Source organism: Ideonella alba (genome assembly GCF_018069875.1).
Classification (GTDB): Bacteria; Pseudomonadota; Gammaproteobacteria; order Burkholderiales; family Burkholderiaceae_C; genus Ideonella; species Ideonella alba.
The window spans coordinates 219,299-275,957 of record NZ_JAGQDF010000004.1 but is presented as its reverse complement, the minus strand read 5'-3'; the positions used below and the strand labels follow the sequence as shown (position 1 = coordinate 275,957).

General features: G+C 72.1%; 51 protein-coding genes and 1 pseudogene (2 of these 52 cut by a window edge). 26 read left to right on the top strand and 26 right to left on the bottom strand.

Translation table 11 applies throughout. The features are described from left to right. The 9 genes in view from KAK07_RS08720 to puhE are tightly spaced (at most 32 nt apart) and all read left to right on the top strand, a layout consistent with a single transcriptional unit that may run on beyond the window. Positions 1-515, top strand: partial view of a magnesium chelatase subunit H gene (locus KAK07_RS08720; RefSeq protein WP_210860261.1) — the 3' end only. 3,337 nt of this gene lie to the left of the window's left edge; only the last 515 of its 3,852 coding nucleotides appear in the window; its start codon lies off the left edge, out of view; it ends in the stop codon at positions 513-515. Further along, positions 512-1,432 (top strand): ferredoxin:protochlorophyllide reductase (ATP-dependent) iron-sulfur ATP-binding protein, encoded by a 921-nt coding sequence (gene bchL, locus KAK07_RS08715; protein ID WP_210852972.1) that lies wholly within the window; start codon positions 512-514, stop codon positions 1,430-1,432. The genes KAK07_RS08720 and bchL overlap by 4 nt, the downstream gene beginning before the upstream one ends. A gap of 5 nt (positions 1,433-1,437) precedes the next feature. Next, complete coding sequence (gene bchM / locus KAK07_RS08710; RefSeq protein ID WP_247664290.1) at positions 1,438-2,169, top strand: magnesium protoporphyrin IX methyltransferase; 732 nt, start codon at positions 1,438-1,440, stop codon at positions 2,167-2,169. Next, positions 2,166-3,608 (top strand): BCD family MFS transporter, encoded by a 1,443-nt coding sequence (locus KAK07_RS08705; RefSeq protein ID WP_210860258.1) that lies wholly within the window; start codon positions 2,166-2,168, stop codon positions 3,606-3,608. The genes bchM and KAK07_RS08705 overlap by 4 nt, the downstream gene beginning before the upstream one ends. A gap of 22 nt (positions 3,609-3,630) precedes the next feature. Beyond that, positions 3,631-4,407, top strand: coding sequence for a photosynthetic reaction center subunit H (gene puhA, locus KAK07_RS08700; RefSeq protein WP_210852969.1), 777 nt, complete (start codon positions 3,631-3,633; stop codon positions 4,405-4,407). After that, positions 4,404-5,078: a photosynthetic complex putative assembly protein PuhB gene (gene puhB, locus KAK07_RS25600; protein ID WP_210860250.1), complete on the top strand. Its 675-nt coding sequence runs from the start codon at positions 4,404-4,406 to the stop codon at positions 5,076-5,078. The genes puhA and puhB overlap by 4 nt, the downstream gene beginning before the upstream one ends. Positions 5,079-5,085: 7 nt before the next feature. Next, positions 5,086-5,589, top strand: coding sequence for a photosynthetic complex assembly protein PuhC (gene puhC / locus KAK07_RS08690; RefSeq protein ID WP_210852965.1), 504 nt, complete (start codon positions 5,086-5,088; stop codon positions 5,587-5,589). Between the two features lie 32 nt (positions 5,590-5,621). After that, a complete protein-coding gene (acsF, locus tag KAK07_RS08685; RefSeq protein WP_210852963.1) occupies positions 5,622-6,698 on the top strand; it encodes a magnesium-protoporphyrin IX monomethyl ester (oxidative) cyclase in 1,077 nt (358 codons plus the stop codon). A 15-nt stretch (positions 6,699-6,713) separates the two neighbouring features. Further along, the gene (gene puhE, locus KAK07_RS08680) at positions 6,714-7,508 is read left to right on the top strand and encodes a putative photosynthetic complex assembly protein PuhE (protein ID WP_210852962.1); all 795 of its coding nucleotides are present in this window, start codon (positions 6,714-6,716) and stop codon (positions 7,506-7,508) included. A gap of 15 nt (positions 7,509-7,523) precedes the next feature. Here puhE and KAK07_RS08675 read toward each other — a convergent pair whose 3' ends face one another. Genes KAK07_RS08675 through KAK07_RS08645 form a run of 7 tightly spaced genes read right to left on the bottom strand, consistent with a single transcriptional unit; the run spans position 7,524 to position 16,085 of the window. After that, positions 7,524-9,701 (bottom strand): glycoside hydrolase family 3 N-terminal domain-containing protein, encoded by a 2,178-nt coding sequence (locus tag KAK07_RS08675; RefSeq protein WP_210860248.1) that lies wholly within the window; start codon positions 9,699-9,701, stop codon positions 7,524-7,526. An 11-nt stretch (positions 9,702-9,712) separates the two neighbouring features. Next, complete coding sequence (locus KAK07_RS08670) at positions 9,713-10,789, bottom strand: ABC transporter ATP-binding protein (RefSeq protein WP_210860246.1); 1,077 nt, start codon at positions 10,787-10,789, stop codon at positions 9,713-9,715. Between the two features lie 10 nt (positions 10,790-10,799). Next, the gene (locus KAK07_RS08665) at positions 10,800-11,672 is read right to left on the bottom strand and encodes a glycoside hydrolase family 16 protein (RefSeq protein ID WP_210860245.1); all 873 of its coding nucleotides are present in this window, start codon (positions 11,670-11,672) and stop codon (positions 10,800-10,802) included. 33 nt (positions 11,673-11,705) lie between these two features. Next, entirely contained in the window at positions 11,706-13,058 is a 1,353-nt protein-coding gene (locus tag KAK07_RS08660) for a GH1 family beta-glucosidase (RefSeq protein ID WP_210860244.1), read from the bottom strand. Next, the gene (locus tag KAK07_RS08655; protein WP_210860243.1) at positions 13,058-13,894 is read right to left on the bottom strand and encodes a carbohydrate ABC transporter permease; all 837 of its coding nucleotides are present in this window, start codon (positions 13,892-13,894) and stop codon (positions 13,058-13,060) included. Before KAK07_RS08655 ends, KAK07_RS08660 begins: the two co-directional genes overlap by 1 nt. Next, positions 13,891-14,787 carry a carbohydrate ABC transporter permease gene (locus KAK07_RS08650; RefSeq protein WP_210852950.1) on the bottom strand — a complete coding sequence of 299 codons (897 nt, stop codon included), beginning with the start codon at positions 14,785-14,787 and terminating at the stop codon, positions 13,891-13,893. The genes KAK07_RS08655 and KAK07_RS08650 overlap by 4 nt, the downstream gene beginning before the upstream one ends. A gap of 2 nt (positions 14,788-14,789) precedes the next feature. Next, a complete protein-coding gene (locus KAK07_RS08645) occupies positions 14,790-16,085 on the bottom strand; it encodes an extracellular solute-binding protein (protein ID WP_210860242.1) in 1,296 nt (431 codons plus the stop codon). Between the two features lie 176 nt (positions 16,086-16,261). Here KAK07_RS08645 and KAK07_RS08640 point away from each other — a divergent pair, with 176 nt between their 5' ends. The 8 genes from KAK07_RS08640 to bchJ all read left to right on the top strand — a co-directional run bounded on the left by KAK07_RS08640 (position 16,262) and on the right by bchJ (position 27,850). Next, positions 16,262-17,308 (top strand): LacI family DNA-binding transcriptional regulator, encoded by a 1,047-nt coding sequence (locus KAK07_RS08640; RefSeq protein ID WP_210860241.1) that lies wholly within the window; start codon positions 16,262-16,264, stop codon positions 17,306-17,308. A gap of 192 nt (positions 17,309-17,500) precedes the next feature. Then, a complete protein-coding gene (locus tag KAK07_RS08635; RefSeq protein WP_210860239.1) occupies positions 17,501-20,461 on the top strand; it encodes a TonB-dependent receptor in 2,961 nt (986 codons plus the stop codon). A 177-nt stretch (positions 20,462-20,638) separates the two neighbouring features. After that, positions 20,639-22,174, top strand: a complete 1,536-nt coding sequence (locus KAK07_RS08630; RefSeq protein ID WP_210860237.1) for a tryptophan halogenase family protein — start codon at positions 20,639-20,641, stop codon at positions 22,172-22,174. Then, complete coding sequence (locus tag KAK07_RS08625) at positions 22,171-22,890, top strand: SapC family protein (RefSeq protein ID WP_210860235.1); 720 nt, start codon at positions 22,171-22,173, stop codon at positions 22,888-22,890. Before KAK07_RS08630 ends, KAK07_RS08625 begins: the two co-directional genes overlap by 4 nt. 6 nt (positions 22,891-22,896) lie before the next feature. Next, positions 22,897-23,904 carry a cupin-like domain-containing protein gene (locus KAK07_RS08620; RefSeq protein ID WP_210860233.1) on the top strand — a complete coding sequence of 336 codons (1,008 nt, stop codon included), beginning with the start codon at positions 22,897-22,899 and terminating at the stop codon, positions 23,902-23,904. Further along, positions 23,901-25,430 (top strand): tryptophan halogenase family protein, encoded by a 1,530-nt coding sequence (locus KAK07_RS08615; RefSeq protein ID WP_210860231.1) that lies wholly within the window; start codon positions 23,901-23,903, stop codon positions 25,428-25,430. The genes KAK07_RS08620 and KAK07_RS08615 overlap by 4 nt, the downstream gene beginning before the upstream one ends. Before the next feature lie 192 nt (positions 25,431-25,622). Continuing rightward, the gene (gene bchE / locus KAK07_RS08610) at positions 25,623-27,257 is read left to right on the top strand and encodes a magnesium-protoporphyrin IX monomethyl ester anaerobic oxidative cyclase (protein WP_210860229.1); all 1,635 of its coding nucleotides are present in this window, start codon (positions 25,623-25,625) and stop codon (positions 27,255-27,257) included. Next, positions 27,254-27,850: a bacteriochlorophyll 4-vinyl reductase gene (gene bchJ, locus KAK07_RS25195; RefSeq protein ID WP_310740712.1), complete on the top strand. Its 597-nt coding sequence runs from the start codon at positions 27,254-27,256 to the stop codon at positions 27,848-27,850. Before bchE ends, bchJ begins: the two co-directional genes overlap by 4 nt. A gap of 83 nt (positions 27,851-27,933) precedes the next feature. Here the strand turns inward: bchJ and ispH are convergent. The 13 genes and pseudogenes from ispH to KAK07_RS08545 form a co-directional block, all read right to left on the bottom strand. Beyond that, a pseudogene (gene ispH, locus KAK07_RS08605) lies at positions 27,934-28,851 on the bottom strand (4-hydroxy-3-methylbut-2-enyl diphosphate reductase); the annotation flags it as partial. A 33-nt stretch (positions 28,852-28,884) separates the two neighbouring features. Then, positions 28,885-29,961, bottom strand: a complete 1,077-nt coding sequence (pufC, locus tag KAK07_RS08600; RefSeq protein ID WP_210860227.1) for a photosynthetic reaction center cytochrome PufC — start codon at positions 29,959-29,961, stop codon at positions 28,885-28,887. A gap of 68 nt (positions 29,962-30,029) precedes the next feature. Further along, positions 30,030-30,992: a photosynthetic reaction center subunit M gene (gene pufM, locus KAK07_RS08595; protein WP_210852932.1), complete on the bottom strand. Its 963-nt coding sequence runs from the start codon at positions 30,990-30,992 to the stop codon at positions 30,030-30,032. 41 nt (positions 30,993-31,033) lie between these two features. After that, entirely contained in the window at positions 31,034-31,858 is an 825-nt protein-coding gene (pufL, locus tag KAK07_RS08590; RefSeq protein WP_210852930.1) for a photosynthetic reaction center subunit L, read from the bottom strand. Between the two features lie 173 nt (positions 31,859-32,031). Next, positions 32,032-32,214, bottom strand: coding sequence for a light-harvesting antenna LH1, alpha subunit (gene pufA / locus KAK07_RS08585; protein ID WP_210803183.1), 183 nt, complete (start codon positions 32,212-32,214; stop codon positions 32,032-32,034). A 15-nt stretch (positions 32,215-32,229) separates the two neighbouring features. Continuing rightward, a complete protein-coding gene (locus KAK07_RS08580) occupies positions 32,230-32,451 on the bottom strand; it encodes a hypothetical protein (RefSeq protein ID WP_210852928.1) in 222 nt (73 codons plus the stop codon). Positions 32,452-32,487: 36 nt separating this feature from the next. Then, the gene (gene pufB / locus KAK07_RS08575; protein ID WP_210803181.1) at positions 32,488-32,637 is read right to left on the bottom strand and encodes a light-harvesting antenna LH1, beta subunit; all 150 of its coding nucleotides are present in this window, start codon (positions 32,635-32,637) and stop codon (positions 32,488-32,490) included. A gap of 117 nt (positions 32,638-32,754) precedes the next feature. Beyond that, entirely contained in the window at positions 32,755-34,233 is a 1,479-nt protein-coding gene (gene bchZ / locus KAK07_RS08570; protein ID WP_210852926.1) for a chlorophyllide a reductase subunit Z, read from the bottom strand. 3 nt (positions 34,234-34,236) lie between these two features. Then, positions 34,237-35,763, bottom strand: a complete 1,527-nt coding sequence (gene bchY, locus KAK07_RS08565; RefSeq protein ID WP_210860225.1) for a chlorophyllide a reductase subunit Y — start codon at positions 35,761-35,763, stop codon at positions 34,237-34,239. A 7-nt stretch (positions 35,764-35,770) separates the two neighbouring features. After that, a complete protein-coding gene (locus KAK07_RS08560; RefSeq protein WP_210860223.1) occupies positions 35,771-36,778 on the bottom strand; it encodes a chlorophyllide a reductase iron protein subunit X in 1,008 nt (335 codons plus the stop codon). After that, positions 36,775-37,719: a chlorophyll synthesis pathway protein BchC gene (bchC, locus tag KAK07_RS08555; RefSeq protein ID WP_247664289.1), complete on the bottom strand. Its 945-nt coding sequence runs from the start codon at positions 37,717-37,719 to the stop codon at positions 36,775-36,777. The genes KAK07_RS08560 and bchC overlap by 4 nt, the downstream gene beginning before the upstream one ends. Positions 37,720-37,808: 89 nt before the next feature. Then, entirely contained in the window at positions 37,809-38,978 is a 1,170-nt protein-coding gene (locus KAK07_RS08550) for a methyltransferase (RefSeq protein WP_210860220.1), read from the bottom strand. A 7-nt stretch (positions 38,979-38,985) separates the two neighbouring features. Then, entirely contained in the window at positions 38,986-39,867 is an 882-nt protein-coding gene (locus KAK07_RS08545) for a polyprenyl synthetase family protein (RefSeq protein WP_210852917.1), read from the bottom strand. Between the two features lie 151 nt (positions 39,868-40,018). On the opposite strand from KAK07_RS08545, the gene crtD reads away from it, so the two are divergent. Further along, positions 40,019-41,584: a 1-hydroxycarotenoid 3,4-desaturase CrtD gene (crtD, locus tag KAK07_RS08540; RefSeq protein WP_210852916.1), complete on the top strand. Its 1,566-nt coding sequence runs from the start codon at positions 40,019-40,021 to the stop codon at positions 41,582-41,584. A 23-nt stretch (positions 41,585-41,607) separates the two neighbouring features. Further along, the gene (locus KAK07_RS08535) at positions 41,608-42,450 is read left to right on the top strand and encodes a carotenoid 1,2-hydratase family protein (RefSeq protein WP_210852909.1); all 843 of its coding nucleotides are present in this window, start codon (positions 41,608-41,610) and stop codon (positions 42,448-42,450) included. Here KAK07_RS08535 and KAK07_RS08530 read toward each other — a convergent pair. From KAK07_RS08530 to KAK07_RS08520, 3 genes are read right to left on the bottom strand one after another with little or no spacing between them, the layout of a single operon-like run. Next, positions 42,386-42,571, bottom strand: coding sequence for a hypothetical protein (locus KAK07_RS08530; protein ID WP_210852907.1), 186 nt, complete (start codon positions 42,569-42,571; stop codon positions 42,386-42,388). The two genes, KAK07_RS08535 and KAK07_RS08530, sit on opposite strands and share 65 nt — an antisense overlap. A gap of 16 nt (positions 42,572-42,587) precedes the next feature. Next, a complete protein-coding gene (locus KAK07_RS08525) occupies positions 42,588-43,676 on the bottom strand; it encodes a phytoene/squalene synthase family protein (RefSeq protein WP_210852905.1) in 1,089 nt (362 codons plus the stop codon). Next, entirely contained in the window at positions 43,657-45,171 is a 1,515-nt protein-coding gene (locus tag KAK07_RS08520; protein WP_210852903.1) for a phytoene desaturase, read from the bottom strand. Before KAK07_RS08520 ends, KAK07_RS08525 begins: the two co-directional genes overlap by 20 nt. A 261-nt stretch (positions 45,172-45,432) precedes the next feature. Between KAK07_RS08520 and ppsR the strand changes: the two genes are divergently transcribed. Then, complete coding sequence (gene ppsR / locus KAK07_RS25715; RefSeq protein WP_210852901.1) at positions 45,433-46,899, top strand: transcriptional regulator PpsR; 1,467 nt, start codon at positions 45,433-45,435, stop codon at positions 46,897-46,899. A 16-nt stretch (positions 46,900-46,915) separates the two neighbouring features. After that, positions 46,916-49,147: a GAF domain-containing protein gene (locus tag KAK07_RS08510; RefSeq protein ID WP_210860218.1), complete on the top strand. Its 2,232-nt coding sequence runs from the start codon at positions 46,916-46,918 to the stop codon at positions 49,145-49,147. Positions 49,148-49,164: 17 nt separating this feature from the next. Here the strand turns inward: KAK07_RS08510 and KAK07_RS08505 are convergent, their stop codons facing one another. Next, complete coding sequence (locus KAK07_RS08505) at positions 49,165-49,815, bottom strand: biliverdin-producing heme oxygenase (RefSeq protein WP_210860204.1); 651 nt, start codon at positions 49,813-49,815, stop codon at positions 49,165-49,167. Positions 49,816-49,877: 62 nt separating this feature from the next. On the opposite strand from KAK07_RS08505, the gene bchO reads away from it, so the two are divergent. Next, positions 49,878-50,711: an alpha/beta fold hydrolase BchO gene (gene bchO, locus KAK07_RS08500; protein ID WP_210860203.1), complete on the top strand. Its 834-nt coding sequence runs from the start codon at positions 49,878-49,880 to the stop codon at positions 50,709-50,711. On the opposite strand, the gene KAK07_RS08495 is transcribed toward bchO, so the two are convergent. Next, positions 50,687-52,453: a magnesium chelatase subunit D gene (locus KAK07_RS08495; protein WP_210860202.1), complete on the bottom strand. Its 1,767-nt coding sequence runs from the start codon at positions 52,451-52,453 to the stop codon at positions 50,687-50,689. The two genes, bchO and KAK07_RS08495, sit on opposite strands and share 25 nt — an antisense overlap. Beyond that, positions 52,450-53,478 (bottom strand): magnesium chelatase ATPase subunit I, encoded by a 1,029-nt coding sequence (bchI, locus tag KAK07_RS08490; RefSeq protein WP_210860201.1) that lies wholly within the window; start codon positions 53,476-53,478, stop codon positions 52,450-52,452. The genes KAK07_RS08495 and bchI overlap by 4 nt, the downstream gene beginning before the upstream one ends. Positions 53,479-53,812: 334 nt before the next feature. On the opposite strand from bchI, the gene KAK07_RS08485 reads away from it, so the two are divergent. The 4 genes in view from KAK07_RS08485 to trpC are tightly spaced (at most 18 nt apart) and all read left to right on the top strand, a layout consistent with a single transcriptional unit that may run on beyond the window. Continuing rightward, positions 53,813-54,400 carry an aminodeoxychorismate/anthranilate synthase component II gene (locus tag KAK07_RS08485; RefSeq protein WP_210801712.1) on the top strand — a complete coding sequence of 196 codons (588 nt, stop codon included), beginning with the start codon at positions 53,813-53,815 and terminating at the stop codon, positions 54,398-54,400. Continuing rightward, the gene (gene ltaE, locus KAK07_RS08480) at positions 54,397-55,473 is read left to right on the top strand and encodes a low-specificity L-threonine aldolase (protein ID WP_210860199.1); all 1,077 of its coding nucleotides are present in this window, start codon (positions 54,397-54,399) and stop codon (positions 55,471-55,473) included. The genes KAK07_RS08485 and ltaE overlap by 4 nt, the downstream gene beginning before the upstream one ends. An 18-nt stretch (positions 55,474-55,491) precedes the next feature. Continuing rightward, positions 55,492-56,523, top strand: coding sequence for an anthranilate phosphoribosyltransferase (gene trpD / locus KAK07_RS08475; RefSeq protein ID WP_210860197.1), 1,032 nt, complete (start codon positions 55,492-55,494; stop codon positions 56,521-56,523). A 12-nt stretch (positions 56,524-56,535) separates the two neighbouring features. Continuing rightward, positions 56,536-56,659 carry the start of an indole-3-glycerol phosphate synthase TrpC gene (trpC, locus tag KAK07_RS08470; RefSeq protein ID WP_210860195.1) on the top strand. Its footprint extends 665 nt past the window's final position, so only the first 124 of its 789 coding nucleotides appear in the window; it begins with the start codon at positions 56,536-56,538; its stop codon lies beyond the right edge, outside the window.

The following is a 56,659-nucleotide window of genomic DNA, read 5'->3' as shown; positions in this document are numbered from 1 at the left end:
TCGACACCCTGGGCGGCATCAGCCGCGCCGTGGCGCGCGCCAAGCGCGAGGCCGGCCGCGCCGAGCCGGGCGACGCCACCGCGCCGGTCTACATCGGCGACGCCACGCGCGGCGAGGGCACGGTGCGCACCCTCAACGAGCAGGTGATGCTGGAGACCCGCACCCGCATGCTCAACCCCAAGTGGTACGAGGGCCTGCTGGCCCACGGCTACGAGGGCGTGCGCCAGATCGAGACCGCGATCACCAACACCATGGGCTGGTCGGCCACCACCGGCCAGGTCGCGCCCTGGGTCTACCAGCAGCTCACGCGCACCTTCATGCTCGACGAGGCCATGCGCGACCGCCTGGCCACCCTCAATCCCCACGCGTCGGCCAAGGTGGCCCAGCGTCTGCTGGAGGCGCACACGCGCCGCTACTGGACGCCCGACGCGGACATGCTGGCGGCGCTGCAGCGCGCCGGCGAAGAGCTGGAAGACCGGCTCGAAGGCATCTTCCCTGAAAGGGCCGCCGCATGAACGATATCTCCGTGCCCGTCCACCTGCTGCGCCGGGCCTCCGGCCGCGATGGCGAGGGCAGCGTGCAGGTCCACATGGACCCGCTGGCCGACCCCTCGCTGCAGATCGGCACCGCCAAGGTGTTTGCCGTCTATGGCAAGGGCGGCATCGGCAAGAGCACCACCAGCTCCAACCTCAGCGTGGCCTTCAGCAAGCTGGGCAAGCGGGTGCTGCAGATCGGCTGCGACCCCAAGCACGACTCCACCTTCACGCTGACCAAGAAGCTGATGCCCACCGTCATCGACGCACTGGAATCGGTGAACTTCCACGCCGAGGAACTGCGCACCGAGGACTTCGTCTGGCAGGGCTACAACGGCGTGATGTGCGTCGAGGCCGGCGGACCGCCGGCCGGCACCGGCTGCGGCGGCTACGTGGTGGGCCAGACCGTCAAGCTGCTCAAGGAGCACCACCTGCTCGACGACACCGACGTGGTGATCTTCGATGTGCTGGGCGACGTGGTCTGCGGCGGCTTCGCCGCGCCGCTGCAGCACGCCGACCGCGCGGTGATCGTCACCGCCAACGACTTCGACTCGATCTTCGCGATGAACCGCATCGTGCAGGCAATCGGCGCCAAGGCCAAGAACTACAAGGTGCGCCTGGGCGGCGTGGTGGCCAACCGCTCCAACGCCACCGACCAGATCGACCGCTTCAACGCCCAGGCCGGGCTGAAGACGCTGGCCTGCTTCCCCGACCTGGATGCGATCCGCCGCAGCCGCCTGAAGAAGGCCACGCTGTTCGAGATGGAGGACAGCCCCGAGGTGCGCGCGGTGCAGGACGAGTACCTGAAGCTCGCCGCCCGCCTGTTCGCCGGCGGCGAGCCCTTCCAGGCGGTGCCGCTGAAGGACCGCGACCTGTTCGACCTGCTGGGCTACGACTGAACGCCATGGACATGCCCACCCGATTCCCCGTGGCCGAGCGGCCAGCGGCCTACGCCCACCGGCGCGGCCAGATCGAGACCTACTTCGACCGCACCGCGGTGCAGGCCTGGGCGCGGCTCACGTCGGACGCCCCCGTGGGCCGCATCCGCGCCACGGTGCGCGCCGGCCGCGGCCGCATGCGCAGCCAACTGCTCGACTGGCTGCCGGCCGACCTGCGTGGCCAGCGCCTGCTGGACGCTGGCTGCGGCACCGGTGCGCTGGCCGTGGAGGCCGCGCGCCGCGGCGCCGAGGTGGTGGCGATCGATCTGTCACCCACGCTGATGGCGCTGGCGCAGGAGCGCCTGCCGGCCGACCTGGGCGCAGGCCGCATCACCTTCCTGGCCGGCGACATGCTGGACCCGGCGCTGGGCCACTTCGACCACGTGGTGGCGATGGACTCGCTGATCCACTACGAGACCGTCGACGCGGTGCAGGCGCTGGCCGCGCTGGCCGAGCGCACGCGCGCCTCGATGCTGTTCACCTTTGCGCCGCGCACGCCCGCGCTGGCGGCGATGCATGCGGTGGGCCGCTTCTTCCCGCGCAGCGACCGCGCGCCGGCCATCGTGCCGGTGGCCGAGCACGACCTGCACCAGCGCCTGCAGCAGCGCCTGGGTGGTCAGGGCTGGGCCTGCGCCGGCACCGAGCGCGTGGCCTCGGGCTTCTACACCTCGCAGGCCATGGCCTGGAGGCGCGGATGAACGGCCGCGCGCAGCAGAAGGTCCTGGCGCTGTGGCGCCAGGTCGGGCTGCGCTTCCTGCCTTTTGCCGACGCCGCCACGCCCGAGCTGCCGCTGGGGCGCCTGCTGCGCCTGTCGCTGTTCCAGGTCTCGGTGGGCCTGGCGCTGGCGCTGCTCAACGGCACGCTCAACCGGGTGATGATCGTCGAGCTGGCGGTGCCGGCCTGGCTGGTCTCGCTGATGGTGGCGCTGCCCATCGTCTTCGCGCCGGTGCGGGCGCTGATCGGCCACCGCAGCGACCACCATGCGTCGGCGCTGGGCTGGCGCCGCGTGCCCTACATCTGGTTCGGCTCGCTGCTGCAGTTCGGCGGCCTGTCGATCATGCCCTTCGCCCTGCTCGTGCTCACCGGTGAAGGCACCGGCCCGGCCTGGGTGGGCCAGCTGGGCGCGGCGCTGGCCTTCCTGCTGGTGGGCGCCGGCCTGCACACCACGCAGACCGCCGGCCTGGCGCTGGCCACCGACTTGGCCGCGCCGGCGCAGCGCCCGCGCGTGGTGGCGCTGCTGTATGTGTCGCTGATGCTGGGCATCCTGGGCAGCGGCGTGGCGCTGGGCCTGCTGCTGCAGGACTTCAGCCCGCTGCGCCTGGTGCAGGTGGTGCAGGGCGCGGCGCTGCTGACGATGCTGCTCAACGGCGTGGCGCTGTGGAAGCAGGAGGCCCGCCAGCCGCGCCGCATCGCGGCCGAGCGGCCCGAGTTCCGCCGCGCCTGGTCCGCCTTCGCCGGCCGCGCGCCGGTGCGCCGCCTGCTGTGGGCAGTGGGCCTGGGCACCGCGGCCTTCAGCATGCAGGACATCCTGCTCGAACCCTATGGCGGCCAGGTGCTGCACCTGCCGGTGGCGCGCACCTCGCTGCTGAGCGCGCTCACCGCGGCCGGCGCGCTGGTGGCTTTTGCGCTGGCCGCGCGCGCGCTGCAGCAGGGCCGCGACGCGGTGCGCCTGGCGGCTGGCGGCGCGCTGGTCGGTGTCTGGGCCTTTGCCGCGGTGGTGTTTGCCGAGCCGCTGTCCTCGGTCGCACTGTTCGCCGCCGGCGCCGGCCTGATCGGCCTGGGCGGCGGCCTGTTCAGCGTGGCCATGCTCAGCGCGGTCATGGCGCTCGACGAATCGGGTGACGGCGCGGTGCCGCACGGCCTGGCGCTGGGCGCCTGGGGCGCGGTGCAGGCCACCGCCGCGGGCCTGGCCATTGCGCTGGGCGGCGCGGTGCGGGATGCGGTCTCGGCCCTGGCCGTGACCGGCTGGCTGGGGCCGGCGCTGAGCAGCCCCGGCGTTGGATTCAGCGTGGTCTATCACCTCGAGATCGCGCTGCTGTTCGCCACCCTGGTGGCATTGGGACCGCTGGTGCGACGCCCGCGGCCCGGTTCCGGGGCACCGGTGGGCCGTTTCGGCCTGGCCGAGTTCCCCGGCTGACGATCACTGAAGGAGCAAGCCCATGTCTCATCTTGGCGCCATCACCCACAACATCGACATTGCCCAGGTCGTGCTGTACATGTTCTGGATCTTCTTTGCCGGGTTGATCTACTACCTCCACCGCGAGAACAAGCGCGAGGGCTACCCGCTGGAGTCCGACGGCCGCGGCGGCCGCGTGGTCATCCAGGGCTTCCCGGCGGTGCCGGCGCCCAAGACCTTCCTGCTGCGCGACGGCAGCACCCGCCAGGCGCCCGGTGCGAACTCGGCCCCGGAACCGCTGGTCGGTGGCGAGGCCACCTCGCGCGTGCCCGGCTCGCCGATCGTGCCCATCGGTGACCCGATGCGCGCAGGAGTCGGCCCCGGCGCCTTCGCCGCCGGCCGCCCCGACACGCCCGACCTGACCTGGGACGACCGCGGCCCGCGCCTGCAGCCGCTGCGCGTGGCCGCTGGCTTCGACATCGCCCACGGCGACCCCGACCCGCGCGGCATGCCGGTGCTGGGCGCTGACGGTGCCCAGGGCGGCACCGTGGTGGACGCCTGGGTCGACCGCAGCGAGGTGCTGCTGCGCTACCTGGAAGTGGAAGTGGCCGGTGGCCGCCGCGTGCTGCTGCCGATGACGCTGGCCAAGGTGGGCGAGCGCTCGGTCAAGGTGCAGTCGATCCTGGGCCACCAGTTCGTGGGCGTGCCCGGCACCAGGCTGCCTGACCAGGTCACGCTGCTCGAGGAAGAGCGCATCGGTGCCTACTACGGCGCCGGCACGCTGTACGCCGAGCCCTCGCGCCAGGAGCCGCTGCTGTGAACCCCGGCCGCGCCCGCGAGCACCACAGCGAGCCGCAGCCCGGTCTGCCCGAGCGGCTGCCGGCGGGCGAGCGCCTGCTGTGGCAAGGCGCGCCGGACGCCCGTGTGCTGGCCCGGCGCGGCTTTCACCTGGGCGGCTTCGCGCTGTACTTCGCGGCGCTGCTGGCCTGGCGGACCTGGAACCTGGTGTCCGACGGCGCCGGTGCACCGGCCCTGCTGGTGGGCACCGCGCCGCTGCTGGGCCTGGCCGTGCTGGCGCTGGGCTTCATCGCCGTGCTGGCCTGGCTGGTCGAGCGCACCACGCTCTACACGCTGACCGACCGCCGCCTGGTGCTGCGCATCGGCATCGTGCTGACGGTGAGCTTCAACCTGCCGCTCACACGCATCGAGGCTGCCGAGCTGCGCCGCCACCCCGATGGCAGCGGCGATCTGTCGCTGCGCCTGCTGGGCGATGACCGCATCGGCGTGATGCACCTGTGGCCGCACTGCCGCCCCTGGCGCTTCGCCCGCGCCGAGCCGATGCTGCGTGCGCTGCCCGACGTCGACCGCGTCGCCGCGCTGCTGGGCACCGCCCTGAGTGCGTCCCTGCAACCCGATCAGCGCGCCACCAGCGCCGCGCCGACCACCACCGAGCCCGCGGCCCTGCCTGGCCACCTGCCGCACGCCGCCTGAGACCGCCATGCACAGCGCCGCCCCACCCCTTGAGCACGACGACCATGTCGAGGTCCCCCGCGGCGCGCTGCGCGCCATCGCCGCCCTGATCCTGGCCACGCTGCTGGCCGTGGCCTGGGTGCAGCTCAGCGGCGGTGCGCCGTCCAGCGCCAGCACCGCACCGGTGGTGGTCGAGCGCTGGCTGCAGTTCAGCGACCTGCCGGACGGCCGCATCGAGGTGCGCGAGGACGGTCACCCGCTGGCCACGCTGTCGGCCGGCGCCCACGGCTTCCTGCGTGGCGCGCTGCGTGCGCTGGCGCGCGAGCGCCGCGTGGCCGGCCTGGCGGCGCAGGTGCCCCTGGCGGCCAGCACGCCGACCCCCGCCTTCCGCCTGCGCGCCCATGCCGACGGCCGCCTCAGCCTGGACGACCCGGCCACCGGCGTGCGCATCGACCTGGAATCCTTCGGCCCGACCAACACCGCCGACTTCGCTCAGCTGCTGCACCTGCCGGCCCTGGCGCCGTCGCGCTGAGCCCCTTCACCCTGCCTTTTCCGGAGCGCGTCATGGACATCGCCGACACCGCCCTCACCCCGCTGCAGAACCCCGACGACGCGATCGCCCGCGCCCGCCGCCAGACGCTGCTGACCCCGCGCTTCTACACCACCGACTTCAAGGCCTTCGACCGGCTGGACCTGTCCTCGGTGAAGGCCGAATGGGACGCGGTGATGGCCGAGTACGAGGGCGACAACAACCACGACCACTTCCAGCGCGACGAGGCCTTCGCGCAGGAGATCCGCGAGCTGCCGCCGGCGCTGCACCAGGAGTTCCTGGACTTCCTGGTCAGCTCGCTGACCTCGGAGTTCAGTGGCTGCGTGCTCTACAACGAGATCCGCCAGCAGATCGAGCACCCCGAGGTCAAGCAGCTGATGGCCTACATGGCGCGCGATGAATCGCGCCACGCCGGCTTCCTGAACAAGGCGCTGAAGGACTACGGCCTGGGGGTGGATCTGGGCGCGCTCAAGCGCACCAAGGCCTACACCTTCTTCAAGCCCAAGTACATCTTCTACGCGACCTACCTGTCGGAGAAGATCGGCTACGCGCGCTACATCACGATCTTCCGCCAGCTCGAGCGTCACCCCGAGCGGCGCTTCCACCCGATCTTCCGGTGGTTCGAACGCTGGTGCAACGACGAATTCCGCCACGGCGAGAGCTTCGCGCTGATCATGCGCGCCAACCCGGGCCTGCTGCAGGGCGGCAACCGCTGGTGGATCCGCTTCTTCCTGCTGGCGGTTTTCGCCACCATGTACGTGCGCGACCACACCCGCCCCGAGATGCACCAGGCCATGGGCCTGGACCCGTCGGCCTACGGCTTCGAGGTGTTCCGCATCACCAGCGAGATCTCGCGCCAGGTCTTCCCGCTGTCGCTGGACATTGACCACCCGGTCTTCCGCCGCGGCCTGGACGCGCTGTGCGAGTGGTCGCGCCGCATGGACGCCGCCAAGGCCCGCGGCGGCCTGATCGGCCGGCTGCAGCAGGCCTGGTGCGGTGCCGGCGCCGCGCTGTGCTTTGCCCGCCTGTACCTGCTGCCGGTGAAGAACCACGAGCTGCCGGCACAGGTGCACATTGCACCGGCCTACTGAGCGCCGGGCCCGCCTGTGACCGAGATCGCGCTGGCCGTCGGCTTCACGCTGTTCCTGTGGTGGTTCAGCACCGGCGTCATCATCTACCTGGACGGCCTGCCCCAGCGCACCTTCGTCACCACGATGCGCTGGACCACCGCCGTGCTGGTGGCCGCGCTGTGGGGCCTGGTGCACACGCGCGACGATGTGTCGGTCAGCGGCGCCTACTGCGCCTTCACCTGCGCGCTGCTGGTGTGGGCCTGGCAGGAGGTGGCCTTTCTGCTGGGCATGGTCACCGGGCCGCGCCGCGAGGCCTGCCCGCCGCAGGCCACCGGCTGGCGCCGTGCCCACCTGGCGCTGCAGACCGTGCTGTACCACGAGTTCGCGCTGGTGGTGCTGGCCCTGACCGTGCTGGCCTGCGTGGGCCCGGGCAGCAACCGCGTGGGCGTGTGGACCTACGCGTTGCTGTGGGCCATGCGCCAGAGCGCCAAGCTCAACATCTTCCTGGGCGTGCGCAACCTGGGCGAGACCCTGCTGCCGCCGCACCTGGCCTACCTGTCGAGCTACTTCCGCCGCCGGGCGATGAACCCGCTGTTCCCGCTGTCCGCGCTGCTGATCGGGGCGGCCACCGTGTTCGCCTGGGGCCCGCTGCTCGACACCGGCATGCCCGCCACCGGCGAAGGGGTCGCTCGCGTGCTGCTGGGCACGCTGCTGGCCCTGGGTGTGCTGGAGCATGTGCTGCTGGTGCTGCCGCTGCCCACCGACGCGCTGTGGCGCTGGGGTCTGAGCTCGCACCGGGCCAAGGGCGCGGTGGCGGCGCCGCCGCGCTGAGGCGCGCGCCGCGCCTCAGCGGCGGTGCAGCGTCAGCGGCAGGCGCGTCAGGTCTTCCTCGCGCGACGAGGGACCGACCTGCACCTCGAAGTCGCCCGGCTCGATCACCTCGCGGCCCCGGGCGTCGACCAGCCGGAAGGCCTCTGGGGGCAGCGTGATCACCACCTCGCGCGATTCGCCGGGGGCGAGTTCCACCCGGGCGCAGCCCTGCAGCGAGCGCTGCACCCAGGTCACCGAGGTGACCAGGTCGCTGACATAGGCCTGCACCACCTCCACGCCGTGGCGCGCGCCGACGTTCTGCACGGTCACGCGCAGCGTCACCGGCTCGCCGATGGGAACCTCGCGGGCGTCCAGCCGCGCATCTCGCCAGGCAAACCGGGTGTAGCCCAGGCCATGCCCGAAGGGCCAGCGCGGGGCCTGCGTCAGGTCGGCGTAGCGGTGGCCGTGCTGGCCCCGCACCTGGCTGTAGAACACCGGCTGCTGCCCCACGTGCACCGGCATCGAGATCGCCAGCCGGCCGCTGGGGTTGAGCTGTCCGAACACCGCCTCGGCCACGGCCTGGCCACCGCACATGCCGGGATTGAAGGCCTGGAGGATGGCGCGCGCCCGCCCGGCCGAGCGCGGCAGCACCAGCGGCTTGCTGTTGACCAGCACCAGCACGAAGGGGCGGCCGCAGGCTGCCAGGGCATCCAGCAGCGCCACCTGTCCGCCCTGCAGCTCCAGCGTGGCGGTGGACAGGGTCTCGCCCACCAGGCTCAGGTGGTCACCGACGACGGCCACCACCACATCGGCCTGTGCCGCCAGCGCCATGGCCTCGTCCACGCCCTCGGTGCCCTCGTCGGTGATGCGGCAGCCCGGCGCATGCAGCACCTGCAGGCCGGGCGGCGCGAGCTGGCGCAGGCCGTCCAGGACGGTGGTGATGGTCTCGCGCGGGTGCTGGCCGGCCTCGGGCGGGTGCTGGCAGGAGCCCAGCGACCAGTCGCCCAGCTGCTGCAGCGCGTCGTCGGCGTTCGGTCCGATGACTGCGATGCGGCGCAGCGCGCCGGGGTCCAGCGGCAGCAGGCCGTCGTTGTGCAGCAGCACCAGGCTCTGGCGGGCCGCGTCGAGGTTGATCGCGCGGTGGGCCGCGCAGCCGGTGCGGCGTGCGGCTTCGGCCAGGTCGGCGCGGCGCGGCTGCTCGAACAGGCCCATCGCGAACTTCAGCGCCAGCAGGCGCGCGCAAGGGGCGTCCAGGTCGGCCTCGGTGATCAGCCCCCGCGCCAGGGCCTCGCGGGCGCCGTCGAAGAAGTCGGGCGTGACCATCACTAGGTCGTTGCCGGCCTTCAGGGCCACCGCGGCGGCCTCGGCGCGGTTGGCGCAGACCTGCTGTTCGTGGACCAGGCGGCCCACGTTGTCCCAGTCGGTCACCAGCACGCCGCGAAAGCCCCATTCGTCCTTGAGCACCTCGGTCAGCAGCCAGCGGTTGGCGGTCGAGGGCACGCCGTCGATCGACTGGTAGCCGGTCATGAAGGTCATCGCCCCGGCCTGCACCGCGCGGCGGAACGGCGGCAGGAAGTAGCTGCGCAGCTTGCGCGGGCTCAGGTCGGCCTCGGAGGCGTCGCGTCCGCCCTGGGTCTCGGAGTAGCCGGCGTAGTGCTTGGCCGTGGCCAGGATGCCCTCGGGATCGGCCAGGCCGGCGCCCTGGTAGCCGCGGATCATCGCGGCGCCGAGTTCGCCGATCAGCCACGGGTCCTCGCCGAAGGTCTCGCCGGTGCGCCCCCAGCGCAGGTCGCGGCTCAGGCACAGCACCGGGGAGAAGGTCCAGTGGATGCCGGTGGGCACGACCTCGCGCGCGGTGACGCGGGCCACCTGCTCGATCAGCGCCGGGTTCCAGCTGCAGGCCAGGGCCAGCTGGGTGGGGAAAATGGTGGCGCCCTGCCAGAACGAGTGGCCGTGGATGGCGTCTTCGCCGATCAGCAGGGGAATGCCCAGGCGGGTGGTCGCGGCCAGGTCCATCGCCCGGTTGGCCTTGTCGCCCAGGATGTGCAGCAGGGCGCCGGCGTGGCGCGCGGTGACGCAGGACAGGTCCTCGCCGCGGGCGTCCCACATCATCAGCTGGCCGATCTTCTCGTCGACCGTCATGCGCGCCAGCAGGTCGGCCACGCGTTCGGCGACGGGCCGCGACGCATCGCGGTAGGGCAGCGGGGCGCTCATGGTCGTGTCCCTCATGCCAGCACCGGCGGCGCGGCGTGTTCGCCCACCAGCGGCACGCGCCGCCCGTCTGGTCCGAAGGCGTGCAGGCGCTGGGCCGGCAGCCCGAAGCGCACGCCGTCGCCCAGCCCGACCTGGGCCGGCCCCGGCAGCAGCGCGCACCAGCGGCGGCCGGCGCCGGCGATCCACAGCAGGTGCTGGCTGCCCAGCGGCTCGACCAGTTCCACCGTGCCCTGCAGGGGCTGGCCCGGGGCGACGATCAGGTCTTCCGGCCGCACGCCCAGCGTCAGCGCTGGCGCATCGCCCACGGCCAGCGGCCAGGCCAGGCCCGGCGCTTCGAAGCGCTCGCCGCGCACGCTGCCGTCGACCAGGTTGATCGTCGGCGAGCCCACGAAGGCCGCGACATGGCGCGTGGCCGGCGTGTCGTAGACCTGGGCCGGCGTGCCGATCTGCTCGATGCGGCCCTGGTTCATCACCACGATGCGTGTGGCCAGGGTCATGGCCTCGACCTGGTCGTGGGTGACGTAGATCATGGTGTTGCGCAGCTGCGCGTGCAGCAGCTTCAGCTCGCGCCGCAGTTCGGCGCGCAGCTTGGCGTCGAGGTTGGACAGCGGCTCGTCGAGCAGCAGCACCTGGGCCTCGCGCACCAGCGCCCGGCCGATGGCCACGCGCTGGCGCTGGCCGCCCGAGAGCTGGCCCGGCCGGCGGTCCAGCAGGGCCTCGAGCTGCAGCATGGCCGCGGCCTTGGCCACGCGCTCGGCGATCTGCGGCCTGGCCACGCCGGCCATGCGCAGCGGAAAGCCCAGGTTGTCACGCACGCTCAGGTGCGGGTACAGCGCATAGCTCTGGAAGACCATGCCGACACCGCGTGCGCTGGGCTCGGCATGGGTCATGTCCTGCCCGCCGATGTCGATGCGCCCGCCGCTGATGGCGTTCAGACCGGCGATGCTGTGCAGCAGCGTGGACTTGCCGCAGCCCGAGGGCCCCAGCAGCACCAGGAACTCGCCCGGCTGGACATCCAGGTCGAGCTGGGGGATGACCTCGACGTCGCCGTAGCGGATCTGCAGGCCTTGGATGTGGACGCGGCTCACGGGCGGACGCTCAGCTTTCCTTGTAGATGCGGACCCAGTCGACCAGCATGCGGGCCGGGAAGACCGTGCTCCCATTCGGCGGACCCGGCCAGTCACCCCCGACGGCCAGGTTCAGGATGAGGAAGAAGGGCCGCTCGAACACCCAGGGCGCACCCGGTGGCAGCGAGGCCGGCGTGAGGCGGTGGTACTCGATGCCGTCCACCTGCCAGATGATCTCGTTGGGGCGCTTGATCAGCGTGAACACGTGGAACCTGTCGGCCACCGGCGTGCCGAACTGGCGCGGCCGGCCGATGCCGCTGCCGCCGGAGTAGCCCGGGCCGTGGGCCGTGCCGTAGGTGGTGTTGGGCTCCTTGCCCACGTACTCCATGATGTCCAGCTCGCCGGCTTGCGGCCACGGCAGATTGCTGTCGCCCAGGCTCCAGAAGGCCGGCCACAGGCCCACGCCGGCCGGTACCTTGATGCGTGCCTCGACCTTGCCGTAGGTGTAGCTGACCTTGCCCCGGGTCAGGATGCGCGCGGAGGTGAACTCGCACGGGCGGCCGTTCCAGCACGGGCCGGGGTTGACCGCCCGCTCGGCGCGCAGCACCAGGCGGCCCTTGCCGTCGTGGAAGGCGTTTCTGGGCGCTGCGGTGTAGTACTGCAGTTCGTGATTGCCCCAGCCGCCCGCCTCGGCGTTGCCCAGGTCATTGCTCCAGACGCTGGGCTGCGGCGGGCTGCCGGCCGCGGCGTTGAATTCGTCCGACCAGACCAGCGTCCAGCCGGCGGGGGCCGCGTGGACCGCGCCGCCGCAGCAGCCCAGCAGGGCGCCGGCCAGCAGCATGGCCAGGCCACGGCTCTTGATCCAGGGCCTGTGGAGGGTGGGGGTCGGTGCCAAGGGGCGCATCGGTGCTCCTGAGGGGGGTCGCGGGGGCCGCGTTCAGCCACGGCCAGCCTGGCAGGCGTGCAGAAAGGCCTGCAGCCAGCGCGCGCTGGCCTTGGGCGTGCGGGCCAGGGTGGTGTAGTCGACATGGACGATGCCGAAGCGCTTGGCGTAGCCGCTGGCCCACTCGAAGTTGTCCATCAGGCTCCACACCATGTAGCCGGCCATCGGCACGCCGCGGTCGAGGGCATCGGCCACCGCCGCGATGTGGTGGCGCAGGTAGTCGGTGCGGTCCTGGTCGTGGACCGTGCCGTCAGCGGCCACCGGGTCGGGAAAGGCGCCGCCGTTCTCGGTGATGTGCACCGGCGGCAGCCCGGGGTAGTCCGCCTTCAGCTGCAGCAGCAGGTCGGTCAGGCCGCGCGGGTAGATCTCCCAGCCCATCGCCGTCACCGGCCGGCCGGCCGCCTGGGGATCGACCGGCTGGCCCTGCGCACTGACGATGTGGCGGGTGTAGTAGTTGACGCCCAGGTAGTCCATCGGCTGCGCGATGTCCGCCAGGTCGCCGGGCTGCACCTTCGGCGCATCGGGACCCAGGTCGGCCCAGACGTCCTCGGGGTAGCGGCCCGTGAACAGCGGATCGGTGTACCAGCGGCGGGCGTGGCCGTCGGCCAGACGGGCCGCTGCCCGGTCCTCGGGACGGTCGGTGGCGGGCTCGCACGGGGCGATGTTGAGCACGATGCCCAGCGGCTCGCGGGCGCCTTCGGCGCGCAGGGCCTGCAGGGTCAGGCCGTGGCTGAGCAGCAGGTGGTGCGAGACCTGCATCGCCAGGCAGCGGCTCTTCAGGCCCGGCGCGAACACACCCTGCTCATGGCCCAGCGTGGCCACCACCCAGGGCTCGTTGTGCGTGGTCAGGCCGGCCAGTCGATCGCCGAAGCGGGCCTGGATGCCGCGGGCGTAGTTGACGAACTGGTGCACGGTGTCGCGCGAGCCCCAGCCGCCCTGGTCCTGCAGCGCCTGCGGCAGGTCCCAGTGGTTGAGGGTGGCGAAGGCGCGGATGCCGCGGCGTGACAGGCCGTCGAGCAGGCGGTCGTAGAAGGCCAGGCCCGCCGGGTTCCACGCCCCCTGTCCCAGCGGCTGCACGCGGGGCCAGCTGATCGAGAAGCGGTAGCAGGCCACGCCCAGCGAGGCGATCAGGTCGAGGTCCTGCTCCAGGCGGTGGTAGTGGTCGCAGGCGATGTCGCCATGGCTGCCATCGGCGATGGCGCCGGGCTGGCGGCAGAAGGTGTCCCAGATCGATGCGCCCCGGCCACCCACCTGGGTGGCGCCTTCGATCTGGAAGCTGCTGGTCGCCACGCCCCACAGGAAGTCGGACGGAAAGCGCTGGGCCAGGGCCTGGAGGGAGTCGGACATCACTTCACGGCGCCAGCGGTCAGGCCGGCAATCAATTGACGGGAGAAGACCACGAAGAGGATCAGCAGCGGCACCGTGGCGATGGCCGAGCCGGCCATCAGCGCGCCCCATTCGGTGTTGACCGTGCTCTGCAGGCTGCGCAAGGCCAGCGGCAGCGTGTAGCTGTCGGCCTGGCGCAGCACCACCAGCGGCGCCATGAAGTTGTTCCAGGAGCCGATGAAGGTGATCAGGCCCAGCGTGCCCAGGGCGGGGCGCATCAGCGGCAACGCCACATGCCAGTAGATGCCCAGTTCGCTGCAGCCGTCGATGCGCGCGGCCTTCAGCAGCTCGGGCGGCACCGCGGCGGCGGTGAACTGGCGCATCAGGTAGATGCCGAAGGCGCCGGCGGCACCGGGGACATAGAGTGCGCGGTGGGTGTCGATCCAGCCCAGCGCGTCCATGACCATGAAGTTCGGGATCATGGTCATGAACGGCGGCACCAGCATCGTGCCCAGCACCAGTGCGAACAGGGCCTGCTTGAAGCGGAACTCCAGCAGCGCGAAGGCATAGCCGGCCATCGAGCAGAACAGCAGCGTCAGGCCGGTGGACATCAGCGCGACATACAGGCTCCAGCCCAGGTTCTTCCAGAACGGAATGCGGCCGGCCAGCACACCGACGTTGTTGAGCAGTTCCTGGCCGAACCACAGCGGCGGCGGCAGGTTGAAGATGGCCGTCTTGCTCTGCGTGGCGAAGACCGCCATCAGCCAGAACGGCGCCAGCATGACGAGGGCGCCCAGCGCGACCACCAGGTAGGCCGGGGCGCGGCTGAGGAGAAGCGGTGAGGGGCGCTGGCTCATCCGCGCTCCCGGAAAGCCCGGTTGGTGAGCCAGGTCAGCACCGCCAGCAGCGCGAACAGCAGCCAGGACATGGCGCTGGCCGCGCCGAAATCGCTGAAGTCGAAGGCCAGCCGGTAGACGTACATGGCCACCGTCATCACGGCCTGGTCGGCACCGCCGCGGCCGTTGGTGAGGATGAAGGGTTCCTCGAACAGCTGCATGCCGCCGATGATGCTGAGCGTGACGGCAAACAGCGCCATCGGCCGCAGCGCCGGCAGCGTGATGAAGCGGAACTGCGACCAGGCGCCGGCGCCGTCCAGGCGAGCGGCCTGGTAGAGCTCGCGCGGGATGGTCTGCAGCGCCGCCAGGTACAGCACCACGTTGAACCCGAGGTAGCGCCAGAAGATCACCATCGCCACCGCGGGCTTGAGGGTCTGGGGCTGCCACAGCCAGTTCACCGGATCGATCCCCAGCAGCCCGAGTCCGGCGTTGATCAGGCCGTAATCGGTCGACAGCATCGAGGTGAACATCATCGCGATGGCCACCGACGAGGTGATGTAGGGCAGGAAGTACAGGGCCGAGACCCCGTGGCCCCAGCGGCCGCAGGCGCGGTCGATGAAGACGGCCAGCGGCAGCGCCAGCAGGTGCTGCGGCAGCGCCGACACCACCGCCAGCCACACGGTGTTGCGCAGCGCCTTCCAGAACCAGCCGTCGCCGAGCACGAAGAGCAGGTTGTCCAGGCCGGTGAAGCGCATGGCCTCGAGCCCGGCGGTGGGCTCCCAGGTCTGGAAGGCCATCCACAGGCTGAACAGCAGCGGAAACAGGCCGAAGGCGGCGAACAGCACCAGAAACGGCGCCACCAGCAGGTAGGGCGCGTATCGCTGGTGCCAGGGGCGGGCGCTCGGCTGGGTCATGGTCAGCGCTGGGCACGGTGGCGCAACAGGGCCTGGGCATCCGCCAGGGCCTGGGCCACGGGCTTGCCGTAGATCAGCACGTTGTCCAGCTCGCCATTGACCACCTCCTCGGCGAACTTGTGCTGGCGGTGCAGCGGGCGCGGCGGGATGCGGCGCGCCGCGTCGCGCCACTGCTGGCGCGCCAGCTGGCCGCCCAGGAAGGGCACGGGCTGGTCGAAGAAGGGGTCGTCCTGGGCGTCGAGCAGGGCCGGGAAGGCGTCCTGGCTCTTGAAGGCCCGCAGCTGCAGGGCGCGGTCCATGGTCAGCATCTGCACCAGCGACCAGGCCAGGTCGCGGCGGGCCGGGTCGGCGCGCCGCGGCAGGGCGTAGTAGGTGCCGCCGTAACCGATGAACACGCCCTCGGGCAGCGGGCTGCTGCGCCACAGGCCCTGGGTCTGCGGCGCGACCCAGTTGGCCATCTGGCCGGCCATCCAGGCGCCCGAGAGTTCGGTGGCGATGCGGCCGCGGCGCAGGTGTTCGGCCCAGTCGTTCTGCCAGGTGTCGACGACGGCATCGAGCTTGGCGCGGCGCATCTCGCGCGCCAGCTCGAACGCGCGCCGGAAGATCGGGCCGTCCACCCGGGGCTGGCCCTGCTGGTCGAAGTAGACGCTCTGGCCGGGCGGGGCGCCGGTCAGCGCGACGATGTCCTTCAGGTAGCGCGCATGGGCCATCAGGTAGGCGCCGGTGCGGGCCTTGATGCGCTCGCCAGCGCGGACGTAGTCGTCCCAGCTGCGGGTGAGTTCGTCGATGCCCACGCCGGCCTTGGCCAGGATGTCCTGGCGGTAGAACAGGCAGCCCGGGCCGATGTCGGTGGGCAGCGCCACCAGCGCGCCGTCGCGGTTGCGCGCCTGCTCGAAGGCGAAGCTGACGAAGCGCGGCTTCAGGGCCTCACCGTCGTACGGCGCCGCGGACAGCGGCAGCAGTCCCGCGCCCATCGCGAATCGACCCAAGTAGCTGGCTTCCAGGGCCATCACGTCCGGCAGGTGGCGCGATCCGCCCCCGGCCGTGGACAGCGCGGTCGTCATCGCCGTGTGGTGGTCGTCGTACTGGCGGCTGATGACCTCCACCTCGACACCCGGATGGTGGGCCTGCCAGGCCGGCAGGGCCTCCTTGACGATCTGGTCCACCAGCGGATACGCCGCCACGACCAGCTTGCCGGCGGCCGCGGCCTGCAACGGGGCCCCCGCCAGCGGCCAGCCGACGGCCAGGCCCAGGCCCTGGGTCAGCCAGCGTCGGCGCGAGCGGTGAACGGGGTGCATCGAACGGGGAGGCGTCAGTGGGCAACGCTCAAGATGAAAGCGCTTTCAGTCATTCTCGGCGCGGCGCTCGACCCGCGTCGACCGCGGAAACCCTAGGTTTGCGCGGGGCCTGGCACGCGGCGGGGCGAGCCTACACTTCAGTGCTTTGGACGGCACCGCTGCGCGGACGCATCGCCTTGAGTTCCCCGAAACCGCCGAAGAAAACGCATTCAGTTGTCCCTGGCCAGACGGTCACGCTGGAGCAGGTGGCCGCGCATGCCGGGGTGTCCCCCAGCACCGTCTCGCGCATCCTGAATGGCACGGCGGTGGTCAGCCCGACCAAGAAAGCCGCGGTCGAGGCCGCGATCCAGGAACTGGGCTTCCGCCCGAACCCGGTGGCGCGTGGCCTGGCTGGCGGCCGCACGATGAGCATCGGCGTGGTCACGCAGATCATCAGCAGCCCGTTTTACGGCGAGGCGCTGCTGGGGATCGAGGAGCAGCTGGAGCAGGCCGGCTATGTGCCGCTGATCGTCAGCGGCCACTGGCGGGATGTCGACGAGCGCAAGGCCCTGCAGACCCTGCTGGCCCGCCGCGTCGACGGCCTGATCGTGTTCGCCGGGCGGCTGTCGGCGGCCGACCTGCTGCAGGAGGCCGCCGGCCTGCCGCTGGTGGTGATGGGCCGCCAGGTGCAGGGGCCGCAGGCCTTCAGCTTCAGCTTCGACAACCGCAAGGGCGCGCGCCTGGCGACCGAGCACCTGCTGGCGCAGGGGCACCGCCGCATCGCCTTCGTGATGGGCGACCCGGTGCACGACGATGCCGCCGACCGCTACCAGGGCTACCTCGACGCGCTGGCTGCCGCCGGTCTGGCGGCGGACCCGGCGCTGCTGACGCAGGGCGACTACACCGAGGGCGGGGGGCTGCTGGCCATCACCCACCTGCTGGCCCGCGGACAGTCGTTCAGCGCCGTCTTCAGCTGCAACGACCAGATGGCCATCGGCGCCGCCCATGGCCTGCGCCGCCATGGCCTGCGGGTGCCGGACGACGTGTCCCTCGTGGGCTTCGACGACGTCGTCCTGGCGCGCTATGCGATGCCGCCGCTGACCACCGTGCGCCAGTCGATGCTGGACATGGGGCACCAGGCCGCCAAGGCCGTGCTCGACCAGTTGGCGGGACGGCCCCCCCAGGTCCAGCTGCCGGCCCCGGAGCTGGTGGTGCGCGACAGCACCCGGCGCCTCGCGCGCTGAGCGTCACCCGCGACCAGCGACCGGCGACCTTCGGCACAGCGTCGCATTCTCGCCAACGCAGCACAGGACCTAGGGTGTTGCCTAATTTGAAAGCGCTTGCAGATGGTTCATTCTTACGCTGCTTGAAACCGCTTTCAGAATTTCTCGGCGGAAAGCCGGAGAGCCCACTTCAACAAGACTGGAGACATCACGATGCACCGACGCCACCAATTGGCCCGCCGCACCTGCGTGGCGAGCGCCGTGGGCCTGCTGTTCGCCGGCGCGGCTGCGCGGGCGCAGCAGGCGCCTGCCGCCAGCGACCCTGAACCCCAGAAGATCGAGGTCACCGGCATCCGCAAGAGCCTGGAGACCTCGGTCGAGCTCAAGCGTGGCGCAGCGGGTCTGGTGGACGGCATCGTCGCCGAAGACATCGGCAAGTTCCCCGACACCAACCTGGCCGAATCGCTGAGCCGCATCAGCGGCGTCTCGATCGAGCGCAGCAACGGCGAAGGCACGCGCATCTCGGTGCGCGGCATGGGCCCCGACTTCAACCTGGTGCTGCTCAACGGCCGGCAGATGCCGGGCTCCAGTTTTGACGGCGGCGCGCCCAGCTCGCGCTCCTTCGACTTCTCCAACCTGGCTTCCGACGGCGTGGCAGCGCTGGAGGTCTACAAGACCAGCCGCGCCAGCAGCCCCACCGGCGGCATGGGCGCCACCGTCAACGTGCGCACCCAGCGCCCGTTCGACATCAAGGACACCATCGCCTCGCTCGGCGTGAAGCTGGTCAACGACACCACCGCCAGCAACCTGCCCAACGAGATCCAGGGCAAGCGGGCCACCCCCGAGCTCAGCGGCATCTACAGCACGCAGTCGGCCGACGGCACCTTCGGCATTGCGCTGATGGGCACCTACCAGGTGCGCGACTCCGGCTACAACCAGGCCGGCGTGACCAGTGGCTGGAAGTCCTTCGACGGCAAGGTGGACAACGACTGGGGCGGCGGCAACGCCCAGTGGGGCGGCCTGCCGCCGGCCTCGTGGGGCGCGATCAAGAACCGCCCCACCGCGGACTCGATCTACAGCGTGCCGCAGAACATGAACTACTCGTTCACCAGCGTGCACCGCGAGCGCATCAACGGCCAGGCGGTGGTGCAGGTCAAGCCGACGCAGGACATGGTCGCCACGCTGGACTTCGTCATGTCGGAACAGAAGTTCCGCCAGCGCCGCAATGACATCTCGGCCTGGTTCAACTACGGTGGCCAGTTCGGTGAATACCAGACCGGCTCGCCCTCGTCGCCGATCATCTACGGCGAGACCATGACCAACTCCGACGTGGCCATGGGCACCTCGCGCACCCAGACCAAGGTCAAGAACGAGCAGATCGGCCTGAACCTGAAGTGGAAGGCCAGCAACGTCCTGAACTTCGACTTCGACGTCCACCACTCCACCGCCACCTCGGGCGCCGATGACCCGCTGGGCACCAACGTCGTGATCGGCACGGCGTCGATGAACCGCGGCGACACCTACGTCGACTTCAGCAACAAGTTCCCGGTGCTGAACATCAAGGGCGGCGCCCTCAATCCCGCGCTGCAGCAGCTGCAGGGCTCGGTGTTCGGCAACAGCTACCAGAAGAACGAGATCGACCAGTTCCAGGCCAAGGGCAAGTGGAAGATCGACGGCGACAGCAGTCTCGACTTCGGGGTGTCGCTGACCCAGGTGAAGAACCGCTCGGCCTTCGCCAATGTGCAGCGCGACTCCTGGGGCGACGGCGCCGCGGGTGGCCCGGCCGCGATGCCGGACAACATCTGGCGCGCCGACTCCATCGGCAAGTACTTCAGCAGCATCCCGGGCTCGAACGACCCGCGGCTGTACAACCAGTTCTTCGCCTTCAACTTCGACGACGTGCGCAATGCCGCGATCAAGGCGCTGGGCTCGGACGCGCTGCTCAAGGCCTCGTTCAACTTCAAGGACGACTACCGCACGACGGAAAAGTCCGACGCGCTGTTCGTCCAGTACAACCGCGGCTTCGACTGGATCGTGCCGATCGACGTCGCCGCGGGCCTGCGCTACGAGCGCACCAAGGTCACCTCGCCCAGCGTCGAGTCGGTGCCGACCGTGGTCAGCTGGGTGGCCGACAACGAGTTGCCGATCACCTTCAACGGCACCACCTCGGGCCAGCGCTCGGGCAGCTACAGCTACGCGCTGCCCTCGATCGACCTCAGCGCCGACCTGACCACGGACTCCAAGCTGCGCCTGAGCTATGGCAAGACCATCGGTCGTCCGGGCTGGTCCGCGATTCAGGGCGGCCGCACGCTCGACGGACTGGCGCGCATCGGTGGGGGCACCGGCTCGGTGGGCAACCCCAGCCTGAAGCCGCTGCAGTCGATGAACCTGGACCTCGCGTTCGAGTACTACTACGCCCGCAGCAGCTACGCGGCGGTCAGCCTGTTCAACAAGCGCATCAAGGACTACAACGAAGGCGTGGTCACGCCGCAGACCATCCCCGGCCTGACCACCCCGATCGGCGGCGCCTACTACCGCCAGGCCATCGCGCAGGGCGGCTGCGCGGCCAGCGACTCGGGCTGCATCCGCCAGTGGATCTTCGCCAACCTGGCCGGCAGTCCGGGGGTCGATGCGGTCAACAAGATCATCACCGGCCAGCCTGGCGACCCGCTGATCAGTTTCAACCTCAGCACCTTCCAGAACAGCGCGCGCAAGAGCACGATCAACGGCATCGAGCTGAACGCGCAGCACATGTTTGGCAAGTCGGGCTTCGGCCTGTCGGCCAACTTCACCAAGGTGAAGTCCGACCGCACCTATGACAACAACAAGGTGGGGGCGCAGACCGATGTGCTGACCGGCATGGGCGACTCGGGCAACCTGGTGGGCTTCTACGAGAACGATGAGGCCAGCGTCCGCCTGGCCTACAACTGGCGGGGTCAGTTCCTGGTCGCCAACTTCGGTGGCGCCGAAGGGGCCCAGCCGCTGTATGTCGAGCCCTACGGCCAGTTCGACCTGAGCGTGGGCTACAGCCCGATCAAGAACCTGCGCCTGCAGTTCGAGGCGATCAACCTGACCGACGCCTACGTGCGCACCCACATGCGCAACGAGAACCAGCTGGGCTCGGTCACGCAGCTGGGTCGTCGCTACACGATCGGGGCGCGCTACAAGTTCTGAGCGCCCTGATCGCCGGCGCCCGGGCCGGCCCGGTGGCCTGAAGCAGGGTCGGACTCGTCCGACCCTGTTTGTCTCAGGGCCAGGGGGCGCAGCCGGGAAACCACTGCGGCGCTCGGGAACAATCCGCGGATGCTGGGCGCCGGCCACGTCCGGCCAGGGCGAGTGGGCGAGGACGAGATGCTGAACGACCGATTGCGCACGGTGCTGGTGCTGGGTGGCGGCTCCGCCGGCTGGCTGGTGGCCGGCCTGCTGGCCGCCGAGCACCCCGACCTGCAGATCACGCTGGTCGAGTCCGACGACGTGCCCGTCATCGGCGTCGGCGAAGGCACCTGGCCGTCGATGCGCGACACCCTGCGGCGCATCGGCCTGTCGGAGTCGGACTTCATCCGGCGCTGCCAGGTCTCTCTCAAGCAGGGCTCGCGCTTCGACGGCTGGCAGCGCGGCGGCGCAGGCACCGACGGCGACCGCTACTACCACCCGTTCATGCTGCCGGTCGGCCACGGCGATGCCGACCTGGTGCAGGCCTGGCTGGCCACCGATCCGGCGCGCCCCTTCGCCGACCTGGTCAGCCCCTCGGTCCAGCTGTGCGAGACCGGTCGCGCCCCCAAGCAGCTGCAGACGCCCGAGTTCGGCGCGGTGGCCAACTACGCCTACCACTTCGATGCCGGCCTGTTCGGCCAGCTGCTGCGCGAGCACGCCGTGCAGCGGCTGGGCGTGCGGCATGTCGTGGACCACGTCGACGCGGTGCTGTCGGCCGACAACGGCGACATCGCCGCGCTGCGCACGCGCGGCCACGGCGAGCTGGCGGCGGACCTGTTCATCGACTGCTCCGGCCTCGCCTCGCGCCTGATCGGGCAGCACTTCGGTGTGCCGTTGAAGAGCGAGCGCGAGGTGCTGTTCAACGACGCCGCGATGCCGGTGCAGGTGCCGTACGCCAGCGCCGACCAGCCGCTGGCCACCTGCACCATCGCCACCGCCTGGGCCAAGGGCTGGATCTGGGACATCGGCCTGCCGTCGCGGCGCGGTGTGGGCTGCGTGTTCGCGCGCGCCCACGCCAGCGAGGACGAGGCCCAGGCGGCGCTGCAGGCCTACCTGGACGCCACTGGCGCCCCGCGCGAGCGCCCGGCGCCGCGCGTCATCCGCTACGACCCGGGCTACCGCCAGCGGTTCTGGGTGCGCAACTGCGTGGCCATTGGCCTGGCCAGCGGCTTCATCGAGCCGCTGGAGGCCTCGGCGCTGGCCCTGGTCGAGCTGTCGGCCCAGCGCCTGTGCGACGAACTGCCGATGTCGCGCGCCAGCATGGACGCGGTGGCCGCCCGGTTCAACGACGACTTCGGCTACCGCTGGGCGCGGGTGATCGACTTCCTGAAGCTGCATTACGCCCTCAGCCAGCGCGATGACACCGCCTACTGGCGCGCCCACCGCGACGCCGCCACCTGGCCCGGGCGGCTGCGCGAGCTGCTGCCGATGTGGCGCCTGCGCGCGCCGGCGCGGCACGACTTCGGCCGCATCGACGAGGTCTTCCCGGCGGCCAGCTACCAGTACGTGCTGTACGGCATGGGTTTTCGCCCTGTCCCGCAGCCCCCCTCGGCTGCCAAACTGCAGAGCGCCCTGGCCTGCTTCGACGAGGCCGCGCGCCAGACGCGCCGCTTCGTGTCCGGCCTGCCCGGCCATCGCAGCCTGATCGACCACCTTGTGAAGACCGCCGCATGACCCGCCCCGCGCTGCTCGACAACATCACCCACCGCCACCTGCGCGTGCACACCTCGCACGCGGCGGCGATGGGCGATGCCCGCAACTCGGCGCTGGCGCTGCCGGCCGAGTTCCGCCGCCTGCAGGCGCATTTCCCCATCGTCTTCCAGCTCATCGACGGGGACGGCGGCTTCCAGCCGATCGCGCTGTTCGGTCTGGAGGACGGGCAGAACCTCTTCCTGACGGAGCGCGGCTGGGACGCCACGGCCGTGCCGATGGCGGTGCAGCGCGACCCCTTCCTGATCGGCCGTGCCCCGGACGACACGCTGCAACTGCACATCGACCTGGACAGCCCGCGCATCGTGCGGGCCGACGAGGGCGAGGTGGGGACCGCGCTGTTCATGCCCCATGGCGGCTTCAGCGACTACCTCGACCACATGGTCAAGCTGATGGAAAGCCTGCACGCGCACGCCCAGCAGCTGCCATACTTCATCGAGGCGCTGACCCAGCATCAGCTGCTCGAACCGCTGGTGCTTGACCTGGAGACACCCGGCGGCGAACACAGCCGCTTGACCGGCCTGTTCACCATCAACGAAGAGCGGCTGACGACGCTGCCCGGTGCCGCGCTGGAGGCGCTGTCGCAGGCCGGCTACCTGCTGCCCTGCTACATGCAGATCGCCTCGCTGGCGCAGCTGCCCGTGCTGGCCGAGCGTGCAGTGCGTGCGGTGCGCCGCTGACAGGCCATGCGCGAGGTCCCGCTCTGGCAGGGTCCCATCGACCCCCGCGCGCTGCCCGATGCACTGCTGACCGCGGCGCGGCCCTATGTCGTGCGCGGCGCCTTCGCCCACTGGCCGGTGGTGCAGGCGGCGCGCCAGTCCGACGTGGCGCTGGCGCACTACCTGATGCGGCTCTACAACGGCGTGCACATCGGCCTGTTCCAGCTGGCGCCCGAGGCCCGGGGCCGCGTCTTCTATGCCGACGACACCCTGCAGGGCTTCAACTTCAGCCGCCACGCGACCACGCTGGACCAGGTGCTGACCGGCCTGCTGCACCTGACCGCCACGCCGGAACCCCCCGCGCTGTATGTGGGCTCGACGACGGTGGAGGCGGTGCTGCCGGGCTTCCTGGACGCCAACGTGATGGCGCTGGGCGCGCGTGACGCGCTGGTCAGCCTCTGGCTGGGCAACCGCACCCGCATCGCCGCCCATTACGACCTGCCGGACAACCTGGCGGTCGTGGCCGCCGGCCGGCGCCGCTTCACGCTGTTCCCGCCCGAGCAACTGCACAACCTGTACCTGGGGCCGCTCGATCCCACCCCGGCCGGCCAGCCCATCAGCCTGGTCGACTTCGCCCGCCCCGACCTGGAGCGCTTTCCGCGCTTCGCCCAGGCCTGGGAGGCCGCCGAGGTGGTCGAGATGGACCCGGGCGATGCCCTCTTCATCCCCAGCATGTGGTTCCACCACGTCGAGGGCCTGGCGCCGGTCAATCTGCTGATCAACGCCTGGTGGCGCGAAACCCCCGAGTACATCGACTCGCCCCTGACGGCGCTGCGCCTGGCGCTGCTGACGCTGCGCGACCTGCCCGAGCGCGACCGGCGCACCTGGCAGCACCACTTCCAGCACTTCATCTGGGGCGCCGACGACAGCACCTGGGCCCACATCCCTGCCGCGGCCCGCGGCCTGCTGGGCCCGATCGACGAGGCCGTCGCGCGCCAGGTGCGCACCCAACTCCTGAACCAACTCAAGCGATGAACACCTCCCCGAACGCCTTCCACCGCGTCGTGATCGCTGGCGGCGGCACCGCCGGCTGGATGACGGCCGCGCTGATGAGCAAGCTGCTGGGCAAGCGGCTGGAGATCCGGCTGGTCGAGTCCGAGGAGATCGGCACCGTCGGCGTGGGCGAGGCCACGATCCCGGCGCTGCACACCTTCCACAACCTGCTCGGCCTGAACGAGGCCGAGTTCATGGCCGCCACCAACGCCACCTTCAAGCTGGGCATCCAGTTCGAGGGCTGGAAGGCCATCGGCGAGCACTACTTCCACTCCTTCGGCAGCACCGGCAACGACCACTGGAGCGCCGGCTTCCAGCACTTCTGGCTGAAGGGCCGGGCGCAGGGTCTGGCGCGGCCCTACACCGACTACAACCCCGAGACGATGGCGGCCCATGCCAACCGCTTCGCCCATGTGCCCAACAACGCGCTGAACTACGCCTACCACCTGGATGCGGGCCGCTATGCGCGCTTCCTGCGCGGCCTCAGCGAGGGCTACGGCGTGCAGCGCATCGAAGGCAGGATCGCCCGCGTGCTGCAGCACGAGACCGACACCGCCACCGCACGCGCCGGCGACATCGCGGCGCTGCAGATGATGGACGGCAGCCGCATCGAGGGTGACCTCTTCATCGACTGCACCGGCTTTCGCTCGCTGCTGCTGGGCGAGACGCTGGGCGTGGGCTACGAGGACTGGTCCTACTGGCTGCCCTGCGACCGCGCCGTGGCGGTCCAGACCAGTTCGGTGCGCGAGGCCTGGCCCTACACCCGCTCGATCGCCCACCCCTTCGGCTGGCAGTGGCGCATCCCGCTGCAGCACCGCGTCGGCAACGGTCTGGTCTACAGCAGCAAAGAGCTGAGCGATGCCGATGCTCCGGAGGTGCTCAAGCGCCACGTCGAGGGCGATGTGCTGATCCAGCCGCGCATCCTGCGCTTCCTGCCGGGTCAGCGCGACAAGGTCTGGGAGCGCAACTGCGTCGCCGTGGGCCTGGCAGGCGGCTTCGTCGAGCCGCTGGAGTCCACCAGCATCCACCTGATCCAGCGCCACGCGATCCGCCTGATGCAGCTGTTCCCGTCGGGCGGCATCCAGCAGGCGGATGTGGACGAGTTCAACCTGCAGTCGCGGCGCGACCTGGAGCACATCCGCGACTTCATCGTGCTGCACTACCACGTCAATCAGCGCACCGATTCGGCGCTGTGGCGGCATGTCCGCGAGATGACGCTGCCGCCCACGCTGCGCCACCGGATCGAGCTGTTCCGCGAGACGGCGCGCGTGTTCCGGCCCAGCGACGAGCTGTTCGCCGAGAACTCCTGGATCCAGGTGATGATGGGCCAGGGCCTGATGCCTGGCCGCTACCACCCGGTGGCCGACCTGATGGGGCCCGACGAGCTCCAGCGCTTCCTGGAGGACATCCGCGTGCGGGTGCAGCGCATCGTGGCTGGCCTGCCGGCGCACCAGGCCTATGTACAGCAGCTGTGTGCACCGTTCCGCGACCCGGCGCCGGTCGCCTGAGGCCGGCGGCGCTCGCCTGAGCGGCCACCGGCGGGCCCGGCGCCGGTCTTCCACCGTTGTCAAGGTGGCGAGACATGGGTGTATGTACCAGTGTCTGGACACTTTGCGCCCCAAGCTTGCCCCACCTCAACCCTGGCGCCTCCCGCCTCGCTAGGCTGATCTCCATCCGCGTGTCCCGCGGTGGAGGTCTGTATGCGCATCGTCCTGATCCACCCCAACTACCACTCCGGTGGCGCCGAGATCGCCGGCAACTGGCCGCCGGCCTGGGTGGCCTACCTGGCCGGCTACCTCAAGCACGCCGGCTACACCGACCTGTGCTTCATCGACGCGATGACGCACCACCTCAGCGACGAGCAGGTGCGCGAGCGGCTGCTGGCGCTGCAGCCCGACATCATCGGCTGCACCGCGATCACGCCGGCCATCTACAAGGCCGAGGCGCTGCTGAAGATGGCCAAGGAGGCGCTGCCGCAGGCGGTGACGGTGCTGGGCGGCATCCACGGCACCTTCATGTACCCGCAGGTGCTGCAGGAGGCGCCGTGGATCGACGCCATCGTGCGCGGCGAGGGTGAGCAGGTCTTCCTGAACCTGGTGCGCGCGGTCGACGACGGCCGCTGGCGCACCGAAGGCCCGGGCGTGGTGCACGGCATCGCCTACCGGCAGGACGGGCAGGTGGTGGCCACGCCGGCCGAGCCGCCGATCCAGGACCTGGACCGGGTGGCGCCCGACTGGGGCGTGCTGGAGTGGGACCAATACATCTACATCCCGATGGGCGTGCGGGTGGCGATTCCCAACTTCGCCCGCGGCTGTCCCTTCACCTGCAGCTTCTGCAGCCAGTGGAAGTTCTGGCGCGACTACCGGGTGCGCGACCCGATCAAGGTGGTCGACGAGATCGAGACCCTGGTGCGCGAGCACCAGGTGGGCTTCTTCATCCTGGCCGACGAGGAGCCGACGATCCACCGCAAGAAGTTCATCGCCTTTTGCGAGGAGCTGATCCGCCGCGACCTGGGCGTGCTGTGGGGCATCAACACCCGCGTCACCGACATCCTGCGCGACGAGGCCCTGCTGCCGCTGTTCCGCCGTGCCGGTCTGGTGCATGTGAGCCTGGGCACCGAGGCGGCGGCGCAGCTCAAGCTGGACCGCTTCCACAAGGAGACCACGGTCGCGCAGAACAAGAAGGCGATCGCGCTGCTGCGCGAGGCCGGCATCGTCACCGAGGCGCAGTTCATCGTGGGCCTGGAGAACGAGACCGCCGAGACCCTGGAGGAGACCTACCAGATGGCGCGCGACTGGAACCCCGACATGGCCAACTGGGCGATGTACACGCCCTGGCCCTTCTCGGACCTGTTCCAGGAGCTGGGCGACAAGGTGGAGGTGTTCGATTTCGAGAAGTACAACTTCGTCACGCCGATCATGAAGCCCGACGCGATGGACCGCGCCGAGCTGCTCGACCGGGTGATGCACAACTACCGCCGCTTCTTCATGAACAAGGCCTTCTTCCAGTACCCCTGGACCAAGGACCGCACGCGGCGGCGCTACCTGATGGGCTGTCTCAAGGCCTTTGCCAAGAGCGGCTTCCAGCGCAGCTTCTACGACCTGGGCCGGGTGGGCTACTGGGGCCCGCAGAGCAAGGGCAAGGTCGACTTCGGCTTTGCCGGCGAGCGGGTCCATGCGCGGCCCGATGCCGCCGCCATCGCCGCGGCCGACGAAGGCTGGGTGACGATGCACGGCCCGAAGATCGCGATGCGCCGGCGCGAGGGCGAGGCGATCGCCGCCGAGGCCTTGTCGCGCATGAGCGAGGTGGCCGACGGACCCGCGGCCACGCCGTGAGCGCGGCGGCCGGCCGCATCGGCCCCAACGCGATCCTGCAGGTGATGGCGGTGCTGCGCGCCGGCCCCGGTGAGGCGGCCTGCCGCGCCGTGCTGGCGCAGGCCGGCCTGGCCGCCTACGCCGACACGCCGCCGCAGACCATGGTCGACGAGGCCCAGGTGCAGGCGCTGCACCGCGTGCTGCGCGAGCACGGCTCGGTGGCCGAGGCCCGGGGCATTGGCCGCGCGGCCGGGCTGGCCACGGGGGACTATCTGCTGGCGCACCGCATTCCGCGGCCCATGCGCTGGCTGCTGCCGCACCTGCCGGCCACCTGGTCGGCGCGCGTGCTGCTGGTGGCCATCCGCCGCCACGCCTGGACCTTCTGCGGCAGCGGCCAGTTCAGCGCGCAGCTGCTGCGGCCCGGTCGGGTGCAGCTGCGGCTGCAGGGCAGCGCCACCAGCCGCGGCGTGCAGGCCGACGAGCCCCTGTGCGACTACTTCGCCGCCACCTTCGAGCGCCTGTTCCAGGCGCTGGTGTCGCCCGCCTCCAGGGTGCAGGAGGTGGCCTGCGCGGCGATGGGTGCGCCGGCCTGCGAGTTCGAGCTGGACTGGTGAGCGCCCAGCGCGCTCATCACCGCCGGCGGTCCCGGGTGCAGGCGCGGCGGCGCGCAGGGCTGCTCCGGCAGCGCCGGGGTGTCCAGGCCGGCGGGCAGGCGAAAGCGCACCCGCTCGACCTCGCCCGGCAGCGCGCGCGGCGCCGATGCGCCCAGCGCCACCAGGCGATCGCACAGCGCGTCGACCAGGGCGGGTGGGGTGGACGCGGCGGCGGTGATGCCCACCTGGCGCACACCCGCCAGCCAGGCCGGGTCCAGCTCGTTCGCCTCCTCGATCAGCCAGGCGCGCACGCCGGCCTGCTCGGCCACCTCGCGCAGCCGGGCGGCGTTGGCGCTGTGGCGCGCCCCCACCACCAGCACCGCGTCCACCTGGCGCGCCAGCGCACGCACCGCGAACTGGCGGTTCTGTGAGGCGTAGCAGATGTCCGAGGTGTTGGGTCCCTGCAGGTCGGGCCAGCGCTGGCGCAGCACATCGATCAGGCCGGCGGTGTCGTCGATCGACAGCGTGGTCTGCGTGACATAGGCGGCGCGGGTGTCGCCCGGCCAGTCCAGTGCGGCGATGTCGGCGGCGCTGCCCACCACGGCCAGCGGCTCGGCGGCGGCCACGCCGCGCGTGCCCTCGACCTCGTCGTGGCCGACCTGGCCGATCAGGATCACCCGGCGGCCGTCGGCGCTGTACTGGCGCACCTGCTGGTGCACCTTGCTGACCAGCGGACAGGTGGCGTCGATCACGCGCAGGCCGCGCGCCTGGGCGGCCTCCAGCACCGCATCGGCCACGCCGTGGGCGCTGAAGACCAGCACCTCGCCGCGCGGCACCTGGGCCACGTCATCGACGAAGACGACGCCGCGGCGGCGCAGGTCCTCGACCACCTGGCGGTTGTGCACGATCTCGTGGAACACATGCAGCGGCGCGCCGAAGCGCGCCAGCGCCCGCTCGACGCTGTCGATGGCCCGCTCCACGCCGGCACAGAAGCCGCGCGGCTGGGCCAGCAGGATCTCCAGCGGCGGCGTGGCCATGGCAGGGGGCGGATGGCCTCAGTTGGGGGCGGCCGCGGTGGTCGCGGCGGCCGGCGGCGTCGCGGTGGCGGAGCCCATCGGCACCCCGCCCAGCGCCGGATGGTCCTTCAGCATCGACTGGCCGGCCAGCGGCTTGTTGACCCCCTGGTGGCAGGTGGCGCAGCTGATCTTGGCCACATCGCCGCCCGGGCCCTTGCGGTGGTCCGGGAAGACCGAGGTCAGCGGCAGCAGGTACTGGTTGTTCAACTCGCGGGCCATGCGGATGCCGTGGTAGGCCTGGGTGCGCGCCAGCGGGCTCTGCGACCACTCGGTGTGCGAGCGGGTGTTGTGGCAGTGGGTGCAGTTGACGCCCAGCGATTCGCTCATGTGGATCATCAGGCCGAAGGTGTTCTCGGTCTGGCGGATCGTCATCGGGCTGCCCATCGGCAGGGCCTGCGGCGTGCCGGTGCGGATCGGCTCGGCCCCCACCAGGTAGCGCGACAGCACGTTCACATCCAGCGAGGTCAGGCCGGCCTGCATCGACGGGTGGTTCTGGCCATAGCCCAGCGCCGAGGCGCCGCCGGCATGCTTGCCGCCGTCCTGGTTGAACCACACCGCGGCCGGCACCGGCTGGCCACGGTGACAGGTGTAGCAGGTCACCCCGGTCTGCTGGACGTGGCTTTGCCAGTCGGCATTCAGGTGGCGGGTCATGGTCAGCATCTTGCGCGCCACGACCTTGGTGTAGAGCGAGTCGTCGGAGAGTTCGGCGCCCTGGGCGTGGCAGTAGGCGCAGCCCTGCTGCGGCGACACCCAGTTGGTGATCGCCTGCATCGTGCGGGTGAACTCGCCCACCGGCAGATCGCCCAGCACCTTGACGTTCTTGAAGACGTCCTTGGCCAGCGGCGAGCCGGGCGGCGCCGGCACCGCGGGCAGCGGCTCGGGCAGGGTCTGGGCGGCCAGCAGCGGTTCGGTCAGGCGCGGGTTGCTGACCTGGCCCATGGCGGTGCCGCGGTAGCCGGTCTGCTGGCTTTCCATCGGCGGGCGTTCGCAGCCCGCCAGCAGGGCGCAGAGGCTCAGGGCGGCGGCCAGCAGGCCGCGGTGGGGCGTGTTCTTCATGGGTGCTCCTGCGGGATCAGCGGGCCGCCAACGGCAAGGGGGTTGCGGGCGCGTCGGCGGACATCGGGTCAGTGCGGGGCGAGGGCCGGGTCCGGTCCGACCGGGTAGGCCGCCGGGTAGCTGGGCGCCACGCCGTGCTGGACCGCCCACAGGTACCAGTTGTCGACCACGGTGCCGGTCAGCAGGATGCCGATGCCGCCGCACAGCGGGCACAGCACCGCGAACCACCAGGCCCAGCGGTGGATGGATTCCATCGTCGCGTTGAAGCCCATGGTCCAGCGCCAGAACAGCGCCGCGCGCTCGCTGGCGGTGCCGCGGTCCAGGATCTGCTCGATCTCGCGCTCGCCGCCGAAGCGGGTGACGGCCAGGATCGTCGCCCCGTGCATCGCGAACAGCAGCGCCGAGCCGTAGAGGAAGGCGATGCTGAGCATGTGGAAGGGGTTGTAGAACAGGTTGCCGTAGCGCAGCGAGAAGGCCGCCGTCCAGTCCAGGTGCGGGAAGATGCCGAAGGGCACCGCCTCGCTCCATTGGCCCAGCATCACCGGGCGGATGAAGCCCAGCACCAGGTACAGCCAGATCGCCGCGGCGAAGGCCCACGCCACATGCGTGCCCAGACCCAGCGCACGGGCCCGGCGGTACATGCGCACCCACCACAGCAGGATGGCCATGGTCAGGCAGAAGCCCGCCATCAGCCACCAGCCGCCCTTCTCGAGCGGCGGGATGCGCAGACCGTACTCGGCCGCCGGCGGCTCCAGTGCCAGCCAGGGCAGCTGCCGGACGAACTCGATCGGGTTCCAGTTGACCGAGGCCAGCATGTTCAGGCCGATGATCTCGAAGGCCGCGAAGCCCAGGATCAGCGCGACCACGCCGAGCCAGCCCAGGTAGATCGGGCCGATCTGCGCGTCGCCGAAGCGTCCGAGCAGGTGCACATGCACCGGGGTGCCGGCGCGCTTGTCCTCGGCCAGCGCCACGCCGGGGTAGGCGGGCGAATGGACCTGGACGCGGGTGAAGATGTTCTGGTACTCGGCCATGGGAGCTCCTGTTGTCTTCTAGGGGCCGTGGGTGGGGGTGTTCAGCGCCAGACGGGCAGGCTCAGCCACCAGTTCCACCATTCGGGCCAGCCGCGGGTCCAGAAGGGACCGCTGAGCACGATGCAGATCGCGCTCCAGAAGGCCGCCGACAGCGCCAGGAACAGGCCCAGGCGGTGGATGCCCAGCGAGCCGATCGAGTAGCCGATGGTGTCGCGGAAGAAGGTGTTCTCGTGCTCGGGCGCCTTGACCACTTCGCCCTTGCCGGGGTTGGTGGCCGACAGGATCAGCGAGCCGTGCAGCGCCAGCGCGAAGCAGGTGGCGAAGAAGAAGCTCACGCCCAGCATGTGCGCCGGGTTGTAGTGGAAGTGCAGGTACTGGTAGCCGGTGTTGGACACCCAGTCCAGGTGGCTCATGATCCCGTAGGGGAAGCCATGGCCCCAGGCGCCCAGCAGCATCGGTCGGATCACCACCAGCGTGAAGTAGGCGAAGATCGCGAAGCTGAAGGCCACCGGCACATGCAGCCCCATGCCCAGCTTGCGGCAGATCTCGACCTCCCGCAGGGCCCAGGACACGAAGGCGCCCAGCGCACAGATCGTGATCAGCTGCCACAGCCCGCCTTCGGCCAGTGGCGCCAGGCGCAGGCCCCAGCTCAGGTCCGGCGGCGCGATGCTGATCTGCCACAGGTTCCAGGTCGGCCCCAGCGCCGCGCCCCACAGGATCAGCGCGGTGCCCAGGGTGGCGAAGAAGGCGGTGGTGACGCCGAAGAAGCCCACGTAGAACGGACCGACCCAGAAGTCGAACAGGTCGCCTCCGATCAGGGTTCCGCCGCGGACGCGGTATTTGCGCTCGAAGCTGAGCATGGCCATGGCCGACTCCCATGCAGACGCAGCACACCAGGGCTGCGCCGATCAGGTGTTGGGTCGGCATGCGACCGGTCGCTTGCCCGCAGGCAGGCGGCAGGCTCGGATGCCGAGGGACGGTGAACAAGGGGGTCTCCGGCCCGAACCCTGCGTCCGGGGACGCAGGGTGGGTGCGGGGACTAGCCCTTGGGCGGTGCCTCGACCTGGACGGTCGCCGCCTTGGTTTTCTTGGCGCCGTCGAGCCAGTTGAACTTGTCGGTGCTCAGCAGGATGAAGTGAATGAGCAGCGCCAGTCCGAACAGGAACGTGAACAGCGCGATGAGGACCCTTCGCGGGTCGAACAGCAACCACAATCTCCACATGTCTTGTCTCTCCATTCAAGGGATGTTGGACAACAGGGTGTAGACCGCCGACCTGACGCCGCCGATCAGCGAGCGATGGTCCTCGGCACCGGTCAACCAGCTGCGCCAGGGAATGAACAGCAGCTGGGCGATCACGGCGATCACCAGGAACATCGCAAAGCACACACAGAACACCAGCCGCGAGGACTCGGCGCCCCGGGTGTGGCCAACGTCGGGCTTCAGGGTGGAAGCGGTCATCTCTTGCTCCTCAGGAGCGTTGAAGGCGGGCCAGGCTCAGAGCCAGGGACGCCAGTTCCACACCAGGATGTGGGCGACGATCGCGATCGCAGTGAACGCGATGAAGCTGGTCACAAACATGCCGTGAAACTCGCGTGCTTCCTGCTCGGTCAGTCCGGACAGGGAGCCCTTACGGTCATCAGCCATAGTGGGGGTTCCTTTTCTCAATGGCCTTGCGGCCGATACCGCGGCTCCATCCCGCGCGGCAAGGGCGCCCGGTGGCAGGGCTGCCAGCCGGAACGTCGGAAGCGGGCGTCATCGGCGTCATGCCGGCACGCCCGTGGTCAGGGTGTCGCGCAGGCGCGCCATGCGCTCGGCGGTGACACGGTCCTCGCCGGCCTGCTGCGCCTCGTGCTCGGCGCGGTCGCGCAGGCGCTTGGCGGCCGAGATCTGCACCAGCACCGGCTGCGCACGCACCAGCTCATCGAGCAGGCGCTGCGCCTCGTCGTCCCAGGCCTGCGGGCGCTCGGGCGCCAGGCGGGCCGGCGTGGGCTCGACGGCATCCAGCGCCGAGGCCAGCGGCAACACATGGAACAGCGCGTCGAAGAGGGCGTTGCAGACCTCCTGCAGCACATAGGTGGCGCCGGCATAGCCCATGAAGGGCGTGCCGGTGGCGCGGCGGATGATGGCGCCCGGGAACGACGCCGGGATGTAACTGGGCCGCGGGCCATGGCCGCCGGCCAGCTCGGCCAGGTACATGCGCTCGTTGAAGGAGCCGAACATCACCAGCGGCGTGCGGCTGTGGGTGAGGCGGCGCACCTCGGCGTTGTCGGTCTTGGCGCCGGGCACGCGTGGCACCGCGAACTGGCAGGGCAGGCCCAGCTCCTCGCCCAGGTAGCGCTGCAGGCCGCGGGTGTAGGTGGCGCCGGCCACCACCGCGAAGCTGGCGGTGGCGAAGAAGTCCTGCGTCACCGAGCGCCACAGGTCCCACACCGGCTTGAGCGTGGTGTGCTTTTCCTGCTCGATGAAGGGCTCGGGGTCCAGGCCCAGCATCTCGCCCAGGGTGCGCAGGAAGCGGGTGGTGCTGTGCACGCCGATCGGCGCATGCAGCCAGGGCCGCTCCAGTTGTTCGCACAGCGCGGCGCCGAACTCGCGGTACAGGCAGACGTTGGCGTCGGCCTCGGCCAGGCGCGGCACGTCCTCCAGGTGGCTGCCCAGCGGGAAGCTGAGGTTCACCTCGGCGCCGATGCCTTCGACCAGGCGGCGGATCTCGGCCAGATCACTCGGGCCGTTGAAGACACCGTAGCTCGGGCCGATCAGGTTGACCTTGGGGCGCGCGCCGGCCGGGCGTTCGGCCGCGGGCCGGGCCGCGGGGATGCGCTTCGTGCCGTACTGCGTCCACAGCCAGCTCATCGCACGGTTGGCGCACTGCCACTGGTCTTCGTCGATCGTGCGCGGCAGGAAGCGCAGCAGGCCGGTGCCCTCGGGGGTGACGCCGCCGCCGATCATCTCGGCGATCGAGCCGGTCACCACCACCGCCGGCAGGTCGGGGTCCAGGGCGCGGTGGGCGCGGCGCATCGCGCCTTCGGTGCCTTCGCGGCCCAGCTGTTCCTCGGCCAGGCCGGTGACGACGATCGGCAGCTCGTGCGGTGGCAGCGCGTCGGTGTAGTGCAGCACGCTGGTGACCGGCAGGTTCTCGCAGCCCACCGGGCCGTCGATCACCACCTGCAGGCCCTTGATCGCGGTGAACACGTACACCGCGCCCCAGTAGCCGCCTGCCCGGTCATGGTCCAGCACCAGCATGGTCTACACCCCCACCGGCGCGTTCGCCGCCTGCTGGATCTTGATGACGCGGCGGCGGAAGTCGGCACGGAAGGCCGGCCGCTCCTGCGGTGCCTGCTGCCAGACGCCGCTGCGGTCGCCCTGGCCGACGCCGGAGGCGCCGAAGAAGTCGTCCATCGCCTCGAAGCGCGCGCGGTTCGCGATCGCGGCGTTGATCACCGTGGCCAGCGAGCCGGCGCCGGCCGGGCCCATCAGTGGCCGCGCCGAGATCAGGTTGGTGAAGTACAGCGCCGGCGTGCGGGCCTGCTTGGCCGCCTGCACCAGCGGCGTGGTGCCGATCGCCAGGTCGGGCTCGAAGGCGCGCATCGCGGCCAGGTCCTGCTCCAGCGAGGCGCGGCACTGCACATGCACGCCGTGCGCGGCCAGCCAGTCGCGGTCGTCGGCGTTCCAGGGCGTGGCCGGTGCGGCGGTGCCGCAGTAGCGCAGGTCGGCGCCGCTTTCCACCAGCAGGCGCGCCACCAGCAGCTCGGAGCCCTCGTAGCCGCTGAGCGTGAGGCGGCCGCGGATCGGCTGCGCCGCCAGCGCGCTGCGCACCGCGGGCACGAAGCGGTTGCGGGCGGCGTCGATCATCGCCTGCGGCACGTTGGCGCTGCGCCCGATCGCCTGCAGCCAGGCGTCGGTGCCCTCGGCCCCCACGGGCGCCGAGCCGACGATCGGCCGGCCAGCGGCCTGGAACTCGCGCACGCTGGCGGTGTAGAAGGGGTGGATCGCGGCGACCACGCTGGCGTCCAGCGCGGCGTACAGCTCGCGCCATTCGCGCGTGGGCACCACCGGGCCGGCGGCCAGGCCCAGGGGGTCGAGCAGCGCGCCCAGCACCACCGGGTCGGCGGGGAACATCTCGCCCAGGAAGGCCACGCTGGGCCGCTCGGCGCGGCCGCCGCGCGGTGCCTGCACCGGGCCGGACTCGGCCTCGGCGCGGGCGTAGCGCAGCATCGCGCCGGCCAGCACGTCCTTGGCCTCGGCATGGGTGGGCACGCCGAAGCCGGGCACATCGATGCCGATCACGCGCACGCCGTCGATCTGCCTGGGCAGCAGCTGCAGCGGCACGCCGCTGGCGGTAGGCACGCACAGGTTGATCACCACCACCGCGTCGACCTTCTCAGGGTCAGCCAGGCCAAAGGCCGCTTCGCGGATGTCCTCGAAGAGCTTGCCGGTGACCAGGGTCTCGCTGTTGAAGGGCACGTAGCCCACGCTGCGGCGCGCGCCGTAGAAGTGCGAGGTGAAGCTCAGCCCATAGACGCAGCAGGCCGAGCCCGACAGCACCGTGGCCACGCGGCGCATGCGCAGGCCCACGCGCAGCGAGCCGAAGGCCGGGCACATGCTCTGCGGCTGGTCGTGCGGGCCCTGCGGGTAGTCGCGGGCGTAGCGCGCCAGCGTGTCGGCGGTGGACTCGGGCAGCTGCTGCGCCAGCGCCGCGACCTGTTCGGCCGAGGCGTGGCAGCCCAGCGCCTCGGGGGCGCCGTCGTGCAGGGGCAGGGTGGACACGGTCATCGCTGGCTCACTCGGGGTCGTAGACCACCTCCAGCGAGGGCTTGGCCACCACGGCGCGGCCCATCATGTCGGCGTCGGTGGCCGGTTGCAGCACCACGTCGCGGCCGACCGCGCTGCCCGAGAACAGCGCCAGCAGGCCGTCCTGGCTGAGCGGGCGGGGCTGCTGCGGCGGAGCCTCGGCCACGGCGTCGGCCAGCTGGCCGAACAGCGGACCCCAGGCGCCATCGGGGCGGCCGATGATCTCGTAGGCGGCGCTCTTGCGGCGGATGTCCTCGTGCGCGGGGATGCTGGCCAGCACCGGGATGCCGGCCTGCGCGGCAAAGGCCTGGGCCTCGCCGGTGCCGTCGTCCTTGTTGACCACCAGTCCGGCCACGCCGACGTTGCCGCCGAGCTTGCGGAAGTACTCGACCGCCGAGCAGACGTTGTTGGCCACGTACAGGCTCTGCAGGTCGTTCGAGCCGACGACGATGACCTTCTGGCACAGGTCGCGGGCGATCGGCAGGCCGAAGCCGCCGCAGACCACGTCGCCCAGGAAGTCGAGCAGCACGTAGTCGAAGCCCCAGTCGTGGAAGCCGAGCTTCTCGAGCGTCTCGAAGCCATGGATGATGCCGCGCCCGCCGCAGCCGCGGCCGACCTCGGGGCCGCCCAGCTCCATCGCGTAGACGCCGTCGCGCTTGAAGCAGACATCGCCGATCGCCACCGATTCGCCGGCGGCCTTGCGGCGGCTGCTGGTCTCGATGATGGTGGGCGTGGCCTTGCCGCCGAACAGCAGGCTGGTGGTGTCGCTCTTGGGGTCGCAGCCGATCAGCAGCACCCGCCGGCCCTGCTGGGCCATCATGTAGCTGAGGTTGGCCAGCGTGAAACTCTTGCCGATGCCGCCCTTGCCGTAGATCGCAATGATCTGTGTGCCCTGCTTGACGGGGCCGGTCGACGGCGCGTCGGGCTCAATGGCCGCTTCGGCGCGCAACTGCAGATCGCGCAGCACCTGCACAGGCACCTCGGTGGGAGAGTTCATGCGCTGTGCCTCCAGTCGAGAATCATCTTCAGGCAGCCGGCGTCGCCGAAGGCGGTGCGGTAGGCCTGGTCGGCCTGATCGGCCTCGCAGTGGTGGGTGACCAGGCCGTCGAGCGGCAGCACGCCGGACTCGATCAGGGCCTTGACGGCCAGCAGGTCGGGGCGCTGCCATTCGGCCGCGACGCGGATGCGCGCCTCGCGCATGAAGGCCGGCGGGAAGGCGAAGGACACGCGGTCGGGGTAGAAGCCGGCCAGCACGATCTCGCCGCCGGGGGCCAGGCGCTGCATCAGCACGTCCAGCATCGCCGCGTCACCGCTGACATCGCAGACGCTGCGGTAGTCGCGCCGCGGGTCGTCATCCGGGTGCAGCACGGTGTAGCCGCGGGCGCCGTCCTGGCGGCGGGCGTCGGTTTCCCAGACGACCGTGTTGGTGCAGCCGGCGGCCACGTTCAGGCGCGCCAGCAGGCGACCCAGCACGCCGTGGCCGACGATCAGCTCGGGCGGCTCGGGGTGCTCGCAGGTGCCGCCGCGGGCCACCGCGTGGTAGGCGGTGGCGGCCAGGGCCATCAGCACTGCATCTTCGCCCAGGGCCTCGTCCACGGCCACCACGCGGCGCGCCGGCACCACCAGGCGGCGGGCGGCGCCACCGAACAGGCCGCGCACCGGGCCGAAGCAGTTGGCGCCGGGCACGAAGACGCGGTCGCCTGGGCGGAAGGCGCTGTCGGCGCCGGCTTCGGCCACGCGGCCGACCGACTCGTAGCCCGGTACCAGCGGGTAGCCCATGCCGGGGAAGGGCGGCATGCGGCCGCTCCACAGCAGGCGCTCGGTGCCGGTGGAGATGCCGCTCCATTCCACCTCGACCAGCAGATCGTCCTCGCCGCGCGGCGACAGGGCCAGGCGCTCGAGCTGCAGGTGCTCGGGTGAGGCGAGAACGACGGCCAAGGTGTCAGTGGAAATTGACATGTTGAGTGTCACTGTACGCTGACATATTGAGTTGTCAAGGGTGATTTACGACGGGGTTCGTGGGGGGCTCAGGTGCCGGGCTTGAGCGCCATCAGCACCCGCGTCTGCAGCGGCTGGCGGGTGGCGTGCTCGCGCGGCGCCTGGAAGCCGGCGGCCTGCAGCATCTCGGCCAGGCGGGCCGCGCTGCGCGGCCGGCCGCTGCGCATGGCCAGCAGGTAGAAGCCGAAATAGGCGTCGCCCATGCGCGCGGCGCCGGGGGTGTCGGCCATCGGTTCGGCGAGCAGCAGTGCCCCGCCGGGGGGCAGCGCGGCGTGCACGGCGCGCAACAGTGCCTGGGCAGGTTCGTCGTCGTGGTCGTGGACCACGCGCACCAGCGAGACGATGTCGGCGCCCGTGGGCAGCGGCTGGCGCAGGAAGTCGGCGCCGTGCACGCGGGCGCGCTCGCCCAGCGCCTGCCAGTCTGGCTGCTGGCGTGCGCGCTCGACCACCGCTGGCAGGTCCAGCAGCCGCAGCGACAGCGCCGGCACGCGGCGCGCCGCCTCGATCAGGAAGCGGCCCTGGCCACCCCCCACGTCCATCAGGCAGCGCCAGCGCCGCAGGTCCACCGCGTCCAGCACCTGCTCGGCCACCAGCGGCTGCGAGGCGCTCATCAGCTCGCTGTAGGCGCCCACGTCGGCGTCGCCGAGCTGGCCCGGCGCGGTGGTGGTGGCGTAGGGCCAGAACGCGGCCAGGTGGCTGTCGCGGGCCTGGCCGCGCAGCAGCGCCACCGGGTCGGCCAGGTCGGCATAGAGCGCGCCGTGGTGCTCGACCATCGCGCTGATCGCGCGGTCGCCGGCCATCACCGCGCCCAGCGGGCCCAGGCCCCAGCGGCCGGCGCCGCGTGGCTCGACCAGCGACAGTGCCTGCGCCGCCTGCAGCAGCCGCAGGCAGGCGCTGGCGTCCAGGCCCAGCCGGGGCGCCAGCGCGTCCAGCGTGCGGGGGCCCTCGGCCAGGTGGTCGAACAGGCGCAGCTGCACGCAGGCCAGCAGCACCTGCGAGTAGACGAAGCCGGCGACCAGGTCGAACAGCGCCTGCGCGCGCCGACGCGCCACCCAGCGCGTCAGCGGGAAGCCGGCCGCCCACTGGCGAAAGCGCGGGCTGCCCAGCAGGCGGTCACGCCAGCGCGCCCAGCCGTCGCGCCAGGGCGCGGGGGGGGCGCCGTCCCAGCGGACGTCGGCGCTGTGTTCGCGGGGATTCACCGTGGGCTCAGGCGGCCTGGCGCAGCAGGTCGGCGTACAGCGCGGTGGGCACCAGACGCTCGCCCTCGGCGCGCACCAGGGCTTGCAGCTGGTGGCGGCCGGGGCAGGCCGGCACCGAGGCCGCGGCCTCGTCGACCAGCTCGCCGAAATGCCGCGTCGCGTCCAGCAGGCCATGCACGCGGGCCGAGCTGGGGCGGTCGTGCATTACGTCCTGGCCCACCGGCTTGCCCAGCGCCTCGGGGTCGGCCACCACGTCGCGGATGTCGTCGGCCACCTGGTAGGCCTCACCCAGACAGGCGCCCAGCGCGCGCCACGGGGCGCCAGGCGCGCCCGCGGCTTCGGCGCCGGCCACCGTGGCGGCCACGAACAGGGCGCCGGTCTTGGCACGCTGGTAGTCGCTCAGCACCACCTGGGGCTCGCATTCCTGGGCCTGGCCGGCGACGATGCCGTGGGGCATGCTGACGCCGCGCGTCACCGCCGCCCAGACCGCCGGCAGGCGCTGCGGTGCCCGTGCGGCCACCGCGCCCAGGCCCTGCAGCGCCAGCACGATCAGCGCGTCACCGCTGAGCACCGCCAGCCGCTCGCCATAGGCGGCGTGCACCGACGGCCGGCCGCGGCGCAGGCGCGCGTTGTCGAAGCAGGGCAGGTCGTCGTGCACCAGCGAGGCGCAGTGCAGCAGCTCGATCGCCGCGGCGGCGGCATCGGCCAGCAGCGGGTCGTCGTCGCCGCAGGCCAGCGCCACGGCCAGGCACAGGCGCGGCCGCACGCGGGCGCCGCCCGGCCACACCGCGTGTCGCACGGCGGCCGCCAGGCGCGGTGGCGCGTCGTCGATCAGGGCGCCTTCCAGGGCCCGCTGCAGCGAGGCCTCGATCCGGTTGCGAATGTCCATCAGGCTCCCCGGTGTGACGCCCGGCCGACCAGGGAGGGGCCGGCCTGACGCGGTTGTCAACAGCATCAAGTGTCAAGCAGAATAGACACATGAGCTGTCAACGTCAATACACACTGACGACCCCCCACGGTCGCCACCGGGTCTGAAGACCATGGCGGGCGAGCACCGGGTGATCGTGGTTGGCGGTGGCATCGGCGGCCTGGTCGCCGCGGCGCGCCTGGCCCACGCCGGGCGTGCCGTCACCGTGCTGGAGCGCGCCGCGCACTGGGGCGGCAAGCTGCGCCACCAGGCGGCGGGCGATGCCTGGATCGACGCCGGGCCCACGGTGTTCACGCTCAAACCCTGGTTCGAGACGCTGTTTGCCGAGCTGGGCGAATCCTTTGGCGCGTGGGTGCCCACCACGCCGATGCCGGTGCTGGCGCGCCACTTCTGGCGCGGCGGCGACACGCTGGACCTGCTGGCCGATCCGCAGCAGGCGGTGGCGGCGATCGGCGCCTTCGCCGGGCCCGACGAGGCGCGCCGCTACCAGGCCTTCTGCGGCCGCGCCGAGCGCATCTTCCGCACGCTGGAGCACACCCACATGCGGGCGCCGCGCCCCACGCCGATCAGCCTGGCCTGGCGCAGCTGGCGTGCGCAGGGCCTGCCTGGGCTGGCGGCGCTGGCCGGCATTGCGCCGTTCGCCACGCTGATGGCTGAGCTGGCCCGGCAGTTCCGTGACCCGCGGCTGCGCCAGCTCTTCGGCCGCTACGCCACCTATTGCGGCGCCTCGCCCGATGCGGCGCCGGCCACGCTGATGCTGGTGGCGCAGGCCGAGCGTGCGGGCGTGTGGCGCATCCCCGGCGGCATGCAGCGGCTGGCGCGGGCGCTGGCCGACATCGCCGTGGCGCGCGGCGCCGTGCTGCGCACCGGCGCCCATGTGAGCGAGCTGCTGGTCGAGGGCGGCCGCGCCTGCGGCGTGCGCCTGCTGGGGGGCGAGTGCCTGCGCGCCGACCAGGTGCTGTGGAACGGCGACGCCGCGGCGCTGGCGCGCGGTCTGGCCGGTGCGGCGGCGCGCGCCGCCATGCCGAGTGAGGCCGCCACCGCGCCGCGGTCGCTGTCGGCCCTCACCTGGACCGCGCTGGCGCAGGCCCAGGGGCCGGCGCTGGCGCACCACAACGTGTTCTTCAGCAGCGATGGCGCGGGCGAGTTCAGCGACATCTTCGGCGCCACGCGCCTGCCGCGCCGCCCCACGGTCTACCTCTGCGCCCCCGACCGCGACGACGTCTCGCCGCCGCCCGGGGGCCTGGAGCGGATGTTCTGGCTGGTCAATGCACCGGCCCAGGCGGACGGCCGCGGCCTGTCCCCACAGGAGATCGACACATGCGAACTGCGCAGCCTGACCCATCTGAGACGCTGCGGCCTGCGCCTGCGCTGGCAGCCCGAGACGGTGCTGCGCACGACGCCGGCGGACTTCGCGGCGCGCTTTCCGGGGACCGGGGGGGCGCTGTACGGGCGGGCGACGCACGGCTGGCAGGCCTCGTTTCGCCGGATGGGCTCGGCCAGCCGGATCCCGGGCCTGTGGCTGGCGGGGGGCAGCGTGCACCCGGGGCCGGGCCTGCCGATGGCGGCCACTTCGGGCTGGCTGGCGGCGCAGGCGATGCTGCAGGCAGCGCCCGCCCGGGTTTCGATCACCCTGTCCCCCCCGGCGGCTATGCCTGGTGGTACCTTGACGCGCTGAGCGCCGACCGCCGTGATGCGCTGGTGCTGATCGGCTTCGTCGGCAGCGTCTTCTCGCCCTACTACGCCCGGGCCCGCGCCCGGGGTCCGGCCGACCCGCAGGCGCACTGCGCGATCAACGTGGCGCTGTACCGCGACGGCCGGCCCCTGTGGGCGATGACCGAGCGTGGCGCGGCGCAGCTGCAGCGCGGGCCCGATCACCTGCAGGTGGGGCCCAGCGCGCTGCACTGGGACGGCGAGGTGCTGGAGGCGCGCATCCAGGAATGGGCCGTGCCCTGGCCGCGCCGCCTGCGCGGCCGCGTGCGGCTGCGGCCGCGGCCCTGTCCCACCGCGCCGATCGACCTGGACGGCGCCGGCCGCCACCAGTGGTGGCCGCTGGCGCCGCTGGCCGACGTGGAGGTCGACTTCGACGAACCCGGCTGGCACTGGCGCGGCCAGGGCTACCTGGACAGCAACCGCGGCGCCGAACCGCTGGAGCAGGCCTTCTCGCACTGGCACTGGGCGCGCGCCCACCTGGACGAGCGGCGCTGCATGGTGGTCTACGACACGGTCGAGCGCGATGGCCAGACCCGCGCGCTGGCGCTGGAACTGCGCGAGGGCCAGCCGGTGCAGCAACTGCCGCTGATGGCCAGCACCGATCTGCCGCGCGGCGCCTGGGGCGTGGCGCAGCAGGTGCGCCAGGACGCGGGCTCGCTGCCGCAGCGGCTGCGCCGGCTGGAGGACGGGCCGTTCTACACCCGCTCGCTGCTGGGGCTGCGCTGGCACGGCCTGCCGGTCTGCGCGGTGCAGGAGAGCCTGGACCTCAGGCGTTTCGCTCGTCCGTGGGTGCAGGCGATGCTGCCGTTCCGGATGCCACGGCGGGCTTGAGCGCCTCGGCGTGGGCGGCCTCGTCGCGCTGGCGCAGCCGGCGCAACGACCACAGCTCCCACAGGCCCCAGGCGATGGGCACGCCGAAGCCCAGCACGATCTCCAGCCAGATCAGCGACACGGCGCCCCAGCGGCCGTCAGCGCCAGACCACCGGCGGCGCAGCCTGGCGCGCGCGGTCCCAGCGCTCCAGACGCTCGAACAGCGCCAGCACGCGCAGGCCGCGCGTCTGCCACTGCCACCAGGCCGGCGGCGTGTCGGCCAGCGGGCGCGGCAGCGCCTGCACCAGGAAGGCATTGGCCGCCAGCGGCGGCTCGTGCAGCGCCTGCATCGACGGCCGCAGCGTGCAGGCGGCCTGGGCCAGGCCCAGCAGCTTGCGCCGGGCCGACACGACGGCGCGGCGGTCGACCGAGTTGCCGCCGTTGCGCCGCACCTGCAGACCGATCTGGCGGTACAGCAGGCGCGCGGCGTTGATGCCGGGCCGGCAGGCCAGCGGCAGCGCGGCCACGCCGGCGCCGGCGCGGGCGTACAGGCGCTCGGCCACGGCCAGCAGGCGTTCCACCACCTGGTGCAGCGCCGGGCTGAACACCGGGGCGGCGAGGAAGGCGTCGGGGTCGATGCCGGCCTCGCGCAGCCATTGCTGCGGCAGGTAGAGCCGGCCCATCGCGGCGTCTTCTCCCACATCGCGGGCGATGTTGGAGAGCTGCATCGCCACGCCCAGGTCGCAGGCGCGGGCCAGCGCGGCCTCGGCGTGCTCGCCCTGGGTGGCGCCCATCAGCGCGGCCATCATCGCGCCCACCGCGCCGGCCACGCGGGCGGCGTAGGCCAGCAGCTCGTCGAGCGTCTCGTAGCGGCGGCCGGTGGCGTCCCACTCGAAGCCCTCGATCAGCGCCAGCGGCCAGGCGATCGGCAGCGTGCCGCCGCGCACCACCGCGGCCAGCGCGCGGTCGGCCACGTCCGGGCCGGGCTGGCCGGCGTACAGGCGTGCCAGGCGCTCGCGCAGCTCGGCCACCGCCTCGGCGGCGTTCTCGCCGCGGGCGGCGGCGCCATCGACCCGGTCGTCGGCCATGCGGCAGAAGGCGTAGAGCGCGCAGGCCGGCTCACGCACCGCACGCGGCAGCAGCCACGAGGCGGCCAGGAAGGTGCGCGAGCCATTGGCCAGCGCCACCCGGCAGGCGGCCAGGTCGGCGCGGTCGGCGGCCAGACGATCAGGCGGCGGCGCGGACATGGGCGGCGGCCGGAGCCAGGTAGTGGTCGAGCACGCGGGCTGAGCTGAGCACGCCGGGCAGCCCGGCGCCCGGATGGGTGCCGGCGCCAACCAGGTACAGCCCCGGAATGTCCTCGCTGCGGTTGTGCGGTCGGAACCAGGCGCTCTGCATCAGCGTGGGCGCCAGGCCGAAGGCGGCGCCCTGCTCGGAGGACAGGCGCTGGGCGAAGTCCAGCGGCGTCGTCACGCGCGAGGTCACGACCTCGGCACTCAGGCCCGGCAGCAGGGTGCTTTCCAGCCGCCGCTGCACCGCCTGCCGGAAGGGCTCGGCCTGCTGCGTCCAGTCGACGCCGCTGCCCTGGTGCGGCACCGGCGCCAGCGCGTAGAAGGTGTCGCAGCCCGGCGGTGCCAGCGAGGGGTCGGTGGCGGTGGGGCGGTGCAGGTAGAGGCTGAAGTCCTCGGCCAGGTGCTGGCGGTGGAAGATGTCGGCCAGCAGCTCGCGGTAGCGCGGCCCCAGCGCAATCGTGTGGTGGGCCACGTCCGGGTACTGGCGGCGCGTGCCGAAGTACCAGACGAACAGGCTCATCGAGTAGTTGGCGCGCTCCAGCTTGCGGTCGGTCCAGCGGTGGCGGTGCTCGGGCGCCACGAGGCGGCGGTAGGTGAAGGCCGAGTCGGCGTTGGAGATCACCGCGTCGGCGTCCAGGCGCTCGCCGCCCTGCAGCATCACGCCCCGGGCGCGGCCGCCCTCGACGATGATCTGCTCGACCCGGGTGTTCAGCCGCAGCTGAGCGCCCTGCTCCTGCATCAGCTTGACCAGGCCGCTGACCAGCGCGCCGGTGCCGCCCATCGCGAAGTGCACGCCCCAGTGGCGCTCCAGGTGGGCGATCAGGCAGTAGACCGCGGTGGTGTCGAAGGGGTTGCCGCCCACCAGCAGCGACTGGAAGGTCAGCACCACGCGCAGCCGCGGGTCGCGCACATGGCGGCTGGCCAGGCCCCAGACCGAGCGCCAGCCCTGCAGGCGCAGCAGGTCGGGGGCGACCTTGAGCATGTCGGTGGGGCTCTCGAACGGCACATGGCCCAGCTGCTCGAAGCCGACCTTGAAGATGGCCTTGCTGGCCGCCAGGTAGCGCTCGTAGCCGGCCACGTCACCCGGCGCCAGGCGGGCCACCTCGCGGCGCATGGCTTCGGGGTCGCCGCTGTAGTCGAACAGCGTGCCGTCGTCGAAGCGGATGCGGTAGAACGGCGCCACCGGGCGCAGGTCGATGTCGTCGGACAGGCGCTTGCCGCACAGCGCCCACAGCTCCTCGAGCAGGAAGGGCGCGGTGATGACGGTGGGCCCGGCGTCGAAGGTGAAGCCGTCCTGCCGGTGCACATAGGCCCGGCCGCCGGGCGCGTCGAGCTGCTCGACGACGGTCACCCGCCAGCCACGGGCCACCAGCCGGACCGCGGCGGCGAGGCCACCGAAGCCGGAGCCGATCACCACGGCGTGCGGCACGCCACTGTCGAGTGTCAACATTTGGTGATTGTAGGAGTGTCAAGTTAGAATGACAACACGATCCGTACTCCTCCTGGCCGGCCCCACCTTCCCCTGCGCTGCGGCGCCCGGGCAGCCGTCCTCAAAGAGCCCGACTCGCCGGCCCTGGTCCTCTCGGCAGCGTCATGGACAGGGCCCCTGTGGTATCGTGGATTGATCATTCCAGGCCCTGTGCGTCGACACCTGCGCCTGGCGGATCATTCCGCCCTTGGTGCAAGTCGTGCGCTGCAGTGGAGAAGTCGCGTGAGCAACGCCCCGAATCGCCCGACCGAGCCGCCTGACCTGGGTGCGCTGTCCGAACTCGCGCCCCAGCTGGCGCAGACCTTTGTCTCCATCGCCAGTGACATCGCACTGGTGATCGACGACGACGGGGTCATCCGCAACGTCGCCCAGGGCGCCGAGCCGCTGACCGGTGGCGCCGCCCACTGGGTGGGCCGGCACTGGGTGGACACCGTCACTGGCGAGACCCGCCGCAAGGTCGAGATGATGCTCAGCGAGGCCCGCGCCGGCCGCGTGACGCAGCGCCGCGAGGTCAACCACCACGCCGACGGCGGCACCGAGATCCCGGTGGCCTACTCGGCCGTGCGCCTGGGCGCCAAGGGCCCGGTGCTGGCGGTGGGCCGCGACCTGCGCTCGGTGGCCGCCATCCAGCAGCGATTCGTCGAAGCCCAGCAGGCGCTGGAGCGCGACTACTGGCGCCGTCGCCAGGCCGAGGCGCGCTACCGCATGCTGTTCCAGGTGGCCACCGACGGCGTGCTGGTCATCGACGCCCACAGCTACGCCATGGTCGAGGCCAACCGCGCCGCCGCCGAGCTGTTCGGCCGCGTGATGGCGCACTGGGCCGGGCAGAGCGTGCTGGCGAGCATCAGCAGCGTCTCGCGCGCGGCGGTGGAAGAGCTGTTCGTCACCGCCCGCACCAGCGGCCGCCCGGGCGAGATCCGTGCGCTGCTGGCGCCTGGCGAGGGCCTGGCGGTGGCGCCGGTGCCGGCCGACCTGTCGGCCACGCCCTTCAGCGCCGACGGCACGCTGCTGCTGCTGGTGCGCGTACGCGTGGCCGAGGTGGCCGCCGAGCCGGGCTCGGCCAGCCTGCGCCTGGCCAGTTTCGTCGACCGCACGCCCGACGCGGTGGTGATCACCGATTCGCAGGCCCGGGTGCTGATGTCCAACTCCGCCTTCGACCTGCTGTGCCAGGACGCCGCCGCGGTGCCCGGCATGCCCATGCCCAGCGCCGGCCAGAGCCTGACCCAGCTGCTGGGCGACGCCAAGGGCAGCCTGCCCGCCATCCTGGCGCAGGCGCGCCACCTGGGCATCGTCGACCAGCAGCAGTGCACGGTCGGCTGCCATGAGTCGGTGGCGATCGACGTCGAGGTCTCGGCCGCGCTGCTGGCCGAAGGCGACCAGGAATGCATGGGCCTGACGCTGCGCCGCATCGACCACCGCCAGGGCGCGATGCCACCGCAGGTGCGCCAGCTGGCCAGCGCGATCGACCGCCTGGCCGCCCAGGTCGGCCTGATGTCGCTGGGCGACCTGCTGCGCGAGACCAGCGAGCTGGCCGAGCGCCACCTGCTGGAAGAGGCGATCGCCCGCCACCCGTCCGACCTGGCGCAGGCCGCGGCGCTGCTGGGCATTGCGCTGGATGACCTGTGGGCGCGGATGCGCCACCATCGGCTCGAGGCGGGCAAGACGCCGGGCCCGGGGCTGCTGAACTGATCTGCGGAGCACGCACGTGCAAGGCGAGAGTCCCCGCTTCGGTCAGGCCGATCTGACCAACTGCGAGCGCGAGCTGATCCACCTCGCCGGCTCGGTGCAGCCGCACGGCGTGCTGCTGGTGCTGGAGGGCGAGGGCCTGCGGCTGTCGGCGGCGTCCGAGAACATCGCGCAACTGCTGGATGCCCCCGGCAGCGCCTGCCTGGGCCGTCCACTGGAGGCGCTGGCGCCGGGCCTGGCGCAGGCGGTGCAGGTCGCGCTGCCCGCGCTGCGCGCCGATGAACCGGTGCCGCTGCAGGCCGCCCGCGGCGGCGGCGCGCCCGACTGGGAGGGCGCACTGCACCGCAATGCCGCGGGCGCGCTGGTGCTGGAGCTGGAGCCGCTGGCGTCGGGGGCCGCGCCCACCGTGGGCCATGACCGCGAGACGCTGATGACGCTGGTCGCGCAGACCGTGCAGCGCATTGGCGAAGCCGCCAGCCTGGGCGTGCTGGCCGACGCCACCGCACGCGGCGTGCGCGAGCTGATCGGCTACGACCGGGTGATGGTCTACAAGTTCGACCCCGAGGGCCACGGCGAGATCATCGCCGAGTCGCGCGACCCGCGGCTGCAGTCGCTGCTGGGGCACCACTACCCGGCCACCGACATTCCGCAGCGCGCCCGCGAGCTGTACCTGCGCAACCGGGTGCGGGTGCTGGTGGACGTGCACTACCAGCCGCAGCTGCTGGTGCGCGAGGACGGCCAGCCGGTGGGCGACCAGCTCGACATGTCGATGAGCTACCTGCGCAGCATGTCGCCGCTGCACCTGCAGTACCTGAAGAACATGGGTGTCACCGCGACGCTGGTGGTGTCGCTGGTGCACGAGGAACGGCTGTGGGGCCTGATCGCCGCCCACCACGATGCGCCGCGCAACGTGCGCTACGCGGTGCGCGCCGCCTGCGACCTGATCGGCGAGGTGGTCTCCACCCGCATCGCGGCGATCGAGAACTACGCTCATGCGCAGGTCGCGGTGCTGGTTCGCCGGCTTGAGCAGCGCCTGGTCGAGGCCACCTCCACCGAGGGCGACTGGCGCCAGGCGCTGTTCCGCAACCCGGCCACGCTGCTGCAGCCGCTGAATGCCACCGGCGCGGTGCTGTTCGCCGAGAACGAATTGCTGACCACCGGCGAGGTGCCGTCCACGCCCGAGCTGCGCGCGCTGCGCGACTGGGTGGTCGAGCAGACCGCCAGCGACATGCTGTTCGCCAGCTCCGCGGTGGGCAAGGCCAACCCAGCGCTGGCCTCGCTGACGCCCACCGCCAGCGGCGTGCTGGGCGTGCGCCTGTCGGCGCAGCGGCCCGACCTGCTGATGTGGCTGCGCAAGGAGCAGATGCGCACCGTCACCTGGGCCGGCGACCCGCACAAGCCGATGATCGGCGACGACCCGATGAGCCTGTCGCCGCGGCGCTCCTTCGCCGCCTGGTCCGAGCTGGTGCGCGGCACCGCGATCGCCTGGACCACCGCCGAGCTGGCGCTGGGCCGGGCCTTTGGCGGTGCGCTGGTGGACATCATCGTGCAGGTCCAGGCGGTGCGCCTGCTGGTGGCCGAGCACCAGTTGGCCACGGTGCGCGAGACCGTGCGCAACGCCGTCGAGGCGGTGCTGGTGGCCGGGCCGGACGGCCGGCTGCTGTTCATCAACGAGGCCTGCGGCCAGCTGCTGGGCCGGGTCTGGTCCGGGGGGCCGCCGGCCGACGCGGCCGACCTGGACCACCTGGCCGATGCCTTCACCCAGCCCCAGCAACTGCGCCATGCGCTGGCCGCGTTGCGCACCGGCCAGGCCCACTGGCGCGGCGAGATGCTGTTGCGCCCGCAGCCCGCCGATGCCGGCGAGCGGCCGGTGACGGTGCGCGCCGAGGTGGTGCCGGGCCGTGACGGCCGTCCGCTGGGCTATGTGCTGACGTTCTTCGACCGCAGCCAGAGCTGGCGCGCCACCCAGGCCCGCGCCCACCTGGAGGCCTCACTGGCCCGGGCGATGCCGGCGGCGGCGCCGGTCGAGGGCCTGTCGGCGGGCGCCGCGGCCACGCGCGAGATCGACCCGCTGCTGGGCGCCATCCTCACCAATGCCAGCCTGGCGGCGATGGACATTGCCGATTCCAGCGCCTCCGTGCCCACCGCGCCGATGCTTGAAGAGCTGGAAAGCGCCACTCGCCGGGCCACCTCGCTGGTCGAGCGCATCCGCCGGCTGAGCACGCCGCCGGGTGCGGACAGCGGGTCGTGAGCGCCGCGCCGCGCGGGTCAGGGCGGGCAGCGCCAGTCGAACCAGTCGCCGTGGCGGTCGAAGGCGGCGCAGGCCTCGTCCTCCAGCGCCTGGGCTTCGTCCTCGTCGCGCGCCAATTGGTCCAGGCCGCTGCGAAAGCGCATGGCCAGCTCGCCCACGCGCGCCGGACCGCCGAAGTCATAGAACGCCAGGCCCGGGCCGCCGGCCAGACCCAGGCTCTGGCCCACCACCCGCGCCAGCACCTGGCCGCCCGCCAGGTCGCCCAGGTAGCGCACATAGGCGTGTGCCGCCAGACCCAGCGGCTGGCGGATGGCCAGGCCTTGCAGGTGCAGCGCATAGGCCTGGGCCGGCGGACTGGCCTGCAGATCGGCGCGCCAGTCGGGGCCGTGCAACTGCCCCAGATCCTGGTCCAGGGCACTGCGGCGCGCCAGCGCCGGGTCCAGCAAGGGCGCCAGGCGCTGCTGCACGGCGGGCGTGTCCAGGCCGTCTTCCAGCGCGCTGTACAGGGCGTGCAGGTCGCACAGCCAGCCGCAGTAATCGGCGCGGCCCAGCTGGCCGCGCAGCAGCCGCTGCATCAGCGCGCTGCGCTCCACCTGGGTGTGGCGCGTCTGCGTGGCCTGGCGCAGCCGGCGGGCCAGGGGCTGAAAGGGGGGCGCGGCCGGACTCATGCAGCCCATCTTAGGGCCTGGCCCGTGGCCCGCGGGGGGGCTTGATGGGGGCGGGCACCACGATGGTGTCTGCCGGCGGTCTGCGCTGGCACCTGGCGCGCTGGGGCGACGGTCCTCGGCAGCTGCTCTGCCTGCACGGCACCGGTGCCTGCAGCGACAGCTTCCAGACGCTGGCGCAGGCCTGGCTGGCGCGTGACGCTGGCTGGACCCTGCTCGCCCCCGACCTGCCCGGCCAGGGCCGCAGCGCCCCGCTGCCGCCCGGGCGACGCGGCATGGCGGCGATGGCCGAGGCGCTGCGCGCGCTGCTGGCCACGCTGGCCGAGCCGCCGGCGGTGGTGCTGGGGCATTCCGCCGGTGGCGCGCTGATGCTGCGCCTGGCGCTGGATGGCGGTCTGCCGCCCCCAACCCGGCTGATCGGCCTGAACGCCGCGCTGCAGCCCTTCGACGGTCTGGCCGGCTGGACCTACCCGGCGCTGGCCCGGCTGCTGGCCTGGAACCCGCTGGTGCCGCCGCTGGCCGCCTGGCGCGCGCGCGACCTGACGGCGGTGCGCCGCCTGATCGCCGCCACCGGCTCGACACTGAATGAAGACGCCGTGGCCCGTTATGGCCACTGGCTGCGCCAGCCCACCCACCTGGCGGGCGTGCTGTCGATGATGGCCGACTGGGACCTGGCCGGCCTGCAGCGTGACCTGCCGCGTCTGCAGCAACCGCTGACGCTGGTGGTGGGCGAGCGCGACGCGGTGGTGCCGCCGGCGCAGGCGGCGCGGCTGCGCCGGCCGGGTGTGCAGGTGCAGCGCCTCGACGGGCTGGGCCACCTGATGCATGAGGAAGACCCGCCGCGCCTGGCCGCGCTGCTGCTGGCCGATTTGGATCAGCCCAACGCCGCGTGCAGCTGACGCGCGTCGGCGTGCGGCAGCGGCAGGTAGCGCGCCCCCATCGCCTGGGCCAGCTCGCGCGCCTGGGCCTGGGGCTGCGGCGCGGTGTCCAGCCACAGCAGATCGAGTGACTGGCCGGCGAAGGCGCGCGCCGACACCAGTGCATCGGCCGCGGCCTGGGTGCGCCCGGGGCTGCCGTCGCGCGCCAGGTTGGCGCGGCCGTCGGACAGCACCACCACCACCGGCGTGGCGCCGCGGCGCAACTGTTCCTGGCTGGCCAGGAAGGCGGCGTCGAGTGCGGCGGCCAGCGGCGTGGCGCCGCCGCCGACCAGGCCGGCCAGACAGCGGCGTGCGCGCGCCAGCGCGCGGGTGGGCGGCAGCAGCCATTCCACCGACGGGCCACCCGGCTGGCCGCGGAAGGCCAGCAGCGCCACCTGGTCACGCCGCACATAGCACTCGGCCAGCAGCAGCTCGACCGCGCCCTTGGCCTCGGCCAGGCGGTGCGCGGCCGCCGAGCCCGAGGCGTCGACGACGAACATGGTCACCGTCTGGCGCTGCTGCAGGCGACGGGTGATGCGGAAATCCTCACGCTGCAGCTGCACCCGGTTCGGGGTGGCGGGGCGCTCGCGGCGGCGCAGCGTCTGCCAGGGCGCGGCGGCGCGCAGCGTCTCGACCAGGTTCAGCCGGGCGCCGCGGCGCGGGTCGCCAGGGTGGGCGCCGGCCGGGCGGCCGCGCAGTGGCTGAACCTGCCAGGCGCCGGCGCTGCCCGCGCTGCGCGAGGCGTTGCGGGCGCGGCCGGCGGCCAGGCGTGCCAGCAGGCCCGGCGGCAGCGCTGCCAGCGCGGCCTGCAGCAGCACGTCGGCGGCCTGCTCCAGCGCCTGGTCGCTGGGGGCCGGATCGCTGGAGTCGGCGGGGGGCGGTGTGTCGGCGCAGGCGTCCTGCGGCGGCGGTTCGGCCGGTGTCTCCTCGGTGTCGTCGGCGGGCAGCGGCGGCAGCTGGGTGGCGCGTGGCGCCAGCACCAGGCGCGCGGCCCAGGCCAGGTCCTCGTCCTGCACCTGGGCATGGCCGGCCCAGGCGGCGGCGGCGCGGGCGGCGCGCCAGGCCTGCAGCAGCGCGCGGTCGGAGCCCACGCCCAGCGCGGCGGCGGTCTCGGCCAGCGCCTGCAGCGCCTCGTCGGACACCTGGATCCAGGGCAGCGCCGTGTGGGCCGCTTGCACCCGCTGGCGCCAGGCGGCAGCCTCGTCGCCGACGGGGGCGTCCAGCGCTTCGCCGCAGGCGCCCAGGTCCAGCCACAGGCCCAGGCGCTCGGCCAGCGCGGGCGGCAGGGTCTCGTCGGGCTCGGCGCCCTCGTCCATGGCCACCAGCGCCCAGCAGGCCGGCAGGCATTGGTCCAGGCCCTCACGCTGCACGGCCACCTGGTGGGTGTCCAGCGCATGGCCCAGCAGCGCGGCGCGGCCGCGGTCCAGGCGCTCGGCCATCGGCAGCAGCAGCACGCCGCCGTCGCACTCGGCCAGCAGGCCGCGCTGGGCCACCGGGCGGCCGCTGCGCAGGCTGGCCGTCAGGTCCAGGCCGCCCAGCAGGCGCGCGGTGTCGATGCTGGCGGGCATGCGGCGCCAGGGTGTCTCGGGGGGCTGGCCGGCCGCCAGCCAGGCCAGCCAGGCCTCGCGGCGCGGGCCGTGGCGGTCGCGCAGCGCGACGCCGCCCAGGCCGGCGGCGTCCACCGCGAGCAGCGCGGCGGCCTGGCGGGCCGCGATGGCGTTCACGCCGGCACCAGCTCGTCCACCGCGCGCTGCACCCGCACGCCCGAACCGGCGTCGTCCAGCGGGTTGCGGCGCAGGCGGTGGCGCAGCGCGGGCGCGGCCATGCGGCGCAGGTGCTCGGGCGTGACGGTGGCGGCGCCTTCCAGCGCGGCCAGCGCGCGGGCGGCGCGCATCAGCGTGATCTCGCCGCGCAGGCCGTCGGTGCCCAGCTGCAGGCACAGCTGGGCGGCCAGGGTCAGCACCTCATCGGACACCGCCAGCTCGGCCAGCCGGCGCTGGGCGCCCTGCAGCTGGCGCCGCAGCCGCGCCTGCTCGGCCGCCCAGGTCTGCTGGAAGGCCTCGGGGTCGCGCTCATAGTCCTCGCGGCGGCGCACCACCTCGATGCGCTGGCCAATGTCCTTGGGCGTGCCCACGTCCACCGCCAGGCCGAAGCGGTCCAGCAGCTGCGGCCGCAACTCGCCTTCCTCGGGGTTGCCGCTGCCCACCAGCACGAAGCGGGCGGGGTGACGCACCGACAGGCCTTCGCGCTCGACCACGTTCTCGCCCGAGGCGGCCACGTCGATCAGCAGGTCGACCAGGTGGTCCTCCAGCAGGTTGACCTCGTCGATGTACAGGAAGCCCCGGTGCGCCCGCGCCAGCAGCCCGGGCTCGAAGGCCTTGACGCCCTGGCTCAGCGCCCGCTCCAGGTCGAGCGCGCCAACCACCCGGTCCTCGGTGGCGCCCAGCGGCAGGTCGACCACCGGCACCGGGCGCAGCGCGCTGCGTGAGCGGCCATGGCGGCCGGCGGCCTGGCATTCGGGACACAGGCGCGCGGCGCCGGCGCGCGGGTCGCAGCCATAGCGGCAATCGGCCAGCGCGCGCATCGGCGGCAGCAGCGCGGCCAGACCGCGCACCGCGGTGGACTTGCCGGTGCCGCGGTCGCCCAGGATCAGCACACCGCCCAGGCTGGGATCGACCACGGTGGCGAGCAGCGCCCGCTTCATCTCCTCCTGGCCGACGATGGCGGTGAACGGGTAGGGCGTGGCCATGGATATCACCTCGGGCGGCAGGGGGCCGCAGGCTGTCAATTTAACAGGACACTGGGTGGTGTCAATGCTGGCGATCGCGTGCACGGTGACGGCGGCCTGCTGACACGGCCATAATGGGTCCATGTCTGCGATCCGTCTGATCCCTGCAGCGCGCTCCGGGTGGCGTTGGCGCAAGCCATCGGCCTGAACCCACCCATGCCCCGGGCGACCGCTGTTGCGGCCCCGCCCCACTCCCCGCCCCGTCTGCCGCGCCAGCCTGCGCCGGAAGGGGACGCCGGGATCCAGAATCCCGGGGGTCCGCCAGACCTCCGCTGCCATCCAAGGGAAAGCGCCCATGCTGCTGATGATCGACAACTACGACTCCTTCACCTTTAACCTGGTCCAGTACTTCTCTGAGCTGGGCGAAGAGGTGAAGGTGGTGCGCAACGACGAGATCACCGTCGACGAGATCGGTGCCCTGCAACCCGACCAGCTGGTGCTCTCGCCCGGCCCCTGTTCGCCGGCCGAGGCGGGCGTGTGCGTGCCGGCGATCCAGGCCTTCGTCGGCAAGCTGCCAATCCTGGGCGTGTGCCTGGGCCACCAGAGCATCGGTGCCGCGCTGGGCGGGCGCATCATCCGCGCCAAGACCCAGATGCACGGCAAGACCAGCGTCATCGACACCGATGGCGAAGGCGTCTACGCCGGCCTGCCCAAGCAGTTCACCGTGATCCGCTACCACTCGCTGGTGATCGAGGAGAGCACCCGGCCCGAGGCGCTGCAGGTGACCTCGCGCTCGGAAGATGGCGAGATCATGGGTGTGCGCCACCGCGAACTGGCCGGCACCCGCACGCCGCTGGAGGGCGTGCAGTTCCATCCCGAGTCCATCCTCTCCGAGCATGGGCATGCGATGCTGCGCAACTTTGTCGCGATGAGCCGCGCATGAAGACCGTCGACCTAAGGAGCGACACGGTCACGCGGCCCACCGCCGCGATGCGCGAGGCCATGGCCCGCGCCGAGGTGGGCGACGACGTCTTCGGCGACGACCCCACCGTCAACGCGCTGCAGGAGCGCATGGCGGCGCTGGCCGGCATGGAGGCGGCGCTGTTCATGCCCAGCGGCACGCAGAGCAACTTCTGCGCGCTGCTGGCGCACTGCCAGCGCGGCGACGAGTACATCGTCGGCCAGCTGGCCCACACCTACCGCTACGAGGGCGGCGGCGCCGCGGTGCTGGGCAGCATCCAGCCGCAGCCGCTGGCGCAGGACGCGCGCGGGCAGATGGCGCTGGCCGACATCGCCGGCGCGATCAAGCCCGACGACCCGCACTTCGCCCGCAGCCGCCTGCTGTGCCTGGAGAACACCTGGAACGGCCATGTGATGCCGCAGAGCTACCTGGCCGAGGCCACCGCGTTGGCGCGCTCGCGCGGCCTGGCCTGCCACCTGGACGGCGCGCGGGTGTTCAACGCCGCAGTGGCCGAGGCCGGGTCGGGGGGTGATGTTGCCAGCGCGCTGCGCGGCATCACGCGCCACTTCGACAGCGTCTCGATCTGCTGCTCCAAGGGCCTGGGCGCGCCGGTGGGCTCGCTGCTGTGCGGCTCGCGCGAGCTCATCACCCGCGCCCACCGCATCCGCAAGATGGCCGGCGGTGGCCTGCGCCAGGTCGGCCTGCTGGCCGCGGCGATCGACCATGCGCTGACCCACCACCTGGGCCGCCTTCACGAGGACCACGCGCTGGCCGCGCGCCTGGCCGACGGCCTGCGCGGCCTGCCGGGGCTGAGCGTCAAGAGCGCCGAAACCAACATCGTCTTCGTCGATGTGGCCGACGGCCGCGGCCCGGCGCTGCTGGCCCACCTGGCGGCGCAGGGCATCCTGGCCACCGGCCTGATCGGCCTGCGCTTCGTCACCCACCAGGACGTCGATGCCGCCGGCATCGACCGCACCATCGCCGCGGTGCGCGCCTTCGTCGAACTCTCCCCCGCCGCCGATGCGCCCACCGCGGCGTCGCGCGCCCCGTACTGACCCGCCCGAAAGACCGCCATGAGCATCACCAACACCGAGGCGCTGACCCGCGTCATCGAGCACCGAGAGATCTTCCACGACGAGATGCTGACGCTGATGCGCCGCATCATGAGCGGCGAGATGTCGCCGGTGATGATCGCCGCGCTGGCGATCGGCCTGCGCGTCAAGAAGGAGTCGATCGGCGAGATCGCCGCCGCCGCCCAGGTGATGCGCGAGTTCGCCACGCCGGTGCCGGTGGCCGACCGCACCGGCCTGGTCGACATCGTCGGCACCGGCGGCGACGGCAGCCACACCTTCAACATCTCCACCGCCAGCACCTTCGTTGCCGCGGCGGCGGGCGCGCGGGTGGCCAAGCACGGTGGGCGCAGCGTGTCGTCCACCAGCGGCTCGGCCGACGTGATGGAGGCGCTGGGCGCGCACATCAACCTCAACCCGGAGCAGGTGGCGCAGTGCCTGGCGCAGACCGGCATCGCCTTCATGTTCGCGCCCAACCACCATGCGTCGATGAAGCATGCGGCGCCGGTGCGCAAGGAGCTGGGCGTGCGCACCATCTTCAACATCCTGGGCCCGCTGACCAACCCGGCCGGCGCGCCCAACATCCTGCTGGGCGTGTTCCACCCCGACCTGGTGGGCATCCAGGTGCGCGTGCTGCAGCGCCTGGGCGCCGAGCATGCGATGGTGGTCTACGGCATGAACGGCATGGACGAGATTTCGCTGTCGGGCGAGACCATGGTGGGTGAGCTGAAGGACGGCTCGGTGCACGAGTACATGGTGCACCCCAGCGACTTCGGCCTGCCGGTCTACGACAGCCGCGTGCTGCGGGTGGCCAACCGCGATGAATCGGTGGCCTGCATCCAGCGCGCGCTGGGCAACGAGGACGGCCCGGTGCGCGACATCGTGCTGCTCAATGCCGGCGCCGCGCTGTACTGCGGCGGCCAGGCGGCCAGCATCAGCGACGGCGTGAAGCTGGCCCGCGAGGCGGTGGCCTCGGGGCGGGCCATGGCCAAGCTGAGCGCGTTTGTCGCGGCCACCCAGGCCTTGAAAGGCTGAGGGGCTGAGTCGATGGACGACATCCTTAAGAAGATCGTGGCGGTCAAGCACCAGGAAGTGGCCGCCGCCAGGGCGGCACGCGACCTGGCCAGCCTGCGCCGCGAGGCCGAATCGCTGGGTGGCCAGCGCGACTTCA

Coding starts and splice junctions, on each gene's coding strand:
- KAK07_RS08660 (WP_210860244.1), bottom strand. CDS start 13,058: ATGTCCGACTCCCTCCAGGCCCTGGCCCAGCGCTTTCCGTCCGACTTC.
- KAK07_RS08580 (WP_210852928.1), bottom strand. CDS start 32,451: ATGACCGCTTCCACCCTGAAGCCCGACGTTGGCCACACCCGGGGCGCC.
- KAK07_RS08705 (WP_210860258.1), top strand. CDS start 2,166: ATGAACGGCCGCGCGCAGCAGAAGGTCCTGGCGCTGTGGCGCCAGGTC.
- KAK07_RS08650 (WP_210852950.1), bottom strand. CDS start 14,787: ATGACCCAGCCGAGCGCCCGCCCCTGGCACCAGCGATACGCGCCCTAC.
- KAK07_RS08505 (WP_210860204.1), bottom strand. CDS start 49,815: ATGAGTCCGGCCGCGCCCCCCTTTCAGCCCCTGGCCCGCCGGCTGCGC.
- pufM (WP_210852932.1), bottom strand. CDS start 30,992: ATGGCCGAGTACCAGAACATCTTCACCCGCGTCCAGGTCCATTCGCCC.
- bchL (WP_210852972.1), top strand. CDS start 512: ATGAACGATATCTCCGTGCCCGTCCACCTGCTGCGCCGGGCCTCCGGC.
- crtD (WP_210852916.1), top strand. CDS start 40,019: ATGGCGGGCGAGCACCGGGTGATCGTGGTTGGCGGTGGCATCGGCGGC.
- KAK07_RS08675 (WP_210860248.1), bottom strand. CDS start 9,701: ATGAGCGCCCCGCTGCCCTACCGCGATGCGTCGCGGCCCGTCGCCGAA.
- puhC (WP_210852965.1), top strand. CDS start 5,086: ATGCACAGCGCCGCCCCACCCCTTGAGCACGACGACCATGTCGAGGTC.
- acsF (WP_210852963.1), top strand. CDS start 5,622: ATGGACATCGCCGACACCGCCCTCACCCCGCTGCAGAACCCCGACGAC.
- trpD (WP_210860197.1), top strand. CDS start 55,492: ATGAGCATCACCAACACCGAGGCGCTGACCCGCGTCATCGAGCACCGA.
- pufL (WP_210852930.1), bottom strand. CDS start 31,858: ATGGCCATGCTCAGCTTCGAGCGCAAATACCGCGTCCGCGGCGGAACC.
- KAK07_RS08620 (WP_210860233.1), top strand. CDS start 22,897: ATGCGCGAGGTCCCGCTCTGGCAGGGTCCCATCGACCCCCGCGCGCTG.
- bchO (WP_210860203.1), top strand. CDS start 49,878: ATGGTGTCTGCCGGCGGTCTGCGCTGGCACCTGGCGCGCTGGGGCGAC.
- ltaE (WP_210860199.1), top strand. CDS start 54,397: ATGAAGACCGTCGACCTAAGGAGCGACACGGTCACGCGGCCCACCGCC.
- bchZ (WP_210852926.1), bottom strand. CDS start 34,233: ATGCTGGTGCTGGACCATGACCGGGCAGGCGGCTACTGGGGCGCGGTG.
- KAK07_RS08625 (WP_210860235.1), top strand. CDS start 22,171: ATGACCCGCCCCGCGCTGCTCGACAACATCACCCACCGCCACCTGCGC.
- KAK07_RS08630 (WP_210860237.1), top strand. CDS start 20,639: ATGCTGAACGACCGATTGCGCACGGTGCTGGTGCTGGGTGGCGGCTCC.
- KAK07_RS08635 (WP_210860239.1), top strand. CDS start 17,501: ATGCACCGACGCCACCAATTGGCCCGCCGCACCTGCGTGGCGAGCGCC.
- KAK07_RS08545 (WP_210852917.1), bottom strand. CDS start 39,867: ATGGACATTCGCAACCGGATCGAGGCCTCGCTGCAGCGGGCCCTGGAA.
- KAK07_RS08560 (WP_210860223.1), bottom strand. CDS start 36,778: ATGAACTCTCCCACCGAGGTGCCTGTGCAGGTGCTGCGCGATCTGCAG.
- KAK07_RS08525 (WP_210852905.1), bottom strand. CDS start 43,676: ATGTCCGCGCCGCCGCCTGATCGTCTGGCCGCCGACCGCGCCGACCTG.
- KAK07_RS08655 (WP_210860243.1), bottom strand. CDS start 13,894: ATGAGCCAGCGCCCCTCACCGCTTCTCCTCAGCCGCGCCCCGGCCTAC.
- KAK07_RS08520 (WP_210852903.1), bottom strand. CDS start 45,171: ATGTTGACACTCGACAGTGGCGTGCCGCACGCCGTGGTGATCGGCTCC.
- puhA (WP_210852969.1), top strand. CDS start 3,631: ATGTCTCATCTTGGCGCCATCACCCACAACATCGACATTGCCCAGGTC.
- bchI (WP_210860201.1), bottom strand. CDS start 53,478: ATGGCCACGCCCTACCCGTTCACCGCCATCGTCGGCCAGGAGGAGATG.
- KAK07_RS08645 (WP_210860242.1), bottom strand. CDS start 16,085: ATGCACCCCGTTCACCGCTCGCGCCGACGCTGGCTGACCCAGGGCCTG.
- KAK07_RS08665 (WP_210860245.1), bottom strand. CDS start 11,672: ATGCGCCCCTTGGCACCGACCCCCACCCTCCACAGGCCCTGGATCAAG.
- pufC (WP_210860227.1), bottom strand. CDS start 29,961: ATGAAGAACACGCCCCACCGCGGCCTGCTGGCCGCCGCCCTGAGCCTC.
- bchY (WP_210860225.1), bottom strand. CDS start 35,763: ATGACCGTGTCCACCCTGCCCCTGCACGACGGCGCCCCCGAGGCGCTG.
- KAK07_RS08485 (WP_210801712.1), top strand. CDS start 53,813: ATGCTGCTGATGATCGACAACTACGACTCCTTCACCTTTAACCTGGTC.
- KAK07_RS08615 (WP_210860231.1), top strand. CDS start 23,901: ATGAACACCTCCCCGAACGCCTTCCACCGCGTCGTGATCGCTGGCGGC.
- bchE (WP_210860229.1), top strand. CDS start 25,623: ATGCGCATCGTCCTGATCCACCCCAACTACCACTCCGGTGGCGCCGAG.
- bchM (WP_247664290.1), top strand. CDS start 1,438: ATGGACATGCCCACCCGATTCCCCGTGGCCGAGCGGCCAGCGGCCTAC.
- pufB (WP_210803181.1), bottom strand. CDS start 32,637: ATGGCTGATGACCGTAAGGGCTCCCTGTCCGGACTGACCGAGCAGGAA.
- pufA (WP_210803183.1), bottom strand. CDS start 32,214: ATGTGGAGATTGTGGTTGCTGTTCGACCCGCGAAGGGTCCTCATCGCG.